The following is a 54,897-nucleotide window of genomic DNA, read 5'->3' as shown; positions in this document are numbered from 1 at the left end:
GCCATCTGCCCTTCGGGTGACCATCCGCGAAACTCAGTCTCCTGCTGGGGGACGGCGATGGGCGGAGCGGCATCGACAACTACCGGTTAGGTCCCTTTCCGCAGGTCGGCTAAGGTTAGGCGAACCTAAGCCCGATCGTGCAGGAGATTCGTGACCGCCCTCGCCAGCCGGCCGACCCGGAGTCGGGCCAGCACTCGTACCGGGCGTCGGTTGGCCGTCACCGCCGGGGCCGCGCTGGTCCTGCTGCTCACCGTGCTGGCCAGTTTCGCGTTCGGCAGTCGGCAACTCGGCATCGACCAGGTCTGGCACGCCCTCGTCGCACCGGACGGCGGTGACGCCAGCACCATCGTCCGTGAGCTGCGGATGCCGCGTACCGCGCTCGGCCTCGCCGTCGGGCTCGCGCTCGCCGTCGCCGGCGTGCTGTTCCAGGCGCTCACCCGCAACCCCTTGGCCGAACCCCGCATCCTCGGCATCAGCGCCGGCGCATCGTTCGGGGTGGTGCTCGCCATCTCCGTCTTCGGCATCAGCACGCTCGCCGGGTACGTCTGGTTCGGCATCGCCGGCGCGCTCATCGCCGGGCTGCTGGTCTTCGCCATCGCCACCCGGGCCCGCGAAGGCGCCAGCCCGGTCACCCTCGCGCTGGTCGGCGCGGCGCTCGACGCCAGTCTCGCCTCCGGGGTGTACGCGCTGCTCAGCATCGACGCCCGCACCTTCGAGGAGTACCGGTTCTGGGTGGTCGGCGGCCTGTCCGGCCGGGACCTGTCGGTCAGCGCGCAGGTGCTGCCCTTCGTCCTCGCCGGGCTGGTGCTCGCCGCCCTGGTGGCCCGAGGTCTGGACGCGCTGGCCCTCGGTGACGACGTCGCCCGAGGTCTCGGCCACCGGATCGGGCTGGTCCGCCTCGGTGGTGGCCTCGCCGCCGTGCTGCTGACCGGGGCCGCGGTGGCGGCTGCCGGGCCGGTCGCCTTCGTCGGGTTGGCCGTGCCGCACCTTGCCCGCGCCCTGGTCGGCGCGGACCACCGCTGGACCCTCGCCGTCTCCGCCCTGCTCGGGCCCGCGCTGCTGCTCGGCGCCGACATCGTCGGCCGGGTCGTCGCCCCACCCGGCGAGATACCGGCCGGGATCGTCACCGCCCTGATCGGCGCGCCGCTGTTGGCCGTGCTCGTCCGCCGCGCCCGGGTGGTGACCGCATGACCGCCACCCAGCGCCCGTCCGGCGGCCCCGGTTCGCAGCGCCCCTCCACTTCGAGTGGCCCGGCTGCCTTGTCGGGCGGCGCGCCCACCGCCCTCTCCGCTTCGAGTGGCCCGGCCGGCCTGTCGGGCGGCGCGCCCACCGCCCTCTCCGCATCGAGTGGCCCGGCCGGCTTGTCGGGCCGCGCGCCCACCGCCCGCTCCGCTTCGAGTGGCCCGGCTGGCTTGTCGGGCCGCGCGCCCACCGCCGCGCCGGCCGGCGGCCCGGCTGGCCTGTCGGGCACGCTGCCGACCGGGTCGCCGGCTGCCGGACAGGCCCGGCTGCCCGGGCGGTCGCTGCTGCGGATCGGCCCGGTCAGTCTGCTGATCCGCCGCCGCGCGGTGCTGGTGGCCGCCGTGCTGACCGTGTTGCTCCTGCTGGCCGTCGTGCTCAGCCTTTCGCTGGGCACCCCGTACGTCGCCCCGGCCGACGTGCTGCGTGCCCTCTCCGGGGCCGGCACGCCGTACGACCTCGTGGTCTTCGATCTTCGGCTGCCACGGGTGGTGCTGGCGGCGGTGGCGGGCGCGGCCTTCGGCGTCGCCGGCACGCTCATCCAGAGCGTGGCCCGTAACCCGCTCGCCAGCCCGGACGTCATCGGCATCACCCAGGGTGCCGGCCTCGCCGCGACGGTGGCCCTGACCAGCGGAATGGCCGCGGTGCTGGTGGCACCCACCGCGCTGCTGGGCGGGTTGCTCGCGGCGGTGCTGCTGTTCGCCCTCGGTGCCCGGCACGGGCTGGCCGCACAGCGGTTCGTGCTCGCCGGGGTGGCGGTCGCGTTCGCCTTCCGGGCGCTCACCGAAGTCGTCATGCTCACCGCCGACCCGATCGACGGGCTGCGCGCGCAGATCTGGTTGATCGGCACCCTGGCCGGCAAGGGCTGGACCGAGGCGGCCTGGATCGCCGGCACCCTGCTGGTGCTGCTGCCGGTGCTGGCCTGGGCCGGCTGGGCGTTGAACAGCACCGCCCTGGACGACGACACCGCCCGGGGCGTCGGGCTGCGCCCGGTGGCCCGCCGGATCGGCCTGGCCGGCACCGGCGTGCTCGTCGCCGCGATGGTCACCGCCCAGGTCGGCGCCGTCGACTTCGTGGCGCTGGTCGCCCCCCAGGTGGCCCGCCGGTTGGTACGCGCCGAACGACCGCCGCTGGTCTGCGCCGCCCTGCTCGGCGCGTTGCTGCTGGTGCTGGCCGACCTGGCCGGTCGACGTCTGCTCGCACCCACCCAACTGCCCGCCGGTGTGCTGACCGCCGCGATCGGCGGCCCGTACCTGATCTTCCTGCTGCTGCGCGGCCGTCGGCGGTCGTCGTGACGCCTCAAGGAGTCGTGTGATGCTCTCCACCCGCGACCTGGTCGCCGGCTACGACGAGCGGACCGTGCTCGACGGGCTCGACCTGGACCTGCCGACCGACGCGTTCACCGTGATCGTCGGCCCGAACGCGTGCGGCAAGTCCACCCTGCTGCGCACGATGGCTCGGCTGCTCACCCCGCGCCGGGGCACGGTGCTGCTGGACGGCACCGCGATCCGCGACCTGCCGACCCGGGAGGTGGCCCGACGCCTCGGCGTCCTGCCGCAGAGCCCGCTGGTGCCCGAGGGCGTCACCGTGGCGGACCTGGTCGGGCGCGGCCGGCAGCCCTACCAGCGCTGGTGGCGGCAGTGGTCGTCGGAGGACGGTGCGGCGGTCGACCAGGCGATGGCCCTGGCCGACGTGACCGACCTGGCCGACCGGCCGGTGGACAGCCTCTCCGGCGGTCAGCGGCAACGCGTCTGGATCGCCATGACTCTCGCCCAGGACACCGACGCCCTACTGCTGGACGAGCCGACCACCTTCCTCGACCTGGCCCACCAGGTGGAGGTGCTGGACCTCCTGCACCGGCTGCGCGTCGAGCGGGGCCGCACCGTGGTCGCCGTGCTGCACGACCTGAACCAGGCCGCCCGCTACGCCGACCACCTCGTCGCGATGCGCGCCGGCGCCGTGGTGGCCGCCGGACCGCCCCGGGAGATCCTCACCGCCGACCTGGTCCGGGACGTCTTCGGGTTGGCCTGCGTGGTCGTGCCCTGCCCGGTGACCGGCGCGCCGCTGGTGGTGCCCGCGCACACCGGCGGCTCGGTCCTCCCGGCCGCCGACGCGGGTGGCCCGGTTGCCGGGTCCGCCGGCGGGGGCGGCTCTGCTGCCGGGTCTGCCGGCCCGGGCGGCTCTGCTGCCGGGTCCGCCGGCGCGGGAGACCTTGATTCCTCGACGGCGTCCGTGCCGGACGCCCGACCCGCCATCGGCGACGCGGCCACCCCCTTCGCCGACTCGTACCCCTCGAAAGGACTCTGATGCGTCGTCTCGTCGCCGCTCTCGCCGCGGCCGCCGCCCTCGGCGTCGGACTCACCGCCTGCGGTGAGAGCGACCCGGTCGCCGGCTCCACCACCGGGGAGACCCGGGAGATCACCCACGCCATGGGCACCACCAAGGTCCCGGCCGAGCCCAAGCGCGTCGTCGTGCTCGACACCGACAAGATCGACACGGCGCTCTCGTTGGGCATCACCCCGGTCGGCGCCGCCACGGCCGGTGAGGCCAAGAGCTGGCCCACGTACTTCGGCGCGGACAAGCTCGCCAGCATCAAGGAGGTCGGGGTGCTCGCCGAGCCCGACCTGGAGGCGATAAACGCACTGAAGCCGGATCTCATCCTCGGCAGCAAGTTCCGCCAGGAGAAGTTCTACGACGAACTGGCCGCCATCGCGCCGACGGTGTTCACCGACAAGGTGGGCATCACCTGGAAGGAGAACCTCCTCCTGGACGGCAAGGCGCTCGGCCGCGAGCAGCAGGCGAAGGACCTGCTCAGCGCGTACGAGAAGCGGGCCAAGGAGTTCGGCGCGACCCTCGGCGACGCCGCTGCGCGCAAGGTGTCGATCGTGCGGTTCCTGCCCGGCAACATCCGGGTGTACGGCCCGGACTCGTTCTCCGGCATCGTCATCGGTGACACGGGGCTGGGCCGCCCCGAGCGTCAGCTGCTCGCCAACAAGGAGGACAAGCGCTTCGACCTGGTCAGCCCCGAGCGGGTCAACGAGGTCGACGGCGACGTCATCTTCGTGACCGCGTACGGCGAGAAGGCCGCAGCCGAGCAGACCAAGGTCACCGGCGGGACCCTCTGGAAGGGCCTCAACGCGGTCAAGGCCGGCAAGGCGTACCCCGTCTCCGACGAGATCTGGATGACCGGCATCGGCGTCGGCGCCGCCAACAAGATCCTCGACGACCTGGCGAAGTACCTCCCCGCCGCCTGACCCGTCCCACCCCTCGCGCTGCGCGTCCCCGCAGGCTCGGCGGGCTGTGCGGCGGCACGTGCCTGCGCTCACCGTTCATGATCGTGCTCGATCCATGAAGTAGTGGCCTCCCGGTCGAGGGAGGCCACTACTTCCATGTTGGAGCGCGATCATCGTCACCGGATGGAGCGGGAGCGTGCCTGCAGGGCCGCCCGGACCTCGGACAGGAATTCGTCGAAGTCGTCTCGGAGGCGCTTGGCCGTCACGTGCAGCACTATCCAGTCACCGCCGAGCAATCGGTTGAGTCGCCGGCGGTCCCGATGGAACTGCTCGGGGTCGTCGTGCCAGAGCCCGTCGTACTCCACCGCGACCTTCAACTTCGGCCAGGCCAGGTCCAGTCGGGCCACGAACCGGCCCTGCTCGGCCACGACCCACTGCGTCTCCGGCCGGGGCAGGCCGGCGAGCACCAACCGCACCCGGGTGCGGGACTCCTGGGGTGACTCCGCGCCTGCGTCGGCCAGGTCGACGGCACGCAACAGCGACCTCCAACCGCGTCGACCGGCCCGATCCAGGGCGTACCCGCGCAGGGCGGTAACCGTGGTCAGCCTCCTGGCCAGCATCGCGTCGATGACGACCACCGCCTCGACCACCTCGAGCCAACGGGCGATGTCCCAGCAGGTCCGCGCCGGGCTGGTCACCCTGACGCCGGCCCGGTCCAGCGTGTCGCCGGGGTCGGTATCTCCGTGGTGGATCCGAATGCCGGTGGTTGGGCCGACTCGGGTGGACATGGGAATCAGGACGTCGATCGGATCACCGGTGGTCGGGCTCGCGCAGCCGTACAACCCTGCGGCGGCGGGTCCCGCGATGGCCGCGCCGGGCGGGACAAGCCAGCGCCCGACAGCGGCGCATCGTACGTCGTGGGTGACTGTGACCTGGACATCGGCGTAGACATCGCGAAAGAGCGACCGCCACGCCGAACTGCGCAGGTCGTTGCGGGTCAGGAGGCCTCGCGAAACGGCAGTCGAGCCACGGAAGACCCGACCACGCAACTGCGGCGGCCGACGAGGAGCTCTTGGCATGAGCCCCAGGTTGGCCGATCAGCCCTGCGCCACGCTGCCCCTGTGGATAACCACGGTCGCCGGGTGGACGCTGGTGCGCGCCGCTGTCCCCATGATCGTGCTCGAACATGGATGTAGTGGCCTCCCGAGGAAGCGAGACCACTACATCCTGGATCGAGCACGATCATGCTGGTCGCCGAGCGGTCGGCAGGTGGTTCGTGGTGAGTGGTGGGTTCGTGGTGGGTGGGTGGGTTAGGCGGCGGTGGACCAGATGGCGCGGAAGGCGGCTGCTTCGCCGGACAGCCACCGTTCGATCTGGTCGGGCTTGGCGTCGGTGGGCATGCGATGGGCCTGGCCGCGACGGACGTCGACCAGGACCGGCTCGGCGTGTGGGAGCACCGCGTCCATGTGGCGGGCCATCAGGTGCAGGGTGGCGAGCACTGACTCCTCACTCGGTGGAGTCTCGTCGAAGTGCAGGCGGATGGCTTCGGCGTGACCGTCGGAGTGGCGTACCCCGAAGTGGGGGTTGATCTTGACGGGAAGGTCTCCCAGCATGGCCAGGGCGTCGCGGGTCTGGGCGAGGTCGACGGCGGCCGGCTCGCCGAGGGAGTACAGCCAGGCCGTGGCACCGGGGACGAGCGCCTGGTAGAGCGGGCGCCACCGTGGCTTGACCACGTCGACCACCCCGGTCAGGTGCGTGCCACCGGTGTGGAAGGCGATGTCGGCCTTGAGCGCCTTGACGAACTGGCCGTGCGGGTTGAAGCCGGACCGGCTTGCGCGCTGCTTGCGCAGCCCTCCCACGAAGGTCGCCTTGGTGGGGCCGGTGCGGTCGACGTAGCGGGTGAAGCCGAGCAGGGTGGCGTAGGGGGTGAGGGGCGTGGAGGCGGGCGCGGTCATGGGCGTCCTCCCAGGTCAAGAACTCGATTAGTACATACATTCTAATCGACACCCCTGACATCGCCCAGCGAATCCGGGCACCGGAAGTTGACCTCTCGAAGGCCCCCCGACAGGGTCAGCCGGCGGCGACCTGATCGAGCACGGTGGGTGGACCACCCACCGGCTCTCCGGCTCGGGCAGCGTCCACGAGTCGGCCCCACGGTGTGGTTCGCCGAAGCTCATCCCGCCCAGCTGGGAGATGGTGAGCCCGGTCGAGCCGAGCCGCGTACACCGTCGGGTCACCGGACCGCCCGTGGCAGCGCGCCCAGCACGAGCGCGGCGCCGACTGCCATGATCGCGAAGACCATCGCCATTCCGAACGCGTCGGTCAGCGGCCCCACCACGATCGGCGCCGAGATGGCACCGACCCGGGACAGCGCCGAGACCATGGACGCCGTCCGGGCCGGGGGGATGCCGTGCCGCACGCTGAGCTGGTCGGCCGAGCCGAAGAGCAGGGGGAAGGCCGGCCCCGCCCCGAAACCGGCCACGGCGACCGCGGCCAGCGCCCACCACACCGGAGCGCCAACGAGTGTGCACAGCAGGCCGGTGCCCACGGCCGCCATCATGGTGGCGCCGCTGACCGCCGCGACTCTCGCCTGGCCGACCCGGGACACCGCCACGTCCAGCAGTAGGCGGGAGGCCAGCAGGCCGGCGCCGAAGAGCACCGGTGCGGCGGCCGCCACCTGCGGTGTCGCGTCGAACCCGCGGCTCAGCAGGAGCCCGGTCCACTCCTGCCCCGGACTCTCCACATAGCTGGCGGCCACCGCCGCGAGCCCGAGCACCGGCAGCACGTACCGCAGCCGACCAAGGGAACGCGCCGGTCGTGCCGGTCGCTCCGGACCGCCGGACGTCGGGCCCGGTGTGGGCGGGCCCTCGGCCACCATCCCGCTGCGGCCGAGGGCGATCGCGAGCTGGGCGACCAGCGCCACCGTGGCGGCGATGCCGACGTGCAGGGCCACCGGCACCCGGAGCCCGGCGGCGACCGTTCCGAGCACGCCTGCTCCGGCCAGCGAGAGCGACCAGGTGGCGTGCATCCTGCCCATCAGGGTCGTCGCGCGGTGCTGCTGCACCCGGACCGCGAAGGCGTTCATCGCCACGTCGTGCGCGCCGTCGAGGATGCCCAGCAGCAGCAGGGCGCCGCCCAGCAGGATCAGCTGCGGGGCCCACGCCACGCCGACCGCGAGCAGCGCGTAGCCCGCGCCGGCGAGCAGCGTGGCCGACCGCTCGCCGACGGCGCGGGCGAGCAGGGGGGCCACCAGCGAACCGAGGAGCCCACCGATCGCCGCCGCGAAGAGCACCACACCGAACTGGGTCTCGCTGGCGGACACCCGGTCGGCGATCTCGGGAAAGCGGGTGAGCAGGCTGCCGTAAAGTGCGCCGTTGACCGCGAAAGCGACCGCCGGCACGCGCCAGTCGCTGCTGGTGCGGCCGTGTAGGCCGTCCGCGACATCGACGCTCATGAGGCTAACTTATACGTATCAGAGGACCGGCACGACGCAGGGAGGTTCTCCAGTGCCCAGCGACCCACCCCCACGGATGCGAGACGTCGCACGAGCGCTCGGTGTCAGCCAGGCCACGGTGAGCAACGCCTTCAATCGGCCCGACCAGCTCAGTCGCGAGCTACGCGACCGGATCCTGGCCGCGGCACGGGACCTCGGGTACCCCGGCCCCGACCCGATCGCGAACACGTTCCGCCGAGGCCGGACCGGCGCGGTCGGGCTGATCATCCACGAGCCGCTGCAGTACCTCTTCGAGGACCCCGCCGCGCGCCTGACCATGGCCGGCGTCGCCCGGGTCTGCGGCGAGCACGGCTCCTCACTGGTGCTGGTTCCCCGCGCCGAGCCGGGCCTGCCGGACGTCGTCCCCACCGCGCTCGTGGACGGCTTCGTGGCCTTCTGCGACCCGCTGGAGCCCGAGCGGCGGGAGCTGCTGCGGGCCCGGCGGTTGCCAGTCGTCGGGCTCGACGCCCCCGTGACGCCGGGGGAGCCGTACGTCGGTATCGACGACCGGGCCGCGGCGCGCGCGGCGGCCGCCCATCTGGTCGACCTCGGCCACCGCCGGATCGGCGTGATCAGCTTCGCGCTGGCCCGCGACTCGGAGACGACTGTGGTGTCCGCCGGGCTCGACGCGCCTACCGGGTACGTCGCCAACCGGGCCCGCCTCGACGGCTACCGGGACGCGCTCGGCCCCGCGCTCGGCGGTGGTGGCCGGATCGTCGTCGTGGCGGCCCGTGGGGTCGAGGAGGCCGACGGGGCCGCCGCCGCGGTGCACCTGCTCGATCACGCCGAGCCGCCCACGGCGATCCTGGCGATGAGTGACCGGCTGGCGCTCGGTGTCATCGCCGAAGCCACCCGTCGCGGTATCGACGTTCCCGGTGACCTCTCCGTCGTCGGCTTCGACGACGTGCCGGCAGCGGTGGCGGCCAGCCCTGCCCTGACCACCGTGCGGCAACCGCACGCCCGCAAGGGCGCGGAGGCGGTCCGCATGCTCCTGCGGCCGGCGCCCACCCGTACGGCCCTGATCCTGCCGACCGAGGTCGTTGTCCGTGCCTCGACGGCACCACCCCGGACATAGGCCAGCTGCCGTCACCGCGCTTCGCCCGGAACTAGCGCCGGACGAGCGCTGTGGTGGTGGTCATTCAGCCCGGGCCGTCAGGGCGACGGTCAGGCGGTCGATGCCGAACTCGAAGGCGTCGTCGAGGTCGCCGCCGAGGTTGAAGGCGCCCGCCAACTCCATGCCGATGAAGCCGTTGGCCCAGGCGGTCAATGTGCGGGCGGCGGCCAGGGCGTGCTCGGGCCCGGCGAGGTCGGCGGCGACGCGGAGGGCGGGGGCGCTGGCCAGGGTGAGGGCGTCGAGGCTGGGACGGGTCTCCGCGGGGCCGTTGGCGAAGATGAGGTGGTAGCTGGCCGGTTGGGCGTGCGCGAACGTGCGGAAGGCGCGTGCCAGCTCGGCGAGGTCCCGGCGCGGATCGCCGCTGCCGGTGACGGCGCTGAGCTGTTCGCCGAGGTCGTGCACGGTGGCCTCGGTGACGAGCCGGATGAGGGCGTCGCGGTTGCGGACCCGCTTGTACAGCGAGGGGGCGCGGACGCCCACTCGCTCGGCGACCGCCTGCATGGTCAGGCGTGGAAGGCCTTCCGACTCCAGGATCTGGCGGGCAGCCGTCACGATGTCGGCGAGGGACGTCCGGTCGGGGGTCGGCATGTGGTGGCTCCTTGCGGGTGGGCGACGACCGTCACCCATGATAGCTATGGACCTTAGCCATGATGGCTAACTATCGTAGCTATCAGGGAACGACATCACCTCGGGAGGACACCATGAAGCTCGGGCCACACCTGCGCCGCATCGGCAACGACATCGTCGCCGCCTACCTGATCGAGACCGACGAGGGCATCACCGTGGTGGACGCCGGCCTCGCCGGTCACTGGTCGGAGCTGGTGGCGGAGCTTTCCGCCATGGGCCGCTCGCTCGCCGACATCCGAGGTCTGATCCTCACCCACGGCGACACCGACCACATCGGCTTCGCCGAGCGACTCCGCCGCGACCACGGAGTGCCGGTCTACGTGCATGAAGCCGATGCCGCCCGCGCCCGCGGCGAGGCCAAGTCCAAGGCGTCGTTCGGGACGTTCAAGGTGGGTGCCACAGCGCGCTTCATGGTGTACGCCAGCCGCAAGGGCGGGCTGCGCACCACGTACCTCAGCGAGGTGGTCGTCGTGCATGACGGTCAGGTGCTCGACCTGCCCGGCGCTCCGCGCGTCATCGGGATGCCCGGTCACTCGCCGGGCAGCATCGCCGTACACGTGCCGATCGCCGACGCGGTGTTCGTCGGCGACGCGCTCACCACCCGACACGTGCTGACCGGCCGGCACGGCCCGCAGCCGGCGCCGTTCACCGACGACCCGGCCCTGGCGCTGGCCTCGCTCACCCGCATCGAGGACCTGGGGGCGACGTGGATCCTCCCCGGCCACGGCGCCCCCTGGAACGAGGGCGCCGCCGAGGCGGTGCGCCGGATCAGGGCCGCCGCCCAGGCCCGCTGATCGGTGGGCGTCAGAGCTGGCCGACGTCGGTGATCCGGACGACCGCGGCGCCGACCTCGTCCGAGGCGGCCAGGTCGACCTCGGCGCTGATGCCCCAGTCGTGGTCACCGTCCGGGTCGTCGAAGATCTGCCGGACGGTCCACCGCTCCCGGCCCTGCTCGATCATGAGCAGCGCCGGGCCCCGGGCGTCCGGACCAACCCCAAGCGAGGTGTACGCCTCGAAGTACGGCCCCAGGGCGTCGGCCCACGCGTCGTAGTCCCAGCCGTCCTCGGCGTCCAACTCGGCGAGCAGGTCCCAGCGGCGCAGCGCGGCCAGCTCCACCCGGCGGAACAGCGCGTTGCGCACCAGCACCCGGAACGCCCGCGCGTTGCGGGTCACCGCCGGTGGCCGGTCGGTCAGTGCTGCGTGCGCCTGGGCCACCTCGGCCACGTCGGACGGATTGCGCAGCCGCTCCCACTCGTCGATCAGGCTGGAGTCGACCTGACGGACCAACTCGCCCAACCACTCGATGAGGTCGATCAGTTCCTCGGTCTTGGCGTCCTCGGGCACGGTCTGCCGCAGCGTCTTGTACGCGTCGGCGAGATAGCGCAGAACGAGCCCCTCCGAGCGGGTCAGCCCGTAGAACTGCACGTACTCCGTGAAGGTCATGGCCCGCTCGTACATGTCGCGGACGACGGCCTTGGGGGAGAGCTGGTGGTCGGCGACCCAGGGGTGGCCCTGCCGGTACATCTCGTACGCGGCCTCCAGCAACTCGGCGAGCGGCTTCGGGTGGGTCACCTCCTCGAGCAGTTCGATGCGGGCCTCGTACTCGATGCCCTCGGCCTTCATCGCGGCGACCGCCTCACCGCGCGCCTTGAACTGCTGCGCGGAGAGGATCTGCCGAGGATCGTCGAGGATCGACTCGATCACGCTCAGCACGTCGAGCGCGTACGACGGGGACTCGGCGTCGAGCAGCTCGATCGTGGCCAGGGCGAGGGGGGAGAGCGGCTGGTTGAGCGCGAAGTCGAGCTGGAGGTCGACGGTGAGTCGGATCCGTCGGCCGGTCTCGTCCGGCTCGGGCAACTCCTCGACGACCCCGCCGGCCCGCAACGCCCGGTAGATGGCGATCGCCCGACGGATGTGCCGTCGCTGCGCGGCGGCGTCCTCGTGGTTGTCGGTGAGCAGGTGCCGCATCGCGCTGAACGCGTCCCCGGGCCGGCCGATGACGTTGAGCAGCATCGAGTGGCTGACCTGGAAGCTGGAGGTCAGCGGCTCCGGCTCCGCGTCGACCAGCCGGTCGAACGTGGGCTGGCCCCAGCCGATCGAACCCTCCGGCGGCTTCTTACGGACCACCTTGCGGCGCTTCTTCGGGTCGTCGCCGGCCTTCGCGAGGGCCTTCTCGTTGTCGATGACGTGCTCCGGGGCCTGCACCACGACCCGGCCGATGGTGTCGTAGCCGGCTCGGCCGGCCCGCCCGGCGATCTGGTGGAACTCCCGGTTCTTGAGCAGTCGGGTACGGACCCCGTCGTACTTGGACAGGCCGGTGAAGAGCACGGTGCGGATCGGCACGTTGATGCCGACGCCGAGGGTGTCCGTGCCGCAGATGACCTTGAGCAGGCCGGCCTGGGCGAGGGTCTCCACCAGTCGGCGGTACTTCGGCAGCATGCCGGCGTGGTGCACGCCGATGCCGTGCCGGACCAGCCGGGAGAGCGTCTTGCCGAAGCCTGCCGTGAACCGGAAACCACCGATCGCCTCGGCGATCATGTCCTTCTCGGCGCGGGTGCAGACGTTGACGCTGGTCAGCGCCTGGGCGCGTTCCAGCGCGGCGGCCTGGGTGAAGTGCACCACGTACACCGGGGCCTGCTTGGTCTCCAGGAGCTCCTCGAGCGTCTCGTGCAGCGGCGTCATCGCGTACGAGAAGATGAGCGGGACCGGCCGCTCCGCCGAGCGCACGACGGCGGTCGGCCGCCCGGTGCGCCGGGTCAGGTCGTCGACGAACCGGGTGGTGTCCCCCAGGGTGGCGGACATCAGGATGAACTGGGCCTGCGGCAGCTCGATGATCGGCACCTGCCACGCCCAACCCCGGTCGGGTTCGGCGTAGAAGTGGAACTCGTCCATGATCACCTGGCCGACGTCGGCCTTCACGCCCTCGCGCAGCGCCAGGTTCGCCAGGATCTCGGCGGTGCAGCAGATGATCGGGGCGTCGGCGTTGACGCTGGCGTCACCGGTCAGCATGCCGACGTTCTCGGCGCCGAAGACCTCGCAGAGGGCGAAGAACTTCTCCGACACCAGCGCCTTGATCGGCGCGGTGTAGAAGGTCGTCCGGCTGTCGGCGAGCGCCGCGAAGTGCGCCGCGATGGCCACCAGGCTCTTCCCCGAGCCGGTCGGCGTGTTCATGATCAGGTTGGCCCCGGAGACGATCTCGATGACCGCCTCCTCCTGATGGGGGTAGAGGTCGAGGCCGCGCTCCTTCGCCCATCCGGCGAACGCGTCGAAGAGGGTGTCGGGGTCGGCGCTTCTCGGTAGCGCGGCGGTGAGCGTCATAGCCTGTCCATGGTGCCTGGATCATGCCCTCCGGCGCCAACCGGCCTCTCGCCGGTCCCGGCAGCCGTTAGCAAGGGGCCCTTTTACAACGCCAGGCGTTAATGAGGGGCCCTTCCTTTCACTGCCGGCGGTAGATCAGGTCGGCGACCGGTCGGCCGGCCGTGATCGCCCGCCGCTCGAACTTCGTCACCGGGCGGTGCTCCGGACGTGGCGCGAAGCCGCCGTACGCGTCCACCAGCTCCGGATCCGCCTCCAGGGTCTCCCGCATCGCCTCGGCGTACTCGGCCCAGTCGGTCGCGCAGTGCAGCGTGCCGCCGGAACGCAGTCGCGACCGCAGCAACGCCACGTGCGCCGGCTGGATGATCCGCCGCTTGTGGTGGCGCGTCTTCGGCCACGGGTCCGGAAAGAAGATGTGCACGGCGTCGAGCACGCCCTCGGGCAATCCCCTGACCAGGGACAACGCGTCGCCCTCCGCCACCCGTACGTTGCTCAGACCGGCACGCTCCACCAGGTCGAGCAGGTTGGCGATTCCCGGCGTGTGCACCTCGACCGCCAGATAATCTCGGTCCGGGTCAGCGGCGGCCATCGCGGCGGTGCTGTCGCCCATGCCCGAGCCGATCTCCAGCACGACCGGCGCCCGGCGACCGAACAGGTCGGCCAGGTCGACGGGCACGACAGGTCCGTCCGGCACATCCAGGCCGTACGCGGGCCAGAGCCGGTCCAGCGCGTCGGTCTGCCGGTCGCTCATCCGACCCCGGCGGGGGTGGAACGTGCGGATCGTCCGGCTCACGGGCGGGACGGCGGGGTCATGGTCGGTGGTGGTCACAGCGACCCGAGCGTACGCGACGCCGTCGGCGGATCGGGTGTGATGTGCGACCGGAAATGAGAGGATCCAACTGGTACGGCAGGTCGGGTGCTCCGCTGCCCGACACGGCCGCACGGCGTCGAGAGGGGGCATCGTGACAGTGACCCGTGGCGGCGTGCTTCTTTCCGTGCTGACCATGCTGGCAGGCCCGCTGCTGTCTGCTCCCCCCGCGCTTGCCGCCCCTCCTGCGTTCGCCTCTACCGCGCTTGCTGCGGCTCCTTCGCTCGCCGGGCCCAAGCCTGACGCTCCTTTGCTTGCCGCTCCTGCGGCTGACGTTGCCATGCTCGCCGTGCTGCAGCCCGCTGCCGTCGCGCCCGCGCCGCAGCCCGAAGGGCCCCCGGGTGGCGCGCCCCAGCCGGGCCCGGTGGACATCTTCGTCGAGGTGAGCCCGAGCACGGTGCAGCCCGGCTATCTGGTCGGCATCCGGGCCAGTTGCCGGGACAACTCGGTGGGTGCCACCGTCGTCTCGGACGCGTTCGGCGCGGTCGGCGTGCAGCCGCAGCGCGGGGTGCTCACCGCCGCGCCGATGGTGCGCGAGCGCACCCGCCCCGGCAACTACCGGGTCAAGTTGGAGTGCCGTGACGGCGAGACCGCCTCGACCATGCTCCAGGTGGTCAAGAAGGTGCCGTCCCAGCCCAGTCGCGGTCCGGCCACCGGCTTCGGCGGAGGCGCCGGCGGCATCACCGGCAAGCTGCTGTTGCCCGTCGGCGCGGCACTGACCATCACCGGGTTGGTCCTCGCCGTGGTGGCACTGCGTCGGCCGCGTCTGGTCCATGGCGCTGGGCGCTGAGCCGGCTATGGGGATCTTCCGACCCGTGTCGCCGCCGCCCGGCCCGCGTCCGTCCCCCGGCCCTCGCCCGTCATCGGGTGCGCGCCCGTCCTCCGGCCCCCGCCCAGCGCGTGACGACCGCCCGCTGACGGATGACCGCTTCGACGACCACCGCCTACCGCTGGACGACAGTCCGCTGGTCCCCGAGCGCCCCAGTGTGGCTGCTCGCCCGCCGACCGCCGTCGCGCCTCGGCGTAGCCGCCCCTCTGGTCGTAGCCCGTGGTCGGTTCCGGTGGCCGTGGTGCTGGTGCTGGCCGGGGTCTTCGCCACCGGGGCGGGGCTCGGCCGCTCGGTCGGCCCGTTCGACTTCGCCCCGGCCGGCGGCGACCGACCGGCCCGCAGCGAGTCCGTCGGGTTGTCGGCCAGCCGCCCGGTGCGGCTCTCGGTGCCGGCGATCAAGGTGGCCGCACCGGTGGCACCCGTCGGGCAGGCACGGGACGGCTCGATCGCCGTACCGCCGTTGGAGCGGCACGACGAGACCGGCTGGTACGACCGCGGGCCCACGCCCGGCGAGCCCGGCCCGGCGGTGATCGTCGGGCACGTGGACACCAAGACCGGCCCGTCGGTCTTCTACGACCTGGGCAAGCTGAAGCCCGGCGACCTGATCGAGGTGGCTCGGGCGGACGAGTCGGTGGTGGTGTTCCGGGTCGACACCGTCGAGCACTTCCCCAAGGACCAACTGCCCGCCGAACGGATCTACGGCCACGACGGGCCGCCCGGCCTGCGGTTGATCACCTGCGGTGGGCAGTTCATCGGCGGACGCACCGGCTACGCCGACAACGTCATCGCCTTCGCCACCTTCCAGTCCTCCCGCAAGCCCTGAGGCCGGCCTCCGGCGCTTGATCCACTCGCCTTCAAGGAAATCGGGGTGACCGCGTCATGCGGACACCCCGATTTCAAGGAACTCGAGTGGATCAAGCGCGGGGTGGGCGGTGGTCAGGGCTGGGAGACCTGTAGCGCCACGTCGAACTCCAGGAGGCTGGCACCCGTGGAGACCGGAGGGCGGGGCTTGTCACCGGGCGCGGTGGCGTGGGCGGCGCGAGCGGGGCCGGCGGCCCACGCCTGGTACGCCTCTTCGCTCTCCCACTTCGTGTAGACGAAGTAGCGGGTCTCGCCGGCCACGGGGCGGAGCAGTTCGAAGCCGAGGAAGCCGGGGGAGTTCTCCACCGCGCCGGCTCGGGCGGCGAACCGCTTCTCCAACTCGGCGCCGCCACCGGGCGGGACTTCGATTGCGTTGATCTTCACGACTGCCATCTGCCCACCCTAGCCACCGCGCGTGGTCCTGGAGGCCAGCCCACCGCGCGCGGTCCTGGAGGTCAGCCTGCCGCAGGCGGCGTCAAAAGGGCAGCGCGAGATCAGAACGCTTCCACCACCGGCACCAGATCCGCGTCGACCACGATCGGCGCGTGGTCGGACGGGCCCTTGCCCTTGCGAGCCTCCCGGTCCACGTACGCCGAGCGAACCGCACGGGCGAACGGCGCGGACGCGTACACCAGGTCGATTCTCATGCCCTTGTTCTGGTGGAACATCCCGGCCCGGTAGTCCCAGTAGGTGAAGGGGTGCGGCCCCTTCATCGGGGTGGGCACCACGTCGCTGAGGCCCAGGTCGCGCAGCGCGGCGAGGGCCGCCCGCTCGGCCGGGGTGACGTGCGTGGAGTGGGTGAACACCGCCGGGTCCCAGACGTCGGCGTCGGTCGGGGCGACGTTGAAGTCGCCGCTGACCACCAGTGGGAGCCCGCCGGTCAACTCCGCTTCCAGTGCGTCGCGCAGCGCCGCGAACCAGGCCAGCTTGTACGCGTAGTGCGGGTCGTCCGGCGTCCGGCCGTTGGGCACGTAGACCGACCAGACCCGGACCCCGTCGCAGGTCGCGGAGATGGCCCGGGCCTCCGGAGCGGGGAAGCCGGGCTCGCCGGCGAACCCGACCCGGACGTCGTCCAGCCCGACCCGGGACAGGATGGCGACCCCGTTCCACCGGCCGTCGCTGTGGCTGGCCACCGTGTAGCCCAAATCGCCCACCTCGGTCACCGGGAAGGCGCCGTCGGGGCACTTGGTCTCCTGCAGGCAGACGACGTCCGGCCCGGTGTCGGCCAGCCACTCCAACAGTCGGGGTAGGCGGGCCTTCACCGAGTTGACGTTCCAGGTCGCCAGGCGCATGCCCCCAGCCTGCCGCATCCGCCGCCGCGACGCCGGGTCAGCCGGCCGGGGTGTCGCCGGGACGGGTCTGTTCCGCCAGGAACCGCTCCAGTTCCGCGCCGAGTTCGTCGGCCGTCGGCAGTGGTCCGGCGTCCGGGGCGAGCAGGCTCTTCTCGCCCCGACCTCGGGCGAACGCGTCGTACTGCTCCTCCAGGGCCTGGACCAGGGCGGCGGCGTCGTCGGTCTGGGCGACCTGCCGGTCGATCTCCACCCGGACCACCTCGGCGGCCGAGCGCAGCCCGTCGCCGGGCAGCAGCAGGCCGGTGCTGCGCGACACCGAGGTGAGCAGTACCTCGGCGGCGGCCGGGTACTCGGTCTGCGCCACGTAGTGCGGCACGTGGGCGGCGAAGCCCAGCGCGTCGCGGCCCTGCTCGCCGAGGCGGAACTCCAGCAGGTGACCGACGCTGCCGGGCACCTGGACGCGTTGCAGCCAGGGCTCGTAGCCCGCGATCAGGTCCGGGCGGGTGGCGTGCGCGGTCACCCCGGTCGGACGGGTGTGCGGCACCGCCATCGGGATCGAGTTGAGGCCCACGGTGAGCCGGACGTCCAACCGGGCGGCGAGCCCGGCGACGGCGGCCACGAACCGCTCCCACTGCAGGTCCGGCTCGGGGCCGGTGAGCAGCAGGAACGGAGTTTCGTCGTCGTCGTGCAGCAGGTGCAGCTCCAGCTTGGGCGCGTCGACGCTCTCCCAGTGGTCCTCGACGAAGGTCATCACCGGTCGTCGCGATCGGTAGTCGAAGAGCTGGTCGACGTCGAAGGTGGCGATCGGCCGACCCTCCAGCGAGGTGAGCAGTTGCTCGCGCGCCAGCCGGCTGGCGTTGCCGGCGTCCACGAACCCGGTGAGGGCCTGGATCAGGACCGGTTGCCCGAGGTCGGGCAGATCGTCGGTGAGCTGGTAGAGCTCGTGTGGGTCGAGCACCGGTGCGGACCTCCCTGAAATGTGCCTGCGGGGCGCCGTCGCGACGGAGGGCACCCGTTCGGGCAACGTACCCGCCATCCTGGTGCATTCCTTCTCCGGGCGATCCGTTGGCCGGGTGGTGGACGTGACCGGACCAATCGTCTCTTTACGCCACCAGGCCGAGCCTCATGGCCGATCGACCGAGGGGCGGTTCGGCCCAAAGGCCGAGTTTGTCGATCATGTCGGTCCCGGAGGTTGGATGTCCGGACCTGTCATGGTCCGTCCCGGTCCGCGTGCGGCACCAGCTTCATCCGGTACGCGAGGTACGTTCCCCGGGCGCGTCGACCCGCCCAGGTCGTCCACCAGTGCGGGCCCGATCTGTGTCGAGCACCACGTGATCACCGTGCGTGATCAGGGTTTTCACCTGCCTAGCCTCGGTTGATGCGTGACGACGGCACCCTCGACGACCGGTACGCCCCGAGTACGCCCACTGCCGATACGGAGGATGGCACCTCAGCCGAACGGACAACCGCCGCGAGCCGGCTCCGGGCGTACGCCCGGGACCTGACCGGTCGACGCCGGGCGCAGGTGGCCCTCGCCACCGGAGTGGTCTGCTGCCTCGGCCTGGCCGCCGTCGCACAGGTCCGCGACGGGACCGCGGACGCCGCGACCCGGGGCGGATCGCCCAACAGCACCGAACTGGCGCAGCGCGCCGAGCAGCAGGGTGCCTCCCGAGGCCTCGACCGGGCGGCTGCCCCGAGCAGCCCGGCCGCGGCCTCGTCCGCAGCGGCGACCCCGGCCGACCCGGACACCACCGCGCGGGCCCGGAAGGCTGCCCCCGCTCGCCCCACCAAGCCGGCACCCGTCGCCGGGCTGGACGAGGACCAGATGGAGAACGCCGAGGCGATCGTCCGTACCGGCCGCGAGATGGGGGTGCCCCGCCGAGGGCTGGTGATCGCGGTGGCCACCGCCATGCAGGAGAGCAACCTCTACAACGTGGCCAGCGGCGTGCTGCCCGAGTCGCAGGACTACCCGCACCAGGGCGTCGGCTGGGACCACGACTCGGTCGGGTTGTTCCAGCAGCGGTCGAGCAGCGGTTGGGGCCCGGTGGGTCGGCTGATGGACCCGGAGTTCGCCACCCGGCAGTTCCTCGCCGCGCTGGAGCAGGTGCCCGGCTGGGAGCGGATGCGGCTGACCGACGCTGCCCAGGCGGTGCAGGTCTCCGCGTACCCCGAGCACTACCAGCAGCACGAATGGCGGGCCACCCGGGTCGTCGACGCCATCATGCCGAGTGGGCGGTAACCTACCGCCCACTGTGGACGGTGAGGGTTGAGGCTGTCGCATCCCGGGTACATGTGTTGCGGGTAAGGGGTACACATGACAGAGGGACCATCGACAGGAGGACGCCATGTCACTGATGCAGCGAATCACCACGTTCCTGAGATCGCCGAAGGGGCAGCAGTTGGTGGAGCGAGGCCGTCGGGAGATGGCCAAGCCGGGCAACCAGCAGAAGCTCAAGGGGCTGGCGGCCCGGTTCTCCAACCGCCGCCGCTGACCGCTCCATCGGCCGCCCTGTCCGCCTTTCCCACCCCTCGGGAGACCCGGTGACCGACACCCCACCCGTCGGCGGCCAGCCTGCCGCCCCTACCCCCGAGCCGTCCGTCGGCCTGCCGCCCGGGCCGGTGGACGCCCCCGAGGGTCCGCCGGCCCGTCTGTGGGACCGGATGCGCGACGATCCGCAGTACGCGCCGGAACACCTTGCCCTGGAGGCCGTACGCCGGCTCGGGCCGGAGGCCGCGCAGTGGGCCGCCCGGGTCCGGGCCGAGCAGCCCGGCGCGTCGGCCGACGTCCTCGCCGACCAGGCGGCCCGCAAGTTCGTCAACCTGGCCCGGTTGTCGGGCGCGGTCTCCGGAGCGGCCGGCCTGCCCGGGGCCGTGATCGACGTCGGCGTGCTGGCCTGGACCCAGGCGCGGATGGTGCTGCACATCGCCGCCGCCTACGACGTCGACCCACTGCACGGCGACCGCGCCACCGACCTGCTGGTGCTCCAACGCGTGCACAAGGTCGCCGAGAGCGCCCGGCTGGCCCTCGGCGTGGCCGCCGGCCGCGAACGCGCCGACGCGCTGTTCGGCCTGGGCGGGCAGCGCCCGCTCGGTCGGGTCATGTTGCAACTCGGCATCCGGCTGGCCCAGATGGCAGGTGTCCGGGCCGCCAAGCGGATGGTCGCCAAGGTCATCCCTGGTGCCGCCATCGTGCTTGGCACCTGGGCCAACTCGTCGGCCACGAAGGACCTCGCGAAGCGTTCCCGAGTCCTCTACCGCTCGCGGGGCGTCGCCGTCCCGGAGCCCCGCCGGCGCTGACGATCGACCGGCCTGGTCAGTTCGCCAGGCCGGAGGAGCGCCAGGTGACCTCGGCGATGCGGCCCTGGCCGGTGGCGTTGGGGTGGAACCAGTCCAGCGGGTTGAGCAGGTCCAGAGTGAACCGGACCTTGTGCACCGCGCCGCCGTCGTGCCGGCAGCGGGAGCCGTACGCCCGGCAGGCCGCCACCAACTCGGTGTTGTACGCGTCGATCCGCTCCCGCACGGCGGCCCGGCGCGCCCGGTCGGCGGGCGCCGTCGAGGTCGCCTCGGCCAGCAGGGACGGGCAGATGCCCCGACGCCACGCGCGAACCGCTCGGGAGTCGCCGTGCCCGACCTCCCAGAGCCGGTACAGGTCGGGGATGCTCACCACCAGCACCCGGGCCTTCGGGCGGCCGGTCCGCAGCACCCGTAGCCCCCGGTCCACGTCGGCCCGGAACTCGGCGACCGGCGTCATCGCGTCCACGCCGCCCCGGCAGGCGTCGTTGGCGCCGATCAGCACGGTGACGTAGTCGGCACGGTCGCGTACCGCTGCCTGGGCCTGGCCCTCCAGCGCGTCCGCGCGGGCGCCGGGACGGGCGTGGTTGTACGTCCGGTCGCGGATCGCCGCATTCTGCTCCAGCAGCCGCCGGTAGTGGCTCTGCACCCGCAGGCCGTCCCCGGTCGACCAGGAGTTGCGCTCGCAGGACGTGAGCACCAGGCAGGACGCGAAGCCGGTGGTGATCGAGTCGCCGAGCGCGGCGATGCCGCCCGGCCCGCTCGACGGCGGGGCGCTCTTGGTGGGGCGGGGTGTCGCTGAGGTGCCGCCCTCGCAGGCCAGCGCGACCAGCGCCGCGAGACAGGCCAGGGCGGTGACCCCCCGTCGAGGCATGACGTCCCCTCCCGCAGCACAGAGCGACAGCGCGGTAACTCTATGCGTGGGACGTGGTTTGCCGGGGAGCTGCTGTCGGGTATGCGGCAGAGCGCCGACAGTGGTGCCAGCGTGGTGCTATAAGCCCCGCCAGGGCGCCCGCTGGCCGTGCAGCCACCAGTGCAACGCCCGGGTGATCCGCGGCAGCACCAGATAGGTCATCAGCGGGGTCAGGCAGAGCGTCATCAGCAGCACCCGCGCCGCCAGCGGCACCGCGTCGAGGAAGTGACTGGTCAGCAGGGTGGCGCTGAGGCTCAACGGGAAGAACGCCAGCCAGATGGTCACCGCCTGCTTCCACCTCGGCGGCGACGTCGGGGCGATCGGCGCCACCAGGTCCACCGAGTGCTCCAACGGAGGGTCGAACCAGCCCTCGATCCCGGTGCGCCGCTCGACCCGGGTGTGCTCGACGATGCCCTGCGCCGAGCTGAGCCACCAGTGCCGCTGCGGGGACTCCTCCCACCGCCGCAGCGTCTCGGCGTCGGCGAAGCGGTAGAGCATGTGCCAGTCCGGCGAACCGGGGCCGCTCTGCACCCAGCCGGCGCCGAGGAACCCGGGGAACGCCTCGGCCAGCGCGGTGCCGGCCCGCATCCAGGCCACCATCTCGCTGGACCGGGCCGGGTCGACGCGACGGGCGATGGCGACGGTCACCGGCACGGCGAGGGTCATTGACATACGCCCATCCTGCGGTTGGCGAGGCCGCGGCGCGAACGGATGTAAGCGAGCACACCAGCACACCGAGGGTGGGAGCGTGCGGTGCCGGTTAACCCGGCCGATCGGGGGTAGGTCCCTGGGTATGACGAGATCGCAGCCTCGGCGTGCCCGTGGCACGGTCGGCCACGCCAACAGCGCGCTGAACCTCCGGCTCACCCTCGCCAGCTTCGGGCTGGTGATCATGGTGATCTTCGCGGTACTGGCGTTCTGGGCCGGCCTGGCCTGGCTCGGCGTACTCTGTGCGATCTTCGCAGTGGTCGCCGTGGTCGACCTGGTCGTGATCCAGCGCCGCCGCGCCGCCCGCCGCCGCGAGGAGCCGGGCGTACGACACTCGCTGTTCGAGTGACAGGAGGACGAGATGCCCCACATCGCCACCACCAACCCCGCCACCGGACAGGTGCTCAAGACCTACGAGGCGATGTCCACCGAGCAGCTCGACGGTGCCATCGAGCGCACCGACCTCGCGTACCAGCAGTTGCGGGCGACGACCGTCGACCAGCGTGCCCGGTGGATGCACGCCGCCGCGGACCTGCTCGACGCCGAGCGCGACGAGATCGCCCGGATCATGACCACGGAGATGGGCAAGACCTACGTGGCGGCGCAGGCCGAGGTGACGAAGTGCGCCACGGCCGCCCGCTTCTACGCCGACAAGGCCCCCGCGTTCCTCGCCGACGAGCCGGCCGACGCCGCCGCCGTCAAAGCGACCAGGGCGTTCATCCGTTACCAGCCGATCGGTGTGGTGCTCGCGGTGATGCCGTGGAACTTCCCGCTCTGGCAGGTGATGCGTTTTGCGGCACCGGCCCTGATGGCCGGCAACACCGGCCTGCTCAAGCACGCCTCGAACGTGCCGCAGACCGCCCTGCTGCTGGAGGACGTGTTCCGACGCGCCGGCTTCCCCGAGGGCGCCTTCACCACCGTCCTGGTCGGCTCCGACGCCGTCGACCGGATCCTCAGCGACCCCCGCGTACGCGCCGCCACGCTCACCGGCAGTGAGCCGGCCGGTCGGTCCATCGCGCAGATCGCCGGACGGGAGTTGAAGAAGACCGTCCTCGAACTCGGCGGCAGCGACCCCTTCGTGGTGATGCCCTCGGCCGACGTGGACCGGGCCGCCGAGGTCGCCACCACCGCCCGCTGTCAGAACAACGGTCAGTCCTGCATCGCCGCGAAACGGTTCATCGTGCACACCGACGTGTTCGACGCCTTCGCGGAGAAGTTCGCCGCGAACATGGCCGCGCTGCGAGTCGGTGACCCGATGGACCCGAACACCGACGTGGGGCCGTTGGCCAGCGAGCGGGGCTGCGACGAGGTGCACGCCCAGGTCCGTGACGCGGTCGAGAACGGCGCCACCGTGCTCTGCGGCGGCGAACTGCCGGGCGGCGACGGTTGGTTCTACCCGCCGACCGTGGTCACCGACCTCACCCCGCAGATGCGGATGTGGTCCGAGGAGGTCTTCGGCCCGGTCGCCGGCCTGTTCCGGGTCTCGTCGTACGAGGAGGCGATCGAGCTCGCCAACGGCACCAGCTTCGGGCTCGGCTCGAACGCCTGGACCCGGGACCCGGACGAGCAGGAGCGCTTCGCCACCGACCTGGACGCCGGGAACGTCTTCGTCAACGGCATGACCACGTCCTACCCGGAGTTGCCGTTCGGCGGGGTGAAGAACTCCGGTTACGGGCGGGAGCTGTCCGCGCTGGGTATGCGGGAGTTCTGCAACACCAAGACGGTGTGGGTGGGCGAGGGCGCCGCCTCGGCCGGAGCCGGCGCGCACGCCGAGTAGCCCGCAGGCATCAGCCGACGCCGTCGTGGGTAGGAAGTGCGCCCATGACGTCGTTCGGTTTCCACGCCTCCCACGAGCAGATCGGTCCGCGCGCCCTCCTCGAGGCGGTGATGCACGCCGAGCGGGCCGGCTTCGACGCCGCCATGTGCTCCGACCACTTCTCCCCGTGGAGCGCCCGGCAGGGCGAATCCGGCTTCGCCTGGTCCTGGCTGGGCTCCGCGTTGCAGGCCACCGGTCTGCCGTTCGGGGTGGTCAACGCGCCCGGCCAGCGGTACCACCCGGCGATCATCGCGCAGGCCATCGGCACCCTCGGCGCGATGTACCCGGGCCGATTCTGGGCCGCGCTGGGCACCGGCGAGGCCAGCAACGAGCACATCACCGGCGACCCGTGGCCCCGCAAGGACGTACGCGCCGCCCGGCTGCGTGAGTGCGTGGACGTGATCCGCGCGCTGCTGGCCGGCGAGGAGGTCAGCCACGACGGCCTGGTCCGGGTGGACCGGGCCCGGCTGTGGACCCGCCCGGAACAGCCGCCCGCGTTGGTCGGCGCCGCCGTCAGCGTGGCCACCGCCCGCTGGTGCGCCGAGTGGGCGGACGGGTTGATCACCGTGAACGCCCCGACGGCGCACCTGCGCGAGATGATCGACGCGTACCGGGACGCCGGTGGGCGCGGGCCGCTGCACCTGCAGGTGCACGTCTCCTGGGCGCCGGATCAGGCGCAGGCCGAGGCCATCGCGTACGACCAGTGGCGCAGCAACGTCTTCGCTCCGCCGGTCTGCTGGGACCTGGAGACCGTCGAGCACTTCGACGTGGTCTCCGCCGACGTACCGGCGCAGCGGGTCGCCGAGGTGGTCAACGTGTCGGCGGACCTGGGCCGGCACGTCGGCTGGCTGGAGGAGTACCTGGAACTCGGCTTCGACCAGATCGCCCTGCACCACGTCGGGCAGGAGCAGCGCGGCTTCATCGACGCGTTCGGCACCGAGGTGTTGCCGAAGCTGCGCCCGGCTGGCTGATTGAGGCTCGGAGCCGTCGGACCCCTAGGCTCGTACCCCATGGAAAGCCTGTTTCCGGTCGTCGTCTTCCTGGCGATCGCCACCCTGGGCGCCGCGCTGGCCCGCCGGCTCGGCCTGCTCGCGCCGATCGTCCTGGTCGTGCTCGGTCTGGCGCTCTCGTTCGTGCCGGGCTTCCCGCAGGTGCACCTCGAACCCGAGCTGGTGCTGATCGGCATCCTGCCGCCACTGCTCTATGTGGCCGCGTTGGAGACCTCGGTGCCGGCGTTCAAGAACAACATCCGGCCGATCCTGCTGCTCGCCGTCGGCCTGGTGCTGTTCACCGCGTTCGTGGTCGGGTTGGTGCTGCACCTGCTGCTGCCGCAACTGCCGTTCGCGATCTGCCTGGCCCTCGGCGCGGTGGTCGCCCCACCGGACGCGGTGGCCGCCACGGCGGTGGCCCGGCGGGTCGGCCTGCCCCGCCGGGTCGTCACCATCCTGGAGGGGGAGAGCCTGATCAACGACGCCACCGCGCTGGTGCTGCTGCGGGTGGCGACGCTGGCCACCGTCGGCTCGGCGGTCGGCACCGCCGACGTCGCCATCGAGGTGCTGCGGGCCACCGGCGGCGGCATCGTGATCGGGGCCCTCGGGGCGGTGGTCTTCGGTTTCCTGCACCGGCGGATCAGCGACCCGCTGCTCGACAACGCCCTGTCGCTGATCATCCCGTTCGCGGTGGTGTTCACCGCCGAGCACGTGCACGCCTCGGGTGTGGTCGCGGTGGTCGTCACCGGCCTGGTGCTCGGGCACAAGCTGCCGCAGTTGATGTCGGCGGCGTCACGGTTGCAGGTCGGCGCGTTCTGGCGGCTGGCCCGTTTCCTGCTGGAGGGCCTGGTCTTCCTGCTGGTCGGGCTCCAACTGCGGGAAGTGCTGCGTGGCCTCGACGAGCCGATCGGTTCGCTCATCCTGATCACGTTCGCGGTGCTCGCCGCCGTCTTCCTGACCCGCTTCGTCTGGCTCTTCCCGGCCACCTACCTGGCCCGGTTGGTCCCCCAGATCCGCCGACGGGACGCCAGGCCGTCGCCGAAGTTCCCGATCATCATCGGCTGGGCCGGGATGCGCGGCGTGGTGACCCTGGCCGCCGCACTCGCGTTGCCGCTGACCCTCGCCGACGACGAGCCGTACCCCCGGGCGTTGTTCATCTGGTTGGCCTTCGCGGTGATCGTCTTCACACTCGTCGGCCAGGGCGCCACGCTGCCGTTGGTCGCACGTCGGCTGCGGCTGCCGCCGGACGACCCGGTGCAGGACGCGCTGTCCGCGGCCGGTGTGCAGCAGCAGGCCAGCCGGGCCGCCCAGGAGCGCCTCGACGAGCTTGCCGACAGCGCCCCGGAGGCGGTGGTGGACCGGCTGCGTCGAGCGGTGGAGGACCGCACCAACATGGCGTGGGAACGGCTCGGCGGCGCCGAGCGGGAGACCCCGTCGCAGGCGTACGGTCGGCTACGACAGGAGATGATCGACGCCGAGCGGGACGTGTTCCGGGCCGCTCGGGACTCCGGTCAGATTCCTGAGGAGGTGCTGGTGCGGGCCTATCGTGACCTGGACCTGGAAGAGTCGTTGCTGCGGGAGGTCGAGAAGTGAGTTGTGAGCACCTGACCGAGGCGGGTGCCGTCGAGGCGCGTACTCCCGACGAGTGCGCGGACTGCGTCGCCGTCGGCGACACCTACTGGGTGCACCTGCGCACCTGCCTGAGTTGCGGGCAGGTCGGCTGCTGCGACTCGTCGCCCAACCAGCACGCGAGCAAGCACTACGCGTCCACCGGACACCCGGTGATCCGCTCGGCGCAGCCCGGCGAGGCGTGGCGATGGTGCTACGTCGACGAGGAGATCGGCTGACCGCTGGCCGGGAGCGGCTGGGCGCGGTTCGCCAGGGCCCGTCGGGTCAGCGGTGGCACGGTCAGACCGGTGCCGGCGAGCAGCCCGGCCAGGGCCAGCCAGCCGACCGGACCTCCGTCGAGGATGAGCCAGGTCAGCAGTGCCGGCCCTGCCGCGCGGGCCAGCCCGGCGAGCAGTGTGTCGACCCCCTGGTAGGCGCCGATGGCGTCCGGGGCGGCGAGGTCGTAGGCCAGCGCCGCCCCGGCCCCGCCGTGCCACAGGTCGCCCAGGGTGTAGACCACTGTCGCGCCCAGTAGCAGGCCGACTGCGGCCATGGTGGGCACGACGGCGGTCGCGGCCCACAGCAGCATCCCCGCCGCGAGCACCAGGCCGGCTCGACGCATCGCCGTCGCCGCCGGCAACGCGTGCCGGGCACTCCTGCTCAGCCGTACCGCGAGCAGCACGGTGAGCAGCGTGTTGACCAGCAGCACGGCGGCGACAGTCACCGGGGGCGCGTCGGTGCGGGTCACCACCCACAGCGGCAGAATCAGCGTCAGCGCCACCCAGTGCAGGGAGAGCACCGCCGAAGCGCCGGCGACCGCGAGGAAGCGCCCGTCGCGCAACGCACGGCCCGGTCGCGGCCGGACCGGCCGCCGGACCGGCGGATACGGCGGCAGGCGCATGATCAGCGCCGCCGACAGCAGATAGGTCGCGACGTTGCCGAGCACCAGCAGCCGGTACGCCCACCCGGTATCCGCCACCAGCGCGAACGCGGCCAGCCCCGCGCCGAGCGTCACGCCCAGGTTCGCCACCGCGCGAAGGGTGGCGAAGGCGTGCACCCGGCCCTCCGGCCCACCGACCGCAGCGACCAGCGCGGCGCGGACCGCCAGGTTGCCGGAGACCAGCAGCGCGTCCACCGTGGCCACCAACAGGAAGGCCGGGAACGAGCCGACCAGCAGGTACGAGGCGGCGACAGCGGCCTGTGCCAGTTGGAGGACCGCACGCAGCGCCCGGGGATCACGCCGGTCGGCGAGGCCACCGAGCGGAACGCTGGCGGTGAGCCCGACCAGGCCGGCGACAGTGAGCCCCAGCCCCACCTCGGTCGGAGTCAGCCCCACGGAACGGGTGAGGTAGAGCGCCGCAGCGGTCACCCACAGCCCGGTGCCGACCGTGTTGGCCAGGGTGGCCAGTGACAGGGTGCGCAACCGACCGGGCGGCGGCAGCGGCGACAGCGACCGCCAGCGGTCGCGAAATCCCGTCCGGGTGCCCATCCACCGACCCTAGAGCCGGCGCGTGCGCACCGATGCCCCGCACAGTGCGGCACCCGTCACAGTCCGTGGCCAGGTCATCGACTGATCTCACGGCGGGCCGAGGCGGCCTGCCACGTGCTGACCGTCCGGACAGGGACCGGTGAGCTCAGCGGGCCACGTGGTCGACGAGGCGTTCGGTGGCGAGACAGGAGACGAGGCAGCGTTCCTTGGCGTCGCCGCTCAGCCGGGCGGTCCAGTCGGTGAGGCCGCCGTCGCCGATCTCCAGGCTGCCGTCCAGGACGGTGATCCGTAGGGCGCAACCGGCGTAGTAGCCGCGACCGCGCCGGCGCTCCGGCTCGTCCACGAGCGGCACCACACCGCCATCGAGTGCCGGTCGGACGGTGTCGGCCAGCCGCTCTCGGACGACGTCGTCGTCGAAGGTCGTGACGTGCAGTCGCGGCGCGACCGTCGGCGCCAGCTCGGTGAGGACCGTCTGCCAGTAGGCGAGGTGGCGGTTCAGCAAGCGGGCCTGTGTGACGCCCGAACCGCTGTCCCGGGCGCTGGACACCAGGGCGAAGAGCCGGAAGTGCGCCGACGCCCGGCCGCCGAAATCCTGCGCCCGCAGCACGCGATGGGCAGCGGCCAGGTGCACCTCGCTCTGTCCACGGCGACGCACGGCCGCCTCGACGGCGAGGGCGTTGGTGGGATCGCTCAGCACCTCGCTGGCGCGCATCGTGGTGACGATCCTGTTCTGACTGACCGGTCCGACCGCCGAGCAGGTGCCGACCGGTACGACCGGCGACAGCTCCACACCGGAGACATCGGCGGGCAGCAGTTGCCACATCCGGGCCTCCATCCGAGCGAGTACGCGCGGATCCACGCCGGCCGGGCGGACGAACCGGTCCTCGCGCCAACGGCGTACCACCTCGGACGGGCGGACAATCGCCGCGCGGTCGCGGGCCACGCCCAACAGCAGACTGCGCAGGTCCGCGCCGGACAGCCCGGCCAGTGCGGCCCGTGTTCCCGCCGGCATCGCCGCCCACACCCGACGCTCCGCGTCGGTCAGTTCGCCGCCGTCCATGACCATAACCATGGCCCGCGTGGCGGGGCGGATCCACCGGTTTTGGCGTGCGGGCCTTCAGCCGAGCCGACGGATGAGGAGTTGCCCGGGCCAGGGGTCACGTCCCGGTCGCGTGACAGTGAACGCATCGGTGGCGGTGAAGCCGCAGCCCTCGTAGAAGCGGACCAGCGCCCGATCGTCGCCGCCGTAGCAGTCCACCCGCAACAGTCCCAGCCCTCGGGACCGGGCCAGGTCCGCGGCGTGCTCCAGCAGCCGCGCCCCGATCCCCAGGCCGGCATGCTCCCGGTCGGTGACCAGCAGCCGCACGTAGAGCTCCGGTTCGGTGGCCGGGGGCACGTCGTCGCTGGCGGAGCCGACCACCAGCGCACCGACCGGGCGGTCGTCACACATCGCCAGGTGCAGGCCGCCGCCCGATGCCCAGTCGTCGGCCTGGGCGATGCGACGCGGATCTGTCGAGGCCGGCTCGGTGCCCCACTGACCGGTCCGGCCGCGCGCCGCCAGCCAGGCGGTGGCGCTGTCGAGTAGCCGCAGCACGGTCCCGGCGTCGTCGGGGCCAGCGGGGCGAATGGTGATCCTCTGCTGGTCGGTCATGCCCGCCATGCTGCTACACCCTGCGCGGGCGGGCCAGCGCCCACCGGCTCAGCGACAGGCTGGCAGGTCCACCATGGCGGCGCAGCCGTACCCGGGGTGGCGGGCTCATGCCGGGTGCGTGGACCGTGGTCACGTCCGTCAGTGGTAGTGGTTTCGGCGGGGAAGCTGGTCGGGGTCCAGCCAGGCGGGTGGCACGAATTCGGGACGGCCGTCGCCGGCGATCTGGACGGCCCAGTCGCTGTGGTGGATGTGGCGGTGGTGGTGGCCGCAGAGCAGGACGGCGTTGTCGAGGCTGGTCGGGCCGCCGTCGGCCCAGTGCCGGACATGGTGGGCGGCGCACCAGCGGGGCGGTCGGTCGCAGCCGGGGAACGCGCAGCCACGGTCGCGCAGCACCAGGGCACGGCGCAGGGGGCCGGTGATGAGGCGGCGTTGCCGGCCGATGTCGAGTGGTTGACCGGCACCGCCGAGCACGGCGGGCAGGATGGCGGCGTCGCAGGCGAGCCGACGCACGGCCTCGGGGGTGAGCTGTAGGCCGGTGTCGAGGGCGCCGTTGCCCAGCTGTCGGGTCAACCCGTCATAGCTGGTGGTGACGACGACCTGGGTGGTGTCGCCGCCGTGCTCGGGCAGCTCACCGGTGCGGAGCGCTAGGCGGAACACGTCGGCGAGCGCGTCGTGGCGGCGTTGCCCTGCGGTGCGGCTGTCGTCGGGCCCGGTGGGCGCGCTCAGCGGGTCGATGGCGGCACGTAGCAGGGCGGCTGCCTCGACGTCGAGGATGCCGGTGAGGCGGAGCCTGCCGTCGGTCTGTTCGGAGAGGGTCAGGTGCTGGTCGCGCGCGGCGCGGGATTCCTCTGCTCTCAGCGCGGCTTCGGCGGCGGCGTCGGCGATCTCGGGAGCGACGTGGTCGAGGATGCGGGTGCCGAGTCTGCGTAGCTGGCTGGCGTCGAACTGCGCCGCCCAGTCGACGAGGACACCCACGGCCTTGTCGGCGGCCTCAGGCCCTGCGGCGGTGTGCACGGTCTCGACCGTGTCGGCGATGACCCGGACCTGATCCACGTCGACCGCGCCGCCGGCCAGCGAGTCCCGTACGGCGGCGGGAGCGGCGTCGAGCCTGGCGGCCAGCTCGACCAGGCGGCGGGCGGCACCGACCCCGAGCCGCAGCCGCTCCCGTAGCCACACGGCCGTGCAGGACGCGCCCTGGGCGGTCGCGGTGCCGCGCCCGTCCAACTCGCGCACGAGGCCCAGCTTGACCGCGGCCAGACGTTGTTCAAGGCGGTGCGTGGCATCCAGCGCCGCCACCAGGTCGCGGTCGCTGGCGGCCCAGGCGGCCGTGTCGAAGCAAGCCGTCACCGCAGCCTCCGCCTGCTCCAACGCATCGATCACACCCAAACAGGTGTACGACAATTTGGTGCTCAGTAGGTTGGGCGGCTGCTCTCATCGTTCGCCCGCTGCCCGCTGCTGCCCGCTGGTCCGCTGCTGCCCGCCGGCCGCCGGGCACGGAGCGTCGACTGACGTCTATGATCCAGCGGCGGCTGGACCAGGGCGGGGGATGCACGTTGATCAAGGCGGTCTTCTTCGATGTCGGTGGGACGATTCTCGACGAGTCCCGCGAGTTCGCGGCCTGGGCGGACTGGCTCGGCGTTCCACGGCACACGTTCTCGGCGGTCTTCGGTGCGGTGATCGCCCGAGGTCTGGACTACCAGGAGACCTTCCGGGCCTTCCGCCCCGACTTCGATCTCGCTGCCGAGCTCGATCGTCGGGCGACCGCCGGCCAGCCGGAGACGTTCGGCGAGGAGGACCTCTACCCGGACGCGCGAGGGTGCCTGACCGCGTTGCGGGACCAGGGTCTGTTGGTGGGCCTGGCCGGTAACCAGCCGGCCCATGCCGAGTCGATCCTCGGTGCTCTCGACCTCGCCGTGGACGTGGTCGGCACCTCGCACGGTTGGGGTGTGGCGAAGCCGGCACCGGCGTTCTTCGAGCGGGTCGTCCGCGAAGGTGGTGGCGACGCGGCGTCGATCCTGTACGTCGGCGACCGGCCCGACAACGACGCACGTCCGGCGCTGGCGGCCGGGATGAAGGCCTGCCTGATCCGGCGCTCCCCGTGGGGTCACATCCTCGACATCCCGGCCGTGTCCGAGCAGTGTCTGTTCCGCATCGACTCGCTCGACGAACTTCCGAGTCTGGTCCGGGAGCACAACGCGGCCGGCAGGTAGCTGTGCTGTGCAGGGGCACCTGGCCCACCGACACCGGTGCTCCTGGTGGCCGCCCACATCGGGCGGCCACCAGGAACGGCGTCAGGTCAGCGAGCAGGCCGAACCGTTGACGCTCACCAGGCCGGGACTCGGGTTGGCGCTGCCGGCGGTCGTCGCGTTGAAGCCGAACGTCACCGAACCACCGGGTGCGATCTTGGCGTTGTACGACTCGTTGCGCGCGGTCACCGTCGCGCCGGACTGGGTGACCTTCGCCAGCCACGCCTCGCGTACCCGCTGGTCGCCGGTGAACGCGAAGCGCACGTTCCAGCCGTTGACGGCCGTGGTCCCCGTGTTCCGCACGGTCAGCTGGGCGGTGAACCCGGTGCCGCCCTGCCAGGCGCCGTAGTTGGTGTAGCGCACCGAGCAGGTGGTGGCCGGCACCGCGCCGGAGTCACCCTGGTCGGCCAGGAACGAGGCGATCCAGGTCAGCGCCGAGTTCCAGTTGATCGCCACCTCGTTCGTCGAGTACGAGTTGATGTCGTCGACGTAGCAGAACATCGGCTCGCAGCCGGCCAGCAGTTGCGCCACGAACGGGTCCTGCAGGGCCGCGTTCGGGCCACCGGCGATCGAGCCGGCCGGCGGCCGGGGCGTGCTCGGGTCGAGCTGGTGGCCGAAGATGCGGCTGTGCTGGTTCTGCGCGGCGTGCTCGCCCCAGCCGGTGACGTAGGAGATGTTCAGCGCGTTGCGACCGAGGATGTAGTCCATCGCCTGCACCGCACCGTCACGGTAGACCGGGTTGCGGGTCAGGTCGAACGCGGTGGCCAGCACGACGGCGTTGTTGATGACGTTGCTGTTGCCGCCCCAGAAGTAGTTGTTGGCGTCACCGGGCATCGGCAGCCCGTACGCCTGCCGGCGCAGCTCGGCGAGGTACGTGTCGGCGGCGGTGGTGACCGAGGCACGGACCCGGGCCAGGTCGGCGGCGGGCAGCCCGTTCGGCACGGTGGCCAGGTCGAGGCGGCCCAGCGCGGCGACGCTCTGCCAGCCGAAGCCGCGCGGGTCGAACACGTTGCCGGTGTGGTGCGGCGACGCGGTCAGGTCGGTCAGGTAGGTCTGTGCCCCGGTGGTCAGGTACAGCTCGGCCGCCGCCCAGTAGAACTCGTCGGAGACGTTGCTGTCGTCGTACGCGCCGCCGCCGGTGCCGTCGGTCGGGCTGGCGTACACCGCCGGGTGGGCCTTGGCCGCGCTGTAGGCCGTCTTCGCCGCGGTGGCGCAGCGGTTCGCGAACGCCGCGTCGTAGGGGGCGAACAGGCGCGCGCACTGGGCGGCGGTGGCGGCCATGTTGAGGGTGGCAGCGGTCGACGGCGGGTGCAGCTCGCGCGGCTGCGGGTCGTCCTGCGGGGCGAGCGGCAGCCCGGTCCAGTTCTGGTCGTGGATCTTGTGGTGGACCATTCCGGCGAGCGGCTTGCCGGCCGGCACCTGCATGCGCAGCAGGAACTCCAGCTCCCAGCGGGCCTCGTCGAGGATGTCCGGTACGCCGTTGCCGCGCTCGGGCACCCGCAGGGTGCTGTCGCCCAGCGCCGCGCCGCCGTCGGCGGTGGCCGCGGTCTTGGTCCGCTCGAAGGTGTTCAGTAGCTGGTAGGTGGCGATGCCGCCGTTGACCACGTACTTGCCGTGGTCGCCGGCGTCGTACCAGCCGCCGCGCACGTCGAGCGAGTAGTCGCAGACGCCCGGCTGGCAGGGCACGCTGGTGTCGCCCTGGTTGGGTGCCACGCCGAGGTGACCGGCGGGGCGGGCGTACTCGTCGCCGATCAGGTCACCGTCGATGGCGATGCCGCTGCGCTGGGCGTAGAAGAACTGCAACGAGTCGGAGCGCAGCTGGTCGTAGAGGGTGCCGGAGATGTCGAACGGGTGGCTGGTCTCGCCGTCCACGGTGAGCGTCAGCCCGCTGGCCGGGGTGCGGTAGCTGGAGAAGTCGACGGTGTGCACGTTCTGCCCGGAGGCGGCGTCGACACCGCGCGCGGTGGTGGTGCCGCTGGCCACGACGGCCCCGGCGGCGGAGCGCAGCTGCCAGGGCAGCGATGCGGTGGCCTCGGTGACGACCGTGGCGTTCTTCGGGCCGCCCGGCAGGTAGCCGACCTGGTTGACGCGGACTCGTGGACCGGTGTCCGGCACGTACGGCTCGGGTGGCTCGCCGCCGCGCAGTGAGACGTCGTCCAGGCAGATGGTCTGCGCCTCGGCGGCGCCACCGACCTGGAAGATCAGTTGGGCGTTCGGGTTGTCGTCCGGCACGGTGAAGGTCTGCTCGACCCGCTGGGCGGTGCCGGTCGCGGTGGCGTCCACGGCCGCGTAGGTGGTGTAGGGGGCGCTGCCGAGTTGCAGCACGGCCTTGACGGCGGCGCCGGGGGTGGCGGAGACGGCGAAGCCGAGGGTGTATTCGGCGCCGGCGATCAGCGGTACGCCGTCCTGGCCGATGCCGGCGTCCCACGGGTTGGCGAGCCCACCCGCGACGGTGGTGCAGAGCCGGCCGTCGGTGACCGCGAGCGCGCCGGTGCCGAAGGAGAACCAGGGGCTCACCCCTTCGCTGAAATCGCCGTTGTCGATCTGCTCGGGGGCGTCCGGTGGTGGGTCGGCGTGGGCGACGCCGGCGCCCACGGCGGTGAGGGCCAGAGTGGTCGCCGCAGCCAACAGCAGGCGGCGTCGGGATGACGTCACGGGGAGTCCTTCCGGGACGGAGACGGGGCGGTGGTGGCGACAAGAAGCTGGGAGCGCTCCCAGTGTCGGCTCGATGTTTCCAGCGTCGGATGCCGATGTCAATTGATCTGGTTGGATGGGTTGTGGCATCCGACGAGGGCGGTCGGCGCGACGGGTTCACCGACCTGCGGCGTCACCAAGACGTGAGATTGGCCGCGCCACGCGCCGTCGTCCTGATCTCCTAAAGACAACTGCGCCCTTCGCCTGGCAGGCTGCCTCCCATGACCCTGAAGCTGCGTTCCGTGGGAACGAGCGACCGTGGGCTGATCCGCAGCGGGAACCAGGACGCCCTGCACGCCGGCACCTGGCTCGTCGCCGTCGCCGACGGCATGGGCGGGATGGCCGCCGGGGACCTGGCCAGCGCCCTCACCATCGACGCGGTCGCCCCGCTGGACGTGGAGACACCTGAGGACGCCCTGGTGGCCGCGCTCGAAGGTGGCATCGCGCTGGCCACCTCCCGCATCCGGCAGGCGGTCGCCGAGGATCCCGAGCGTCAGGGCATGGGCACCACGCTGACCGCCCTGCTCTTCGCCCGTACCGGCAGCTGCCTGGCCCTCGCGCACGTCGGCGACTCCCGGGCCTACCTGTTCCGTGAGGGCGTGCTCAAGCAGGTCACCCGGGACGACACGTTCGTCCAGATGCTGGTGGACCAGGGTGTGATCACCGCGGACCAGGCCAGCAGCCATCCGCGACGCGCCGTGGTCACCCAGGCGTTGCAGGGCGACGAGGTCTCCCCGTCGTACGCGACGATGGTGCCCCGGGCCGGCGACCGGTGGTTGCTGTGCAGCGACGGGCTCTCCAACGTCGTCCGTCCGGACACCCTCACCGAGGTGCTGACCGGCTATCCGGACCGGGCGGAGTGCGTCGGCAAGCTCATCGACCTGGCGCTGCACGCCGGAGCGCCGGACAACGTCACGGTGGCGGTGGCCGACGTGTCGGAGGAGTAGGGCCGACGCTCAGCGTCGGCGGGGGAGTAGGGCCGACGTTCAGCGCCGGCGTGGCGTGGCGTGCCGGGTGGGCGTCGCCGTGCCCGGGTCCTCCGGCCACGGGTGTCGTGGATAGCGTCCGCGCAACTCGGAACGGACCTGCGGGTAGCCGGTCCGCCAGAACGAGGCCAGATCGGCGGTGACCGCCACCGGCCGACCGGCGGGGGAGAGCAGGTGCAGCAGCACCGGCACCCGCCCGTCGCCGACGCGTGGTGCCACCGACCAGCCGAACGTCTCCTGGAGTTTGACCGCGAGCACCGGCGCGGCCGGGTCGGTGTAGTCCACCCGGATCCGTGAGCCGCTGGGCACCTCGATCCGCTCCGGGGCCACCTCGTCCAGGCGGGCGGCCTGCGCCCAGGGCAGCAGCCGGCGCAGCGCCGACGTCACGTCCGCCCGGGCCAGGTCGGCGCGGCGCCGGGCGGCGGCCAACTCCGGCCCCAACCAGGTCGGCGCCGCGTCGAGCAACGCCTCGTCGCCCACATCCGGCCAGGGGGCGCCCAGGTGGTGCCGGAGGAACGCGAGCCGCTCGCGCAGCGCCCGCGCCGCCGGCGGCCAGGACAACAGCCCCAGGCCCTCCTGGCGCAGCCCGGTCAGCAACGCCGCGGCCACCTCGGCCCGGTCCGGTCGGTCCAGCCGCCGCTGGACCAGCTCGATCGCGCCCAGCCGGGTCACCTCCCGGGCTACCACGTCCCCGTCGGACCAGCCCACCTCCCGAACCGTGCGTAGCAGCGGGCCGGCCGCCTCCCGGGCCGTCGCCTCGTCCACCGGCGAGGCCCGGCGGATCCGCGCCGCCGGTGCGCCGGGCGTGCGGTCCGCGACGGCCACCGCCAGCCAGTCGGCACCGGCCAGGCCCGAGCCGGCCGCCAGGTCCGCGGCGGTCCCGCCGGTCATCAGGTACGCCGAGCCGCCCGGCCGCCGCACCCGGGCCAACCGTTCCGGGTACGCCAGACCGACGAGCAGCCCGGCGGCGAGATCGTCGCTCAGCGCACCTGAGGTGGCCCGTCCCACCGAGTCGGCGGCCGAACCGGGTCGCCCGTCGGCGTCGGCACCGCGGGCGCGGCCCGGAGGGCCGGCTTCGGATCGGCCGTCCCCCGCGCGGCCCTCGCCGGGCAGCGCGGCGCGCAGCCGTCGTACCTCGGTACGCCAGCGGGCCGTCGCCCCCGCGTCGACGCCGGCACGCAGCCGACGCCAGCCGGCCACCAGGTCGTCACCGGGACCGGCCGCGCTCTCCTCCGCGAGCAGGGCGACCACCTCGGCCGCCCGGTCGGCGCCGACCCGACCGGCGCCGTCGAGCAGCGCCCGGGCCAGCCGGGGATGCGCTCCGGCAGCGGCGATCGCGCGTCCCCGCGCGGTGATCCGTCCGTCGGTGTCGACCGCGCCCAGGGTGTGCAGCGTGTCCCGGGCCACCGCCATCGCGGCGGCCGGTGGCGCGTCGGGCAGTGCGAGCCCGACACCGTCCGGCCGACCCCAGGCGGCCAGTTCCAGCGCGAAACCGGTCAGGTCGGCGGTGGCGATCTCCGGTTCGGGCCGTGCCGGCAGTCGCTCGTGGGTCGCGGCGGACCAGCACCGGTAGACGTACCCGGGGGCCTCCCGGCCGGCACGGCCCGCGCGCTGGGTGGCGGCGGCTCGGGAGACCGGCACGGTGACCAGCGCGCCCAGCCCTCGGGCCAGGTCGATGCGGGGCACCCGGGACAGGCCCGCGTCCACCACGACCCGCACGCCCGGGACGGTCAGGCTGGTCTCGGCCAGCGCGGTGGCCAGCACGACCCGCCGTCGATCAGCGGGACGCAGGGCGGCGTCCTGCTCGGTGCCGCGTTGACGTCCGTGCAGCGGTAGCAGCGCGACAGTGTCCCGCAGATCGGCCAGTCGGCTGGTGACCGCGGCGATCTCGCCGGCTCCGGGCAGGAAGACCAGCACGTCGCCGTCGCGCTCGCGCAGCGCCCGCCGGATGGTGGCGGCCACGTGGTCGAGCAGGGCCCGGTCCACCGGGCCGGCCCCGGGTGGCGCGATCGGGCGCGCCGGCGGCGACCAGATCCGCGTCACCGGGTGCAGTGCCGAGTCGGCTCGGACGACCGGGGCCGGGGTGGACCCGCCGAGCAGCGCGGCGAACCGGTCGGTGTCCGGGGTGGCGGACATCGCCAGCAACCACAGGTCCGGCCGGAGGGTGGCCCGCGCCTCCACGGTGAAGGCCAGCGCGAGGTCGGCGTCGAGTTGTCGTTCGTGGCACTCGTCGAGCAGTACGGCACCCGTGCCGGGCAGTTCGGGGTCGTGGTGCAGCCGCCGGAGCAGCAGGCCGGTGGTGACCACCTCCACCCGGGTGTCCGGCCCGACCCGGCGTTCGCCGCGGACCGCGTAGCCGACGCGTTCGCCCACCCGCTCGCCGAGCAGCTCGGCCATCCGTCGGGCGGCGGCGCGGGCCGCCACCCGCCGGGGTTGGGCGATCACCACCCGGCCGGTGACCCGGTCGGCCACGGCCAGTGGCGCGAGGGTGGTCTTGCCGGTGCCCGGCGGGGCCACCAGGACGCCGGTGCCGGCCGCGTCGAGTGCCGCGACCAGCGCCGGCAGCACGGGGCGTACCGGCAGGTCCAGGGTTACGTCGGAGAGCACGGCCCAGTCTCGCACCGGCGGGGACGCCTCAGTGGCGACGGACCTCGCCCACGCCGGACACGAAGGCCCGCCAGGCGGTCGGGTCGAAGGCGAGCACCGGGCCGGAACGGTCCTTGCTGTCGCGTACGGCGACCTGACCGTCGGCTGTCGCGACCTCCACGCAGTTGCCGTTGCCACTGCTGCGCGTGCTGGTGCGCCAAGCCGCTCGGGTCAGGTCGTGCGCCGTCATCCGGGTACCTCTCGTCTGCGTCGGCGTGCCGCCGAAGCAGTCACGCAAAGTTACGAGAAGCATGCTCAAGACGGGTCAAGGACGCCGTCGGATCGAGCGCCATCCGGCACAGCTCCTCGTGCAGAAGGCTATACCCGAGCACCTGGTCGGCCTCCTCCAGAGCCAGCCCCATCGTGAGGTTATCCAGGTAAACCACGGACGCGTCGGCGGCGTCGGCGAAGTTGAGGATCACGTACGGGGTGCTCATCGCCGGATGGCCGCCGGCCGCGAAGGGAAGTACCTGAATTATCACGTTGGGTAACTGTGCGATCCGGCTCATGTGTGCCAACTGTTCGGCCATCACCGCCGTACCGCCGACCGGGCGCAGCAGCACCGCCTCGTTGAGCACCACCGAGAGCTGGACCGGGTTCTCGCGGCGCAGCACCTCCTGCCGGTGCAACCGGGCCGCGACCTTGCGCTCCAGGCCGTCCTCGCCGGCGGTGCGCCGGAAGATCTCCCGGGCGTACGCCTCGGTCTGCAGCAGCCCTGGAACCGACTCGGCCTCGTACGTGCGCAACGCCGCCGCCTCGGCCTCCAGCCCCACGTAGAACTCGAACCACTCGGGCAGCACGTCGCTGTAGTTCTGCCACCAGCCGCGTTGCTGTGCTCCTCGGGCGATCTCGATCAGGGCCTCCGCGTCCGAACCGGTCACCTCGTACAGCGCGAGGGCGGCTCGGACGTCGCGCGGTTTGATGCCGATCTGCGCGGTCTCGATCCGGGAGAGGTTGCTCTTGGACATGTCGAGCTGGCGGGCGGCCACGTCGAGGGTCATGCCCGCGCGTTCCCGGAGCTGGCGAAGCTCCCGGGCGATGCGTCTGCGGCGGACGGTCGGGCTGGCGGCGGGTCGGCTGGTGGGGGTGGCGGTCACTGTCCGAGTCTGACAGAACAAGATCCGCAGGTCGTGCCTGCACGGAGTGCAACTTTCAAATCTGGGAGTTGCGTTGCAATAGCTCTCGGTGCATCCTTTCCCGGTCGCGATCACTGTGGACACACCTGTGCGGGAGGACCGTTGCTCATCGCCGACGAGTTCTTCCTGATCGCACACAACGACAGTCGCGGCAAAGCCAAGCTGCACCCGGCGGCGACCGGGCTCGGGCTGGCCGCCGGGCTGCTCGGCGAGCTGATCCTCTATGGACACATCACCGTGTCGGCCGGGCAGGTCACCGTCATCGACCGTCGCCCGCCGGCGGACGCGCTGGCGCACACCGTGCTCGACCAGTTGATCGGCGAGTCCCAGCACCGGGCGCTGCGTACCTGGCTCAGCTTCCTGGCGCAGAGCGCGACGACCTCGGTGGGGGAGCGGCTGGCCCGCGCCGGCGTGCTGCGTCGGCAGGAGAGTCGCCGGCTGCTGCGCACCTCGGTCACCTACCTGCCGATCGATCTCAACGCGGTGGCCTGGCCGGCAACCCGGCTACGGGCACTGCTGGACCGGCCCGACCCGCCGAACGTGCCGGACGCGCTGCTGCTCGGCCTCGTGGTGGCCGCGGGATTGACCCGCGAGGTGCTGTGGAGCGCCGGCCCGCGCGCCCACCACCGGCTGAACGTCCTCATCCCCGCACTGCCGGCGCCGCTGAAGGAACTCGTCGGGCACACCGAGGCCGCCGTCGGCGCCGCCGTGCTGCGTGGCATCCCCTGATTTCCCGGTAACCCCCTACCCCTCGACGACCGGAGTAGTCGTATGCCCCCGACATCGACAGTCGACCGACCCAGCAACGTCTCCGACGCCCTGGCCCGAGGCCGCCTCGGCATCCCCTCGGTGATCTTCTTCGTGCTCTCCGCCGCCGCGCCGTTGACCGTGGTGGCCGGTGTCGTCACCACCGGCTACGGCGTCATCGGGGTGACCGGCATCCCGCTGGCCTTCCTGCTGGTCGCCGCCGTGCTCGCCCTGTTCTCGGTGGGCTACGTGGCGATGTCGCGCCGGGTGGAGAACGCCGGCGCCTTCTACGCCTACATCTCCCGTGGTCTCGGCCGGCCGGCGGGCGTGGGCGCAGCCTGGGTCGCGTTGATCGCGTACAACGCGCTACAGGTCGGGCTGTACGGCACCATCGGCGTGGCGGCCGAGCCGGTGCTCGACCGGATCTTCGGTGGGCACCCGCACTGGGCCGTCGTGGCCCTGGTGGCGTGGGCGTTGGTCGGCCTGCTCGGCCTGCTCCGGGTGGACATCAACGGCCTGGTCCTGGCCGCACTGCTGGTCGCCGAGATCGTGGTGATCCTCGTCTTCGACCTGGGGCAGATCGGCAACCCGGCCGGTGACCAGGTCAGCTTCGCCAGCTTCGCGCCGGACAACCTCTTCGTGCCGGGGGTCGGCGCGGTGCTGGTGCTGGCCATCCTGGGCTTCGTCGGCTTCGAGTCCGCAGTGGTCTTCAGCGAGGAGAGCAAGGACCCCAAGCGGACGGTGCCGCTCGCGACGTACCTGTCGGTGGCGATCATCGCAGGACTGTACGCGCTGTCGTCCTGGACCATGACGGTAGCCGTGGGGCCGGACCGGATCGTCGCCGAAGCCGGCGAGCAGAGCGTCGGCCTGATCTTCAACCTGGCTGCCGCGCACCTCGGCGACACCGTGGTCACCATCGGGCAGGTGCTCTTCCTGACCTCGGTGCTCGCTGCGATGATCTCGTTCCACAACACCACGGCCCGCTACACCTTCGCGCTCGGCCGGGAGCGGGTGCTGCCCGCGGTGTTCGGGCAGACCTCGGCCCGTTCCGGGGCTCCCCGGGCGGCCTCGGTGGCGCAGAGCGTCCTCGGCCTGGTGGTCATCCTGGTGTACGCGGTCAACGGCTGGGACCCGGTGGTCCAGCTGTTCTTCTGGGGCGGCACGACCGGTGGGTTCGGCGTACTGCTGCTGATCGCCACCACCTCGGTGGCCGTGATCGCCTACTTCGCCCGCTCCGGCGGTGGTGAGAACGTCTGGCGGCGGGTCGTCGCCCCCGGCCTGGCCACCGTCGCGCTCTTCGTGATCATCTGGTTGGCGGTGTCGAACTTCGCCAACCTGCTCGGCGTCGCGCCGGACTCCACCCTGCGCTGGGCGTTGCCCGCCGTGTACCCGGTGGCCGCCCTGTTGGGCATCGGCTGGGCGCTGGTGCTGCGCGGCAACCGTCCGGACACGTACGCCCGGATCGGCCTGGGCGCGGCGAGCAGCGCCGCCGTCGTCGAGCCGGCGGGGCAGGCCACCGCGGAGGCGACCCGATGAACGTGGTCATCGAGCGACTCGGGCCGGAGGAGACCGCCCTCGTGGCGGGTCGGATCGCCGAGGCGTTCACCGTGTTGGAGGTGACGTACTGGCTGGTGCCCGACGCGAGCAAGCGGGAGGCCGTGCTGGCCGGAGACTTCGAGATCCTGGTCGGCCATGCCATGCGGTACGGCATGGTGCACGCCACCGAGGACCGGGCGTCGGTCGCGGTCTGGTTCCCATCGGTCGGCGAGCCCGCGCCGCCGCCGGTGGACTACGACACCCGACTGGCCGCCGCCTGCGGTGAGTGGACCGACCGGTTCCAGCACCTCGACGAGTTGTTCGCGGCGAACCACCCGCACCCGGACCACCACCACCTGGCCTTCCTGGCGACCCGGCCGGACCGGCAGGGGCAGGGGTTGGGCAGCGCGTTGATGCGGCACCACCACGCCTGGCTGGACGCCAACGCGATGCCCGCGTACCTGGAGGCGAGCAGCCCGCGCAGCCGGGACCTGTACGCGAAGCACGGTTATCTGGCCGGGGAGCCGTTCCGGGTGCCCGACGGCACGCCGTTCTGGCCGATGTGGCGGGAGCCGGCGGGAACCTGACCGCACGCACCCACTGTCACGTGAGCGTGACAGTGCGGACACGAGCAGAGGGCCGGGTCCACGGACCCGGCCCTCTGCTTCGTCGACTGCTCAGTACGTGCCGTCCAGCTGGCCGCGCAGCTTGGTCAGCGCCCGGGTCAGCAGCCGGGAGACGTGCATCTGCGAGACACCGATCTGGTCGGCGATCTGCGACTGGGTCAGGTTGCCGTAGAAGCGCAGCGTGAGGATCTTCTGCTCGCGCTCGTCGAGGGTGGCCAGCGCCGGGCCGAGGGCGACCCGCAGCTCGGCCAGCTCGAACTCGTTGTCCTCGCCGCCGAGCATGTCGCCCAGCTCGGTGGCCCGCTCGCCGTCGCCGGTCGGGGTGGACAGCGACACCGCGTTGTACGCGCGGGCGCCCTCCAGGCCCTCCAGGACCTCTTCCTCGGTGAGCTTGAGGTGGGCGGCGATGTCGGCGACCGTCGGCGAGCGGCCGAGGGTCTGCAGGAGCGAGCTGTTGGCGTCGGAGATGGCGAGCCGCAGCTCCTGGAGCCGGCGCGGGACGCGGATGTCCCAGGTGCGGTCCCGGAAGTGCCGCTTGAGCTCGCCGATGATGGTGGGGATCGCGTAGCCGGCGAAGTCGACACCGCGGGAGGGGTCGAACTTGTCGATCGCCTTGATCAGGCCGACCGCGGCGGTCTGGGCCAGGTCGTCGGTCGGCTCGCCGCGCCCGCTGTAGCGGTGGGCCAGGTGGTTGGCCAGCGGCAGCCAGGCCTCGATCGCGCGGTCCCGGAGGGCGGCGCGCGACGGGTGGTTGGCGGGCAGTGCGGCCATGGCGTTGAGCAGGTCGGCGGCGCTGTCGGTGAGAGCGCGCGGGTCGAGCTTGGTGGTTGCCTTCACGGCGGTGCTCGGCTGCTCGGTGATCGTTGGCGCGGTCATGGGTGGTCCTCCCTGCACCTCGCGGACAAAAAAGGTGTGGCTCTTTGGTTTAGCGTCCTATGGGCCGTTCGGGACTCACCTTAACCTGATCGTCTCGCGGAAATCTAGCCGAAAGGCTGATGTACTTAAGGTGTGTCGAGTGATGAAAGGAGCGGATCGGGCGCAAGTCGGGCTGCCTGTGAGGATCCTTACCCGTTTCACGGTCACGTCGCGCGGACCCGGTCGTCCCCTCCGGCCTGGGCCGAGCGGCCCCTGTCCCGCGCCAACCGGTCAACATGAAATCCGACATCCGGGCAGGAGTGTCGTCTATCCGTCGTTGTCCCGCTGGTGGGACCGGCCGTAGCGTCGCGTGTACACACCCGGTTCGGAGGCACCGTGCTCGATCCAGCCGCTCCCCAGCTCGTCGTGAACAGTCGAACGCTCTTCTTCAGTTGGCTGCCGGCGGACCCGGACGCGGTCGCCGCACTGGTTCCGCCGGGGCTGTGCCCCCGCCCCGACCGTCAGGTGTTCCTCAACCAGTACGTCGTGGATGACGAGACACAGACCTCCGGCTTCGGCGCGTACTCGCTGACCTACCTCGGCGTCTCACTTGTGGGCGTCGACGCTCCCGGCGGCCTCAACCCCGGTGGCTGGTGGAGCTACTACGTGGCCTCCAGCCGGCGGGTCCGTGAGTACGCTGCCGCGCGTGGCGCCCCGGTGCTCGCCGGCCGGACCAGGATCGAGGTGAGCGGCGAGGACCTGCACTCCGAGACGGAGATCGATGGCGCGCCGTTGATCCGGGCACGCTGCCGGGTGGGCGAGACCGGTCACGTGATCAGCAGCGGGCACCACCGCTACTTCACCCGTCGTGACGGCCAGCTCCTCAGCTCGGCCTACCCGTTCGTCGCCGAGCCGGTCTCCCCGTTCGAGATCGAGTCGGTGGAGTTCCTCCAGCCGGGGCACCCGATGTACGCGCTCCGCCCGGCCAACCCGCTGACCATCGGCTTCGGCTACTACTCGCCGCGCTCCTCGTTCGCCTACCCCGGCGGGTTGACCGTCCACCCGGTCGCCGCGCCGGAGCCGGCCCGACCGGTTCACCAGGTGCCGGCCAGCCTCGCTCGCAGCGGCCTGCCGTCCGGGTCGTAGACCAGCCGGTACACGGGCAACGCCCAGGCCCGGGTGAACCACGGCAGCCGCTCGGGGCGGTGCGGGCGCAGCCGTCCGGGCGGCCGTTCGCCGACCTGGCCGTCGTCGTACCACTGCTGGAGCGCGTCGGCGGCGGCGGTGACAGCCGCCACGGCGTCCGTCGGGTCGAGCAGGTCGGCGTCGTCCGCGCCGTCCGGGTCACGGTCCAGGTGCTCGCGCCAGAGCCGTAGCCGCACGTCCCGGGCGAAGACCCGAGCGCCGTCTCCCTGGCCTGCCGGATCGGTGGGCTGTCGCTGGTCGCGGGTGTCGTCGAGCACCGCGCAGGACAACTCACTGTCGTGGGTCCAGGACCGGCGGTTGAAGTTGTCGCTGCCCACGCTGGCCCACACGTCGTCGACGACGCACACCTTGGCGTGCACGTAGACCGGGTTACCGGCGCGGTTCTCCACGTCGAACACGTGCACCCGGTCCGGTGCGGCGCGCTCGCACAGCGACAGCGCCTGCTCCCGCCCGACCATGTTCGGCGGCAGCGCCAGCCTGCCGTCCACGTCCGGGTGCCGCGGCACCACGGCGATCAGGTGAAGCTCCGGGTTGTCCCGCAGCGCGTGTGCGAACAGATCCGCGACCTCGGCGGACCAGAGATACTGGTCCTCCAGGTAGATGAGGCGGCGGGCGCGGCGTACCGCCTTGGTGTAACCCCGGGCCACGGTCCGCTCGCCGTCGGGCGCGAACGAGTAGCGGGGTCGGACGGCGGGGTAGGTGCGTAACACCTGGATCTGGTGCGGACCGCAGGGCGGTGGATCGGCCGGTTGCTCGGGCAGTGGGTCCGGGCGCAGGTCCGCGCCGCGCAGCCGATCCCGCAGGTAGGCCATCGGGTTCTCCGAGTCCAGCGGCATCGGGTCGGTCCAGCGTTCCCGGAACAGGGTGTCCAACGCGCCCACCACCGGACCGCGTAGCGCGAGCTGCACGTCGTGCCAGGGCGGGTTGGACCCGTAGCGGGGAGACATCTGCACCGGCTGCGGGTCACCATGATGATCGGCGTCGTCGCGGCGGCTGTGGCACAGGTCGATCCCGCCGGCGAACGCGATGTCGCGGTCCGGTGCGCCCAGGTGCCGCAACACCACGAGTTTCTGGTGGTGCGACCCGCCGCGCCGGACCCGCTGGTCGAGCAGCACCTCGCCACCGGCAGCCGAGATCGTCTCGCTGAGGTCGCGGTTCTCCGCCTCGCTGTAGGCCAGCGCATCGAGGTGCGAGCGCCAGATCAGCCCCTTGACCACCACACCCCGCTGGGCGGCCTGGGCGAAGAGCTGGGCCACGGTCGGGCCGTCCGGGCGCAGCCGCTGGTCCGGGTCACCCCGCCAGTCGGTGAAGAACAGGTGGTCACCGGGGTCGAGCGCCTGCACCTCGTCGACCAGCCGGTCGAAGTACGCGGCACCGTGAATCAACGGCTCGGCGAGGTTTCCCGTGGTCCAGGTGGGTAACCCAGACACCGGGTTGGCGCGTTCCTCCGCAGTGAGAAACCAGTCCTGCAACGGCACCGTCCAGCCCCCTGGAGGTCGGCAACGTCCTCACCGTAGGACGCCCGACCCGGGTCCGCACGCCAGGCCGACGGACCAGTGACCTGGTCAACGCCATCGAAAGCGACGCGACGACAGCCGAGGAGGCCACACCATGCCCCGCGACACGACGAATCCCGTGACCGAGGACCGCGAGCCGGCGGTGGAGAGCGAACGGGGTGCGCTGGTAGCGGTGTTGCTGATGGTGATTCTGGGTGTCGCCGGGATCTTCGCGGTCTCCTGAGATCGGCGCCGACGCCTCGCGGCTGATGCGGAGGCGTCGGCGCCGATCTCAGTCCTGACCTGTGGTCAGGGGCGGGTGCCCTGACCGCCGGTGTGCGGCAGCCGCTCGCTGGGGATCACGCCGAGACGGCCGGCCTGGAAGTCCTCGAAGGCCTGGATCAGCTCGTCCCGGGTGTTCATCACGAACGGGCCGTACTGTGCCACCGGCTCCCGGATCGGCTGACCTCCCATGATGTAGAGGTCGAGCGCCGGGGTGTTGCTGTCCTGTGCGACGTCGGCGCTGAATCGCAGCGCGTCACCCGGACCGTGCACCGCGAGCTGGCCGGTACGCACCGGCCGCCGGTCGGTGCCGACCGTGCCGCGCCCGCCGAGCACGTACACCAGGGCGTTGAACTCGGGCTGCCAGGGCAGGTCGACCTGCGCCCCCGGCTGCACGGTGACGTGCGTGATGGTGATCGGGGTGAAGGTCGAACCGGGGCCGCGGTGCCCGGCGATCTCACCGGCGATGACCCGGATCAGCGCGCCGCCGTCAGGCGTGGTGAGCAGTGCCGACTCCCCGCCTCGGATGTCCTGGTAGCGGGGCGGGTTCATCTTGGCCGAGCGGGGCAGGTTGACCCAGAGCTGGGTGCCGTGGAAGAGCCCGCCGCTCATCACCAGGTGCTCCGGCGGCGCCTCGATGTGCAGCAGACCGCTACCCGCCGTCATCCACTGCGTGTCGCCGTCGGTGATGGTGCCGCCACCACCGTGCGAGTCCTGGTGGTCGAAGACGCCGTCGATGATGTAGGTGACGGTTTCGAAGCCACGGTGCGGATGCCACGGCGTGCCCTTCGGCTCGCCCGGCGCATAGTCGACCTCGCCCATCTGGTCGAGGTGGATGAACGGGTCCAGGTCGGCGGTCGACACCCCGGCGAAGGCCCGACGGACCGGGAAGCCCTCGCCCTCGAAGCCGGTGGGAGCGGTGGTCACCGTGCGGACCGGACGGAAGGTGGTGGACTCCTCCAGCCGGGGCAGACGGGGGAGGACGAGAACGTTGTCGACGGTGATCGCGGGCATCGAAGGCTCCTAGCTCGTGGCATGGGTGGTCGAACCGGCCCGGGACGCCCGCAGGCGGTCACCGATCCGGCCGAAGACCCGGGTGAGGCAGGCGACCTCGGCATCGTCGAGGTCGTCCATCAGGTGGGTGCGCACCGACGCCAGGTGGTGCGGTGCGGCTTCCCGTAGTGCGAGCAGCCCGGCGGCGGTGAGGACCGCCTCGCTGCCGCGTCGGTCGTCCGGGCAGGGCTCCTTGCTGACCATGCCGCGGCGCTGCATCGAGGAGATCTGGTACGTCAGTCGGCTCGGCGAGAAGATGAGTCGGCTGGCCAGCTCGCCCATCCGCAGTCGCTGTCCCGGTGCCTCGGAGAGCAGGACCAGCACGTGGTAGTCGGCGAAGCTGAGATCGCTCTCGGCGCGCAGGTCTTCTTCCAGCTGGGTGTAGAGACGCTGGCTGGCCTCGATGTAGGCCCGCCAGGCGGCCTCTCGGGTGCTGTCCAGGCTCTCGGTCATGCCCATGACGATAGCATTCGTTCAAAATTTAACTAGTGCTCTTCCCCGTTGCCTGGGTCACCTTCTCGGCGCAGAGTCTGTGGTTCGTGCAGCTTTGAAGGAAGTGGGCGCTAATTCGGCGGCGCAGCCGGTGCGCGATGTGTCAGACTCCGGCCTCGTGGAACATGTGCAACTCACCACCGACGACCTGCTGCTCCGTCCCTGGCGAGACGAGGACGCTCCGGCGGTGCGCGACGCCCTCCGGGACCCGGCGATCGCCCAGTGGAACCCGCAGGGCGGCGGCCCGATCGACGACGAGGTCGCCCTGCAGTGGGTTCGCCGCCGGGCCGACTGGTCCAGCGGCGGCCACGCCTCGATGGCGGTGACGTCGGCGGCCGACGGCAAGCTGCTGGGCTCGGTGTCGCTGCACCGCATCCACGACGGCGACGCCTCCATCGGCTACTGGACGGTGCCCGCCGCGCGTGGACGTCACGTGGCGGTACGCGCCGTCGTCCGGCTCACCGACTGGGCGTTCGCGGATCTCGGGCTGCACCGGGTGGAGTTGTGTCACGCGGTGGCCAACCCGGCGTCCTGTCGGGTCGCCGACCGCGCCGGATACCCGGCCGAGGGAACCCTGCGCGAGTCGTACCGCTACGGCGACGGCCGCCGCTACGACGAGCACCTGCACGCCCGCCTGGCCACCGACCGCTAGCCGGAGGCGGCCGGGAAACCGTTCACGCTTCGGCCCCCGGCCGCGCCGCTCGCCTCGACCCGTCAGTCGGTGACCTTGGAGAGGAACGTCGCGAGGGCGCTCCTGACGCGGTCGATCCTCTCCGGCAGGGGCAGCGGCTCGGGCGCGGGGGGCCCGGCGTGCTTCTTGCCCCGCAGGTAGAGCGAGCAGGCCAGGTCGGAGCACAGGTACGTGCCGACGGAATCACCCTGCCGCCCGCTCGGGCCGGCCTTGGGGGCGGTCATCAACGAGACGCCTCCGCCCAGGTGGGTGGTCAAGCAGAACGAACACATGCTGTGCCGCACGCGCCCGGTCTGGTGCGTCGCGGCCCGCAGCACCACCCCGGCAAGCCTGCCGTCGGTCTCGGCGACCAGGTAGGCCCGCTGTGGCGCGGAGGGATCCCGCCAGCCGAGAAAGTCGAGGTCGTCCCAGGGGCGCATCTCAAGATCATTGGGTACGGCCAGCCGCTTCGCCTCGCCCCGGCTGCAATTGACGAAGGACGCGCGGATGACGGATTCGGTCAGGGCCAACATAGGTAGTAGCCTAGCCCTCCTAGGCAAACGATTATTACGGCTAGGTTGGGAGTGTGCTGCATGGCACGTGCCGGGGTGACCGTCGACCGCCTGACGCTGGCTGCGGCCGAGCTGGCCGACGAGGTGGGCGTGGAGAACGTGACAGTCGCCGCGCTCGCGCGCCACTTCGGGGTCAAGGACGCGAGCCTGTACTTCCACCTCAAGAACGCTCGGGACCTGCGTGTCCGGATCGCCCTGCTGGCCCTGGCGGAACTGGCGGACCGGGTCGCCGCCGCGCTCGCCGGCCGCGCCGGCAAGGACGCGCTGGTGGCCTTCGCCAACGCGTACCGGGACTACGCGAGGCAACACCCGGGCCGCTACGCCGCTATGCAGATCGACCTCGACCCGGAGACCGCCATGGCGAGCGCTGGCGTCCGGCACGCGGAGATGACCCGGGCCATCCTGCGCGGCTACCGCCTCGCCGAGCCCGACCAGACCGACGCGGTGCGGATGATGCACAGCACGTTCCACGGGTTCGTGAGCCTGGAGAAGACCGGCGGCTTCCGGCACACCCCCCGTACGACCGACGACTCGTGGACCCGCACGCTGGACGCCCTCGACGCCGTCCTGAGCAACTGGCCGTCGCGCTGACGGCCGAGCGGGCATGCGGTGCCCGTCCCTCGGAGCGTGGCGTGCGCGATCAGCTCGTCCTGCGCCGCGTCCGTCGGCCCATGGGGATCGCCGAACGTGGTGATGTCCAGTTCGCCCCCGAAGACCGACTGGTAGAACCGCATCGCCTGTCGAGCGTTACCGGCGAACGTGAGATGCGGACTGACCCGGGCGGTCATCGTCCCGCCTCGGCGGTGAGCGGGCGGCGTCGGACGGTCCGCTGCCGCAGCAGGACGAATCCGAGGCCCGCCAGGAACCAGGTCGTGAGGATGACGAGGGGCGCCACGGTGTGTGCGCCGGAGAAGTAGCCGAAGTTGTTGACCGCTCGTACGGCCGCGCCCGGTGGGAGCTTTCCCGAGATCGCCTGCGCCCATTGCGGTAGCAGGTCGACCCCGATCGTGGCTCCGCTCGTCGCATTGCCGATGGTCGTGAGGGTGAGGACGGCCAGTGCGATGCCCGCCGGGCCGAGCCAGGCCCCCAGAGCCTTCGTGGTGAAGGCGCTCGCGGCGGAGAGCAGGATGAGCGAGAGTGCGAGCAGCGGGAACGGGGCCGTCAGTGAGCCGTAGACCGGACCCGCGACGGTCGCTGCGATCACACCGATTGCGACGGCGAATCCGCCCATCGCGTAGAGGCGGTGGCGCAGTCGCACCTTCGCGGTGGCGGCGGTGAGCCCCTGCGCGAGGACGAACGACGAGAGGGTGACGCCGAACACCACGTAGAAGGCGGACAGCCCTCGGCTGTCATAGGTCGCCAGCGGCACGATGTCGTTCTCCTGGACGGTTGCCCCAGCCTTCTGGGCGAGACCGGCCGCGAGCTGACGCGCGGCGCCGCTCTCGCTGAACCCGCTCGCGCCGGCGTAGTCGAGTGTCAGCGTGGTGGGGGAGGACGCGCCGAGGACGGCGACGGCGTCGCCGTGTCGCACCATGGCCCGGCCGTCCGCGACGCTCGCGACCTCGGTGACGGCCACGGCGTTGCCGAAGCCGGCCTGCGCGTTGTTCGACAGTTGCTCGCTGACCACGGCGATCGGCAGTCGGCTCGGCTCGGGGTTGCGTTGCAGTCCGACATAGATCGCGATGAAGGCGGTGCCGATGATCAGTCCGGTGATGACGAGTGTCGTCCAGGCTCGGCGTTGGTCGACGAGAGTTGCTGCGCCGGTACGTGATTCAGGTGGCGATGTCATGCGTGCCTCCTCGGGTAGTGTGGTTTGAATGTCCAACCAGACGAACCGTAGCACCGACGGTTTGAAAACCAAACCAGAGCGGGACACTCTCGCTGTGGCGCTCGACGCAGTCAACGACAGGTGGTCGCTGCACATCGTGCGAGCGCTCGCATTCGGCGCCTCGCGGTACACCGAGATCCTTCGTGCCGTCGGCGCGCCCAGGGACGTCCTCGCCGCTCGACTGCGCAAACTGGCCGAATCCGGCATCATTCAGGCCCGTACCACCGAGAACAGCAAGGCCGCAGGGTACGAACTCACCCAGAAGGGCAAGGACCTCGGGCAGGTCATCCTCGTGCTCAAGCGCTGGGGTGACACCTACAGCGAGGACGACGTGCCCACTGTCGACTTCATCCACGAGGTCTGCGGCCAGGTCTTCGTCGCCGAGGTGCGCTGCCGGGCGTGTGGCAAGCCCATCCGGTCCGGAGAGCTGTCATTCGATCAGGAGCCCCCCGCATGCTGAGCGAACTGGAGTTGGCCGACTGGCGGGAGCGGGTGGCCCGGTTGTACCTGTCCGACGTCGACCTGGCCGGCTTCCGCGCCGGCCGCGACGAACTCTTCGCCACCCACCCGCAGAGCCCGATCCCGCCGGCGGAGCGCGCCGGCTTCACCGGGGTGCGCTACTTCCCGCCCAACCCGGCGGCAGTGGTGGAGGCGCCCCTGCGTCCAGCCAGCGGCGAGCTGCGCATCGACACCGGCGGCCCGGACGGGGTGGTCGCGTACCGGCGGGTGGCGGTGGCCGAGACCCCGTGGGGACCGCTGACCCTGTGGTGGATCGAGGCGTACGGGGGTGGACTGTTCGTGCCGTTGCGCGACGGCACCTGCGGGCAGGAGACCTACGGTGGTGGGCGGTACCTCACCGACACGGTGAAGGGCACCTTCGGCCGGGGCGTCGAGCTGCTGCCCGGCGACCGGGTCCGGCTGGACGGCAACTATCTCTACAACCCGAGCTGCGCCTACGACGACCGCTGGGCCTGCCCGCTGGCGCCGCCGGAGAACCGGGTCGAGGTCGACATCCGCGCCGGCGAGCTGGCGTACCACGACTGAACGGCCGCCCCGGCGTACTGCCGGGACGGCCGGTCGTCCGATCGTGGCTCAGCGGGCGTTCGTGCCGGGCACCTGCATCCGGGCCAACAGTTGGCGGGCCTGGTCGGCGAGCTGCGCGTCGACGGTCACCGCGTACTGGCCGGCGCGCAGTGAGCTGGCCGAGGTGAAGTCGCGTTGTCCGCCCGTCATGGCGTGTGCCACCGCGCCGAACACGGCGCCCCAGATCGCACCGATGACCAGTCCGACCAGGATCACCGCCAGCCAGTTGCCGACGGTGAAGATGCCGAACAGCAGACCGATGAAGAGCCCGAACCAGGCACCGGTGCCGGCGCCGAGCAGGCCGGCGCGACCGGTGGTCATCCGCCCGAGCACCGTCTCCACCAGCGTGAGGTTGGTGCCGACGATGGCGCTGTGCTCGACCGGGAAACGGTTGTCGGCCAGATAGTCGACGACCCGCTGTGCGGCCGGATAGTCCGGGTACGAGCCGATCGTCACGGTTGGCGAGCCGGCCTCCGGCCCGTGGCCGTCACCGGCCGGTGTCGACAGGCGGCCGGCCGGCCCGGATGGAAGCAGGTCGCCACCCTGTGTGCCGGGCCGCCATGCGGCGGTCGGCCCCGAAGCTGACGTCATGAGCATCCTCCCTCGTCAGCTTCCGGGGTTCCCCTCCACGCCGACCGGTAACGCGGTCTCCGCCGTTGGACAGGAGGGGAATGGGAGCGGCCGGCACGGGTAACCCGTCAGGTGGAGAGCGGACAGATCAGCGACTACGGCTTCCTCGCCGACTGCCGCAGCGCGGCGCTGGTGGACTCCACCGGTTCGGTGAACTGGTGGTGCCCGGGCCGGTTCGACGCCCCGTCGGTGTTCGGGCGGCTGCTCGACGACAACGCCGGCCACTGGTCGATCCGTCCGGAGGGCGACTACACAGTCGAGCGCTGCTACCTCGACGACAGCCTGGTACTGCGGACGGTCTTCCGCACCGCGCAGGGGGAGGTCGCGCTCACCGACGCGCTCGCCTTCGAACCCGGCGCCCGTGGTCACGACATCGGCCTGCACTCGCCGCAGGTGCTGGTCCGCTCGGTGGAGGGGCTGTCCGGCGAGGTGCCGATGCGGGTGCACTACCGGCCGCGCTTCGAGTACGGCCGGACCATCGCGTACCTGGTCGAGCGGGACGACATGCTGGAGGCCATCGCCGGTGCCGCGAGGCTCACCCTGCGTTGCAGCGTGCGGATGACCCCCGGCGACGGCGAGGCCACCGCGACGTTCGTCGCCCGCGCCGGCACGAAACACAACTTCACCCTCGGGTACGCCCCGACCTACGACGCGCCGCTGCCCGAGGTACCGGACGCCGACCAGACCATCGCCGACACCGTCGCCGGGTGGCGCTCCTGGACCGGAGAGCACGAGTACCGAGGGCTCTACCCCGAGCAGGTGCGGCGCAGCGCGCTGGTGGTGCAGGGCATGACGTACCGGCCCAGTGGCGCGGTGGTGGCGTCGGTGACCACGTCGCTGCCGGAGAAGCTCGGCGGGGACCGCAACTACGACTACCGCTACGTCTGGGTACGCGACTTCAGCCACACCCTGCGTGCGCTGTGGCGGTCGGCCTGCTTCGACGAGGTGCAGCGGCAGTTCGCCTGGTTGGGTCGGGCGATGGGCCGGGTCGAGGACAAGCCGGTGCCCATCATGTACGGGGTGCTGGGGGAGCGGGACCTCACCGAGCACCGCCTCGACCAGCTCGGCGGTTACCGGGACAGCCCTCCGGTGATGATCGGAAACGACGCGTGGCGGCAGCGGCAGAACGACATCTTCGGCGAGACGATGGACGCCGCCTGGCTGATGCGCGAGAAGCTGGAGCCGTTCGACCAGGAGGTCTACCACCTGCTCCGGGTGCTCGCCGACCAGGCCGCGCGGGGCTGGAAGCTGCCGGACGCGGGGATGTGGGAGGAGCGCGGCGTCGAGCATCACCACGTGTCGTCGAAGGTGCAGTGCTGGGTCGCCCTGGACCGGGCGGTCCGCTTCGGTGACCGGCTCGGCGAGCCGCAGGACGTCGCCCGCTGGGCGGCCGCCCGCGACGAGGTGCGCGCGGAGGTGCTCACGCGGGGGTGGAACGAGCGTATCCAGTCGTACACCGGGAGTTTCGACTCCGACGGCCTGGACGCGTCGGTGCTGGTCATGCCACTGGTGGGGTTCCTGAGGGCGGACGACCCGCGGATGCGCTCCACGGTCCGCGCGGTGGAGCAGCGGCTGTCGCACGACGGTCTGTTGCGGCGCTGGGACGGTGATCCGGCGGCGTTCGTGATCTGTTCGTTCTGGCTGGTGGGATGCCTGGCGTTGGCCGGTGAGCGGGAACGCGCACACGACCTGTTCCGTGCGTTGGCAGGCCGGGTCAACGACCTGGGCCTGTTCGCCGAGCAGATCGACCCGCTGACCGGGGAGCATCTGGGCAACTTCCCGCAGGCGTTCTCGCACATCGGCCTCATCAACGCCGCAGGCGTGCTCACCGACGTCGAGCGGGACGCGGAGCTGCGCAGCATCGGCACGGCACCGTCGCACTTCACCCCGACGCGTTCCTGATGTGGCCCCAGCCTCTCCGGCGGCGGCCGGAGCGGACGGCGGGGGCACGGGGGAGAATGCCGGTATGCGGTTGGTGCTCACGGCAGACACCCACGTACCGATGCGGGCCCGGGACCTACCCGGCCCGCTCTGGGCCGCGATCGAGGCGGCGGACGTGGTGGTGCACGCCGGCGACTGGGTGGACGAGGCACTGCTCGACGCGATGACCGCGCGTTCGCGCCGACTCGTCGGGGTGTACGGCAACAACGACGGGCCGGCGCTGCGTGCCCGGCTGCCGGAGGTGGCCCGGGTCGACCTCGACGGCCTGCGGGTCGCCGTGGTGCACGAGACCGGCCCACGGACCGGTCGCGAGAAGCGGTGTGCGGCCCTCTTCCCCGACGTCGACCTGCTGGTTTTCGGACACTCGCACATTCCCTGGGACACCGAGGCGCCCGGTGGGCTGCGCCTGCTCAACCCCGGGTCACCCACCGACCGGCGCTCTCAACCGCACGCCACCTACCTCAGCGCCACGATCCAGACCGGTCACCTGACCGGGGTGACCCTGCACCGGCTCACCCGCGACTGACCGCGCGATGGTGCTTCGCCCGTCGATCATGGAGTTGTGGTGGGTGACAAAATGCGTGTATCACATCTAGTCACCCACCATAACTCCATGATCGACGGGTCGGCCCGATGCTGCGGGCCTTGCTCCTACTGACCTCGGCCCGTCTCCGCCTGGAGTTCGTCGATCTGCTTGGAGGCCTCGGCCTTGGTCAGGTCGGCCGGGATCTCCGCGTTCGCCTCGCGGGCGAGCGTGTGCAGGTAGGACTCCTGCGCCGCCGTGGGCGGCTCGTCGCCGGTGACCCACTCGTCCGGGTCCTTGATCGCGGCGTTCT

The 54,897-nt window shown here is 72.0% G+C and carries 56 protein-coding genes (1 of these 56 cut by a window edge); 29 read left to right on the top strand and 27 right to left on the bottom strand.

Annotation, left to right across the window (positions count from 1 at the left end):
- Positions 1-150: 150 nt before the first annotated feature.
- The 4 genes from ABGB10_RS27545 to ABGB10_RS27530 all read left to right on the top strand — a co-directional run bounded on the left by ABGB10_RS27545 (position 151) and on the right by ABGB10_RS27530 (position 4,493).
- Positions 151-1,191, top strand: a complete 1,041-nt coding sequence (locus tag ABGB10_RS27545; protein ID WP_347663897.1) for an iron ABC transporter permease — start codon at positions 151-153, stop codon at positions 1,189-1,191.
- Between the two features lie 221 nt (positions 1,192-1,412).
- Positions 1,413-2,534, top strand: coding sequence for an iron ABC transporter permease (locus tag ABGB10_RS27540; protein WP_347663896.1), 1,122 nt, complete (start codon positions 1,413-1,415; stop codon positions 2,532-2,534).
- Between the two features lie 19 nt (positions 2,535-2,553).
- Complete coding sequence (locus tag ABGB10_RS27535; protein ID WP_347663895.1) at positions 2,554-3,546, top strand: ABC transporter ATP-binding protein; 993 nt, start codon at positions 2,554-2,556, stop codon at positions 3,544-3,546.
- On the top strand, positions 3,546-4,493 hold the full coding sequence (locus ABGB10_RS27530) for an iron-siderophore ABC transporter substrate-binding protein (protein ID WP_347663893.1): 948 nt from the start codon (positions 3,546-3,548) through the stop codon (positions 4,491-4,493). Before ABGB10_RS27535 ends, ABGB10_RS27530 begins: the two co-directional genes overlap by 1 nt.
- A 155-nt stretch (positions 4,494-4,648) precedes the next feature.
- Here the strand turns inward: ABGB10_RS27530 and ABGB10_RS27525 are convergent, their stop codons facing one another.
- The 3 genes from ABGB10_RS27525 to ABGB10_RS27515 all read right to left on the bottom strand — a co-directional run bounded on the left by ABGB10_RS27525 (position 4,649) and on the right by ABGB10_RS27515 (position 7,926).
- Entirely contained in the window at positions 4,649-5,260 is a 612-nt protein-coding gene (locus ABGB10_RS27525; RefSeq protein WP_347663892.1) for a hypothetical protein, read from the bottom strand.
- A 522-nt stretch (positions 5,261-5,782) separates the two neighbouring features.
- A complete protein-coding gene (locus ABGB10_RS27520) occupies positions 5,783-6,427 on the bottom strand; it encodes a hypothetical protein (RefSeq protein ID WP_347663891.1) in 645 nt (214 codons plus the stop codon).
- A 278-nt stretch (positions 6,428-6,705) separates the two neighbouring features.
- Positions 6,706-7,926, bottom strand: a complete 1,221-nt coding sequence (locus tag ABGB10_RS27515; protein ID WP_347663890.1) for an MFS transporter — start codon at positions 7,924-7,926, stop codon at positions 6,706-6,708.
- A gap of 52 nt (positions 7,927-7,978) precedes the next feature.
- Here ABGB10_RS27515 and ABGB10_RS27510 point away from each other — a divergent pair, with 52 nt between their 5' ends.
- A complete protein-coding gene (locus ABGB10_RS27510) occupies positions 7,979-9,040 on the top strand; it encodes a LacI family DNA-binding transcriptional regulator (RefSeq protein ID WP_347663888.1) in 1,062 nt (353 codons plus the stop codon).
- A 60-nt stretch (positions 9,041-9,100) separates the two neighbouring features.
- Here ABGB10_RS27510 and ABGB10_RS27505 read toward each other — a convergent pair whose 3' ends face one another.
- Positions 9,101-9,667 carry a TetR/AcrR family transcriptional regulator gene (locus tag ABGB10_RS27505; protein ID WP_347663887.1) on the bottom strand — a complete coding sequence of 189 codons (567 nt, stop codon included), beginning with the start codon at positions 9,665-9,667 and terminating at the stop codon, positions 9,101-9,103.
- 113 nt (positions 9,668-9,780) lie between these two features.
- Here ABGB10_RS27505 and ABGB10_RS27500 point away from each other — a divergent pair, with 113 nt between their 5' ends.
- On the top strand, positions 9,781-10,500 hold the full coding sequence (locus ABGB10_RS27500; protein ID WP_347663886.1) for an MBL fold metallo-hydrolase: 720 nt from the start codon (positions 9,781-9,783) through the stop codon (positions 10,498-10,500).
- A 10-nt stretch (positions 10,501-10,510) separates the two neighbouring features.
- On the opposite strand, the gene ABGB10_RS27495 is transcribed toward ABGB10_RS27500, so the two are convergent.
- Positions 10,511-13,024 carry a DUF3516 domain-containing protein gene (locus ABGB10_RS27495; RefSeq protein ID WP_347663885.1) on the bottom strand — a complete coding sequence of 838 codons (2,514 nt, stop codon included), beginning with the start codon at positions 13,022-13,024 and terminating at the stop codon, positions 10,511-10,513.
- A gap of 118 nt (positions 13,025-13,142) precedes the next feature.
- The gene (gene trmB / locus ABGB10_RS27490; protein WP_347663914.1) at positions 13,143-13,772 is read right to left on the bottom strand and encodes a tRNA (guanosine(46)-N7)-methyltransferase TrmB; all 630 of its coding nucleotides are present in this window, start codon (positions 13,770-13,772) and stop codon (positions 13,143-13,145) included.
- Positions 13,773-13,980: 208 nt separating this feature from the next.
- Between trmB and ABGB10_RS27485 the strand changes: the two genes are divergently transcribed.
- A complete protein-coding gene (locus ABGB10_RS27485; protein ID WP_347663913.1) occupies positions 13,981-14,679 on the top strand; it encodes a hypothetical protein in 699 nt (232 codons plus the stop codon).
- A gap of 196 nt (positions 14,680-14,875) precedes the next feature.
- Positions 14,876-15,541, top strand: a complete 666-nt coding sequence (locus tag ABGB10_RS27480; RefSeq protein ID WP_347663884.1) for a class F sortase — start codon at positions 14,876-14,878, stop codon at positions 15,539-15,541.
- A 113-nt stretch (positions 15,542-15,654) separates the two neighbouring features.
- Here ABGB10_RS27480 and ABGB10_RS27475 read toward each other — a convergent pair whose 3' ends face one another.
- From ABGB10_RS27475 to ABGB10_RS27465, 3 genes are all read right to left on the bottom strand, one after another.
- Positions 15,655-15,972 (bottom strand): antibiotic biosynthesis monooxygenase, encoded by a 318-nt coding sequence (locus ABGB10_RS27475; protein ID WP_347663883.1) that lies wholly within the window; start codon positions 15,970-15,972, stop codon positions 15,655-15,657.
- Between the two features lie 101 nt (positions 15,973-16,073).
- Complete coding sequence (locus ABGB10_RS27470) at positions 16,074-16,871, bottom strand: exodeoxyribonuclease III (protein WP_347663881.1); 798 nt, start codon at positions 16,869-16,871, stop codon at positions 16,074-16,076.
- A 37-nt stretch (positions 16,872-16,908) separates the two neighbouring features.
- The gene (locus ABGB10_RS27465) at positions 16,909-17,829 is read right to left on the bottom strand and encodes a PAC2 family protein (RefSeq protein ID WP_347663880.1); all 921 of its coding nucleotides are present in this window, start codon (positions 17,827-17,829) and stop codon (positions 16,909-16,911) included.
- Positions 17,830-18,249: 420 nt separating this feature from the next.
- On the opposite strand from ABGB10_RS27465, the gene ABGB10_RS27460 reads away from it, so the two are divergent.
- From ABGB10_RS27460 to ABGB10_RS27450, 3 genes are all read left to right on the top strand, one after another.
- Positions 18,250-19,110, top strand: a complete 861-nt coding sequence (locus ABGB10_RS27460) for a peptidase M23 (protein ID WP_347663879.1) — start codon at positions 18,250-18,252, stop codon at positions 19,108-19,110.
- A 106-nt stretch (positions 19,111-19,216) separates the two neighbouring features.
- On the top strand, positions 19,217-19,363 hold the full coding sequence (locus ABGB10_RS27455) for a hypothetical protein (RefSeq protein WP_167362424.1): 147 nt from the start codon (positions 19,217-19,219) through the stop codon (positions 19,361-19,363).
- 49 nt (positions 19,364-19,412) lie between these two features.
- Positions 19,413-20,168, top strand: coding sequence for an EcsC family protein (locus ABGB10_RS27450; RefSeq protein ID WP_347663878.1), 756 nt, complete (start codon positions 19,413-19,415; stop codon positions 20,166-20,168).
- Between the two features lie 16 nt (positions 20,169-20,184).
- Here ABGB10_RS27450 and ABGB10_RS27445 read toward each other — a convergent pair whose 3' ends face one another.
- Positions 20,185-21,036, bottom strand: coding sequence for a GDSL-type esterase/lipase family protein (locus ABGB10_RS27445; RefSeq protein ID WP_347663876.1), 852 nt, complete (start codon positions 21,034-21,036; stop codon positions 20,185-20,187).
- A 117-nt stretch (positions 21,037-21,153) separates the two neighbouring features.
- Positions 21,154-21,747 (bottom strand): antibiotic biosynthesis monooxygenase, encoded by a 594-nt coding sequence (locus tag ABGB10_RS27440; RefSeq protein ID WP_347663875.1) that lies wholly within the window; start codon positions 21,745-21,747, stop codon positions 21,154-21,156.
- A gap of 121 nt (positions 21,748-21,868) precedes the next feature.
- Between ABGB10_RS27440 and ABGB10_RS27435 the strand changes: the two genes are divergently transcribed.
- From ABGB10_RS27435 to ABGB10_RS27415, 5 genes are read left to right on the top strand one after another with little or no spacing between them, the layout of a single operon-like run.
- The gene (locus tag ABGB10_RS27435) at positions 21,869-22,132 is read left to right on the top strand and encodes a DUF6343 family protein (protein ID WP_347663874.1); all 264 of its coding nucleotides are present in this window, start codon (positions 21,869-21,871) and stop codon (positions 22,130-22,132) included.
- 12 nt (positions 22,133-22,144) lie between these two features.
- Positions 22,145-23,560, top strand: coding sequence for an NADP-dependent succinic semialdehyde dehydrogenase (locus ABGB10_RS27430; protein ID WP_347663873.1), 1,416 nt, complete (start codon positions 22,145-22,147; stop codon positions 23,558-23,560).
- 44 nt (positions 23,561-23,604) lie between these two features.
- Entirely contained in the window at positions 23,605-24,570 is a 966-nt protein-coding gene (locus ABGB10_RS27425) for a TIGR03885 family FMN-dependent LLM class oxidoreductase (protein WP_347663872.1), read from the top strand.
- A 39-nt stretch (positions 24,571-24,609) separates the two neighbouring features.
- Entirely contained in the window at positions 24,610-26,181 is a 1,572-nt protein-coding gene (locus ABGB10_RS27420) for a Na+/H+ antiporter (RefSeq protein WP_347663871.1), read from the top strand.
- Complete coding sequence (locus ABGB10_RS27415; protein ID WP_145784090.1) at positions 26,178-26,435, top strand: UBP-type zinc finger domain-containing protein; 258 nt, start codon at positions 26,178-26,180, stop codon at positions 26,433-26,435. The genes ABGB10_RS27420 and ABGB10_RS27415 overlap by 4 nt, the downstream gene beginning before the upstream one ends.
- On the opposite strand, the gene ABGB10_RS27410 is transcribed toward ABGB10_RS27415, so the two are convergent.
- The 4 genes from ABGB10_RS27410 to ABGB10_RS27395 form a co-directional block, all read right to left on the bottom strand.
- Positions 26,411-27,685, bottom strand: coding sequence for an MFS transporter (locus ABGB10_RS27410; RefSeq protein ID WP_347663870.1), 1,275 nt, complete (start codon positions 27,683-27,685; stop codon positions 26,411-26,413). The genes ABGB10_RS27415 and ABGB10_RS27410 overlap by 25 nt on opposite strands.
- Positions 27,686-27,830: 145 nt before the next feature.
- Positions 27,831-28,745 (bottom strand): hypothetical protein, encoded by a 915-nt coding sequence (locus ABGB10_RS27405; protein WP_347663868.1) that lies wholly within the window; start codon positions 28,743-28,745, stop codon positions 27,831-27,833.
- Positions 28,746-28,802: 57 nt separating this feature from the next.
- The gene (locus ABGB10_RS27400) at positions 28,803-29,336 is read right to left on the bottom strand and encodes a GNAT family N-acetyltransferase (protein WP_347663866.1); all 534 of its coding nucleotides are present in this window, start codon (positions 29,334-29,336) and stop codon (positions 28,803-28,805) included.
- A 138-nt stretch (positions 29,337-29,474) separates the two neighbouring features.
- Entirely contained in the window at positions 29,475-30,716 is a 1,242-nt protein-coding gene (locus ABGB10_RS27395; protein ID WP_347663911.1) for a DUF222 domain-containing protein, read from the bottom strand.
- Positions 30,717-30,889: 173 nt separating this feature from the next.
- Here ABGB10_RS27395 and ABGB10_RS27390 point away from each other — a divergent pair, with 173 nt between their 5' ends.
- On the top strand, positions 30,890-31,546 hold the full coding sequence (locus ABGB10_RS27390; RefSeq protein WP_347663910.1) for an HAD family hydrolase: 657 nt from the start codon (positions 30,890-30,892) through the stop codon (positions 31,544-31,546).
- 81 nt (positions 31,547-31,627) lie between these two features.
- Here ABGB10_RS27390 and ABGB10_RS27385 read toward each other — a convergent pair whose 3' ends face one another.
- The gene (locus ABGB10_RS27385; RefSeq protein ID WP_347663865.1) at positions 31,628-34,237 is read right to left on the bottom strand and encodes a glycoside hydrolase family 9 protein; all 2,610 of its coding nucleotides are present in this window, start codon (positions 34,235-34,237) and stop codon (positions 31,628-31,630) included.
- A gap of 260 nt (positions 34,238-34,497) precedes the next feature.
- Here ABGB10_RS27385 and ABGB10_RS27380 point away from each other — a divergent pair, with 260 nt between their 5' ends.
- Entirely contained in the window at positions 34,498-35,223 is a 726-nt protein-coding gene (locus tag ABGB10_RS27380) for a protein phosphatase 2C domain-containing protein (RefSeq protein WP_347663863.1), read from the top strand.
- A 39-nt stretch (positions 35,224-35,262) separates the two neighbouring features.
- On the opposite strand, the gene hrpB is transcribed toward ABGB10_RS27380, so the two are convergent.
- The 3 genes from hrpB to ABGB10_RS27365 are packed head-to-tail and all read right to left on the bottom strand — an operon-like array spanning position 35,263 to position 39,005.
- Positions 35,263-37,869 carry an ATP-dependent helicase HrpB gene (gene hrpB / locus ABGB10_RS27375; RefSeq protein ID WP_347663862.1) on the bottom strand — a complete coding sequence of 869 codons (2,607 nt, stop codon included), beginning with the start codon at positions 37,867-37,869 and terminating at the stop codon, positions 35,263-35,265.
- A 28-nt stretch (positions 37,870-37,897) separates the two neighbouring features.
- On the bottom strand, positions 37,898-38,098 hold the full coding sequence (locus ABGB10_RS27370; RefSeq protein ID WP_347663861.1) for a DUF397 domain-containing protein: 201 nt from the start codon (positions 38,096-38,098) through the stop codon (positions 37,898-37,900).
- 40 nt (positions 38,099-38,138) lie between these two features.
- Positions 38,139-39,005 carry a helix-turn-helix transcriptional regulator gene (locus ABGB10_RS27365; protein WP_347663860.1) on the bottom strand — a complete coding sequence of 289 codons (867 nt, stop codon included), beginning with the start codon at positions 39,003-39,005 and terminating at the stop codon, positions 38,139-38,141.
- 141 nt (positions 39,006-39,146) lie between these two features.
- Between ABGB10_RS27365 and ABGB10_RS27360 the strand changes: the two genes are divergently transcribed.
- Genes ABGB10_RS27360 through ABGB10_RS27350 form a run of 3 tightly spaced genes read left to right on the top strand, consistent with a single transcriptional unit; the run spans position 39,147 to position 41,914 of the window.
- Positions 39,147-39,773, top strand: a complete 627-nt coding sequence (locus ABGB10_RS27360; RefSeq protein ID WP_347663859.1) for a GPP34 family phosphoprotein — start codon at positions 39,147-39,149, stop codon at positions 39,771-39,773.
- Between the two features lie 42 nt (positions 39,774-39,815).
- On the top strand, positions 39,816-41,327 hold the full coding sequence (locus tag ABGB10_RS27355; RefSeq protein ID WP_347663858.1) for an APC family permease: 1,512 nt from the start codon (positions 39,816-39,818) through the stop codon (positions 41,325-41,327).
- The gene (locus ABGB10_RS27350; RefSeq protein ID WP_347663857.1) at positions 41,324-41,914 is read left to right on the top strand and encodes a GNAT family N-acetyltransferase; all 591 of its coding nucleotides are present in this window, start codon (positions 41,324-41,326) and stop codon (positions 41,912-41,914) included. Before ABGB10_RS27355 ends, ABGB10_RS27350 begins: the two co-directional genes overlap by 4 nt.
- A gap of 90 nt (positions 41,915-42,004) precedes the next feature.
- On the opposite strand, the gene ABGB10_RS27345 is transcribed toward ABGB10_RS27350, so the two are convergent.
- A complete protein-coding gene (locus ABGB10_RS27345) occupies positions 42,005-42,829 on the bottom strand; it encodes a SigB/SigF/SigG family RNA polymerase sigma factor (RefSeq protein ID WP_282261050.1) in 825 nt (274 codons plus the stop codon).
- Between the two features lie 375 nt (positions 42,830-43,204).
- Here ABGB10_RS27345 and ABGB10_RS27340 point away from each other — a divergent pair, with 375 nt between their 5' ends.
- Positions 43,205-43,954, top strand: a complete 750-nt coding sequence (locus ABGB10_RS27340) for a hypothetical protein (RefSeq protein WP_347663856.1) — start codon at positions 43,205-43,207, stop codon at positions 43,952-43,954.
- Here ABGB10_RS27340 and ABGB10_RS27335 read toward each other — a convergent pair.
- Positions 43,903-45,492 carry a phospholipase D-like domain-containing protein gene (locus tag ABGB10_RS27335; RefSeq protein ID WP_347663855.1) on the bottom strand — a complete coding sequence of 530 codons (1,590 nt, stop codon included), beginning with the start codon at positions 45,490-45,492 and terminating at the stop codon, positions 43,903-43,905. The genes ABGB10_RS27340 and ABGB10_RS27335 overlap by 52 nt on opposite strands.
- A gap of 133 nt (positions 45,493-45,625) precedes the next feature.
- Between ABGB10_RS27335 and ABGB10_RS27330 the strand changes: the two genes are divergently transcribed.
- Entirely contained in the window at positions 45,626-45,754 is a 129-nt protein-coding gene (locus tag ABGB10_RS27330; protein ID WP_269458274.1) for a hypothetical protein, read from the top strand.
- 65 nt (positions 45,755-45,819) lie between these two features.
- Here ABGB10_RS27330 and ABGB10_RS27325 read toward each other — a convergent pair whose 3' ends face one another.
- Both ABGB10_RS27325 and ABGB10_RS27320 read right to left on the bottom strand, forming a co-directional pair.
- Positions 45,820-46,806 carry a pirin family protein gene (locus tag ABGB10_RS27325; protein ID WP_347663854.1) on the bottom strand — a complete coding sequence of 329 codons (987 nt, stop codon included), beginning with the start codon at positions 46,804-46,806 and terminating at the stop codon, positions 45,820-45,822.
- Positions 46,807-46,815: 9 nt separating this feature from the next.
- On the bottom strand, positions 46,816-47,298 hold the full coding sequence (locus ABGB10_RS27320) for a MarR family transcriptional regulator (RefSeq protein WP_347663853.1): 483 nt from the start codon (positions 47,296-47,298) through the stop codon (positions 46,816-46,818).
- 157 nt (positions 47,299-47,455) lie between these two features.
- Here ABGB10_RS27320 and ABGB10_RS27315 point away from each other — a divergent pair, with 157 nt between their 5' ends.
- Positions 47,456-47,989 carry a GNAT family protein gene (locus ABGB10_RS27315; protein WP_347663852.1) on the top strand — a complete coding sequence of 178 codons (534 nt, stop codon included), beginning with the start codon at positions 47,456-47,458 and terminating at the stop codon, positions 47,987-47,989.
- 62 nt (positions 47,990-48,051) lie between these two features.
- Here the strand turns inward: ABGB10_RS27315 and ABGB10_RS27310 are convergent, their stop codons facing one another.
- On the bottom strand, positions 48,052-48,540 hold the full coding sequence (locus tag ABGB10_RS27310) for an FBP domain-containing protein (RefSeq protein ID WP_347663851.1): 489 nt from the start codon (positions 48,538-48,540) through the stop codon (positions 48,052-48,054).
- A gap of 60 nt (positions 48,541-48,600) precedes the next feature.
- Between ABGB10_RS27310 and ABGB10_RS27305 the strand changes: the two genes are divergently transcribed.
- The gene (locus ABGB10_RS27305) at positions 48,601-49,170 is read left to right on the top strand and encodes a WHG domain-containing protein (protein WP_347663850.1); all 570 of its coding nucleotides are present in this window, start codon (positions 48,601-48,603) and stop codon (positions 49,168-49,170) included.
- Between the two features lie 193 nt (positions 49,171-49,363).
- Here the strand turns inward: ABGB10_RS27305 and ABGB10_RS27300 are convergent, their stop codons facing one another.
- Positions 49,364-50,368 carry a hypothetical protein gene (locus tag ABGB10_RS27300; protein ID WP_347663849.1) on the bottom strand — a complete coding sequence of 335 codons (1,005 nt, stop codon included), beginning with the start codon at positions 50,366-50,368 and terminating at the stop codon, positions 49,364-49,366.
- Between the two features lie 94 nt (positions 50,369-50,462).
- Between ABGB10_RS27300 and ABGB10_RS27295 the strand changes: the two genes are divergently transcribed.
- A complete protein-coding gene (locus ABGB10_RS27295; RefSeq protein WP_347663848.1) occupies positions 50,463-50,867 on the top strand; it encodes a helix-turn-helix domain-containing protein in 405 nt (134 codons plus the stop codon).
- Positions 50,864-51,451, top strand: coding sequence for a DUF1684 domain-containing protein (locus ABGB10_RS27290; protein ID WP_347663909.1), 588 nt, complete (start codon positions 50,864-50,866; stop codon positions 51,449-51,451). Before ABGB10_RS27295 ends, ABGB10_RS27290 begins: the two co-directional genes overlap by 4 nt.
- Before the next feature lie 48 nt (positions 51,452-51,499).
- Here ABGB10_RS27290 and ABGB10_RS27285 read toward each other — a convergent pair whose 3' ends face one another.
- Positions 51,500-52,081, bottom strand: coding sequence for a general stress protein (locus ABGB10_RS27285; RefSeq protein WP_347663847.1), 582 nt, complete (start codon positions 52,079-52,081; stop codon positions 51,500-51,502).
- Positions 52,082-52,192: 111 nt separating this feature from the next.
- On the opposite strand from ABGB10_RS27285, the gene ABGB10_RS27280 reads away from it, so the two are divergent.
- Positions 52,193-54,022, top strand: coding sequence for a glycoside hydrolase family 15 protein (locus tag ABGB10_RS27280; protein WP_347663846.1), 1,830 nt, complete (start codon positions 52,193-52,195; stop codon positions 54,020-54,022).
- 64 nt (positions 54,023-54,086) lie between these two features.
- Positions 54,087-54,587, top strand: coding sequence for a metallophosphoesterase (locus tag ABGB10_RS27275; protein ID WP_347663845.1), 501 nt, complete (start codon positions 54,087-54,089; stop codon positions 54,585-54,587).
- Positions 54,588-54,712: 125 nt separating this feature from the next.
- On the opposite strand, the gene ABGB10_RS27270 is transcribed toward ABGB10_RS27275, so the two are convergent.
- Positions 54,713-54,897 carry the 3' portion of a DUF3072 domain-containing protein gene (locus ABGB10_RS27270; protein WP_145784032.1) on the bottom strand. The gene runs 31 nt beyond the window's last position, so only the last 185 of its 216 coding nucleotides appear in the window; the start codon falls outside the window, past its right edge; the stop codon is at positions 54,713-54,715.

This window comes from Micromonospora sp. B9E7, assembly GCF_039871815.1.
GTDB lineage: Bacteria > Actinomycetota > Actinomycetes > Mycobacteriales > Micromonosporaceae > Micromonospora.
The sequence above is the reverse complement of the archived record's forward strand: the minus strand, read 5'-3'. Positions and strand labels throughout refer to the sequence as shown.

What these genes read in the sequence shown, in the direction of transcription:
- ABGB10_RS27370 (WP_347663861.1), bottom strand. Translation starts at nt 38,098, where the DNA reads ATGACGGCGCACGACCTGACCCGAGCGGCTTGGCGCACCAGCACGCGC.
- ABGB10_RS27380 (WP_347663863.1), top strand. Translation starts at nt 34,498, where the DNA reads ATGACCCTGAAGCTGCGTTCCGTGGGAACGAGCGACCGTGGGCTGATC.
- ABGB10_RS27400 (WP_347663866.1), bottom strand. Translation starts at nt 29,336, where the DNA reads ATGACCGACCAGCAGAGGATCACCATTCGCCCCGCTGGCCCCGACGAC.
- ABGB10_RS27430 (WP_347663873.1), top strand. Translation starts at nt 22,145, where the DNA reads ATGCCCCACATCGCCACCACCAACCCCGCCACCGGACAGGTGCTCAAG.
- ABGB10_RS27505 (WP_347663887.1), bottom strand. Translation starts at nt 9,667, where the DNA reads ATGCCGACCCCCGACCGGACGTCCCTCGCCGACATCGTGACGGCTGCC.
- ABGB10_RS27350 (WP_347663857.1), top strand. Translation starts at nt 41,324, where the DNA reads ATGAACGTGGTCATCGAGCGACTCGGGCCGGAGGAGACCGCCCTCGTG.
- ABGB10_RS27355 (WP_347663858.1), top strand. Translation starts at nt 39,816, where the DNA reads ATGCCCCCGACATCGACAGTCGACCGACCCAGCAACGTCTCCGACGCC.
- ABGB10_RS27520 (WP_347663891.1), bottom strand. Translation starts at nt 6,427, where the DNA reads ATGACCGCGCCCGCCTCCACGCCCCTCACCCCCTACGCCACCCTGCTC.
- ABGB10_RS27305 (WP_347663850.1), top strand. Translation starts at nt 48,601, where the DNA reads ATGGCACGTGCCGGGGTGACCGTCGACCGCCTGACGCTGGCTGCGGCC.
- ABGB10_RS27530 (WP_347663893.1), top strand. Translation starts at nt 3,546, where the DNA reads ATGCGTCGTCTCGTCGCCGCTCTCGCCGCGGCCGCCGCCCTCGGCGTC.
- ABGB10_RS27285 (WP_347663847.1), bottom strand. Translation starts at nt 52,081, where the DNA reads ATGACGTCAGCTTCGGGGCCGACCGCCGCATGGCGGCCCGGCACACAG.
- ABGB10_RS27275 (WP_347663845.1), top strand. Translation starts at nt 54,087, where the DNA reads ATGCGGTTGGTGCTCACGGCAGACACCCACGTACCGATGCGGGCCCGG.
- ABGB10_RS27515 (WP_347663890.1), bottom strand. Translation starts at nt 7,926, where the DNA reads ATGAGCGTCGATGTCGCGGACGGCCTACACGGCCGCACCAGCAGCGAC.
- ABGB10_RS27345 (WP_282261050.1), bottom strand. Translation starts at nt 42,829, where the DNA reads ATGACCGCGCCAACGATCACCGAGCAGCCGAGCACCGCCGTGAAGGCA.
- trmB (WP_347663914.1), bottom strand. Translation starts at nt 13,772, where the DNA reads ATGAGCGACCGGCAGACCGACGCGCTGGACCGGCTCTGGCCCGCGTAC.
- ABGB10_RS27455 (WP_167362424.1), top strand. Translation starts at nt 19,217, where the DNA reads ATGTCACTGATGCAGCGAATCACCACGTTCCTGAGATCGCCGAAGGGG.
- ABGB10_RS27320 (WP_347663853.1), bottom strand. Translation starts at nt 47,298, where the DNA reads ATGACCGAGAGCCTGGACAGCACCCGAGAGGCCGCCTGGCGGGCCTAC.
- ABGB10_RS27300 (WP_347663849.1), bottom strand. Translation starts at nt 50,368, where the DNA reads ATGACATCGCCACCTGAATCACGTACCGGCGCAGCAACTCTCGTCGAC.
- ABGB10_RS27440 (WP_347663875.1), bottom strand. Translation starts at nt 21,747, where the DNA reads ATGTCAATGACCCTCGCCGTGCCGGTGACCGTCGCCATCGCCCGTCGC.
- ABGB10_RS27495 (WP_347663885.1), bottom strand. Translation starts at nt 13,024, where the DNA reads ATGACGCTCACCGCCGCGCTACCGAGAAGCGCCGACCCCGACACCCTC.
- ABGB10_RS27500 (WP_347663886.1), top strand. Translation starts at nt 9,781, where the DNA reads ATGAAGCTCGGGCCACACCTGCGCCGCATCGGCAACGACATCGTCGCC.
- ABGB10_RS27475 (WP_347663883.1), bottom strand. Translation starts at nt 15,972, where the DNA reads ATGGCAGTCGTGAAGATCAACGCAATCGAAGTCCCGCCCGGTGGCGGC.
- ABGB10_RS27460 (WP_347663879.1), top strand. Translation starts at nt 18,250, where the DNA reads ATGCGTGACGACGGCACCCTCGACGACCGGTACGCCCCGAGTACGCCC.
- ABGB10_RS27445 (WP_347663876.1), bottom strand. Translation starts at nt 21,036, where the DNA reads ATGCCTCGACGGGGGGTCACCGCCCTGGCCTGTCTCGCGGCGCTGGTC.
- ABGB10_RS27325 (WP_347663854.1), bottom strand. Translation starts at nt 46,806, where the DNA reads ATGCCCGCGATCACCGTCGACAACGTTCTCGTCCTCCCCCGTCTGCCC.
- ABGB10_RS27435 (WP_347663874.1), top strand. Translation starts at nt 21,869, where the DNA reads ATGACGAGATCGCAGCCTCGGCGTGCCCGTGGCACGGTCGGCCACGCC.
- ABGB10_RS27420 (WP_347663871.1), top strand. Translation starts at nt 24,610, where the DNA reads ATGGAAAGCCTGTTTCCGGTCGTCGTCTTCCTGGCGATCGCCACCCTG.
- ABGB10_RS27470 (WP_347663881.1), bottom strand. Translation starts at nt 16,871, where the DNA reads ATGCGCCTGGCGACCTGGAACGTCAACTCGGTGAAGGCCCGCCTACCC.
- ABGB10_RS27330 (WP_269458274.1), top strand. Translation starts at nt 45,626, where the DNA reads ATGCCCCGCGACACGACGAATCCCGTGACCGAGGACCGCGAGCCGGCG.
- ABGB10_RS27410 (WP_347663870.1), bottom strand. Translation starts at nt 27,685, where the DNA reads ATGGGCACCCGGACGGGATTTCGCGACCGCTGGCGGTCGCTGTCGCCG.
- ABGB10_RS27525 (WP_347663892.1), bottom strand. Translation starts at nt 5,260, where the DNA reads ATGTCCACCCGAGTCGGCCCAACCACCGGCATTCGGATCCACCACGGA.
- ABGB10_RS27405 (WP_347663868.1), bottom strand. Translation starts at nt 28,745, where the DNA reads ATGGACGGCGGCGAACTGACCGACGCGGAGCGTCGGGTGTGGGCGGCG.
- ABGB10_RS27310 (WP_347663851.1), bottom strand. Translation starts at nt 48,540, where the DNA reads ATGTTGGCCCTGACCGAATCCGTCATCCGCGCGTCCTTCGTCAATTGC.
- ABGB10_RS27535 (WP_347663895.1), top strand. Translation starts at nt 2,554, where the DNA reads ATGCTCTCCACCCGCGACCTGGTCGCCGGCTACGACGAGCGGACCGTG.
- ABGB10_RS27425 (WP_347663872.1), top strand. Translation starts at nt 23,605, where the DNA reads ATGACGTCGTTCGGTTTCCACGCCTCCCACGAGCAGATCGGTCCGCGC.